General features: G+C 72.6%; 47 protein-coding genes, 1 tRNA gene and 1 pseudogene. 26 read left to right on the top strand and 23 right to left on the bottom strand.

Going from position 1 to position 57095, the window contains the following annotated elements; translation table 11 throughout:
* Positions 1-52 precede the first annotated feature (52 nt).
* Positions 53-144: transfer RNA gene (locus tag ACZ4VF_RS35790), tRNA-OTHER, on the bottom strand.
* Positions 145-332: 188 nt separating this feature from the next.
* Between ACZ4VF_RS35790 and ACZ4VF_RS35785 the strand changes: the two genes are divergently transcribed.
* Entirely contained in the window at positions 333-902 is a 570-nt protein-coding gene (locus tag ACZ4VF_RS35785; RefSeq protein ID WP_467931267.1) for a GNAT family N-acetyltransferase, read from the top strand.
* Between the two features lie 144 nt (positions 903-1046).
* Positions 1047-1586 carry an HAD domain-containing protein gene (locus ACZ4VF_RS35780; RefSeq protein ID WP_467931329.1) on the top strand — a complete coding sequence of 180 codons (540 nt, stop codon included), beginning with the start codon at positions 1047-1049 and terminating at the stop codon, positions 1584-1586.
* Between the two features lie 429 nt (positions 1587-2015).
* Here the strand turns inward: ACZ4VF_RS35780 and ACZ4VF_RS35775 are convergent, their stop codons facing one another.
* Positions 2016-2198, bottom strand: a complete 183-nt coding sequence (locus ACZ4VF_RS35775; RefSeq protein WP_467931266.1) for a hypothetical protein — start codon at positions 2196-2198, stop codon at positions 2016-2018.
* Positions 2199-2392: 194 nt separating this feature from the next.
* Here ACZ4VF_RS35775 and ACZ4VF_RS35770 point away from each other — a divergent pair, with 194 nt between their 5' ends.
* On the top strand, positions 2393-2941 hold the full coding sequence (locus ACZ4VF_RS35770; protein WP_467931265.1) for a putative immunity protein: 549 nt from the start codon (positions 2393-2395) through the stop codon (positions 2939-2941).
* Positions 2942-3044: 103 nt separating this feature from the next.
* Here the strand turns inward: ACZ4VF_RS35770 and ACZ4VF_RS35765 are convergent, their stop codons facing one another.
* Entirely contained in the window at positions 3045-3479 is a 435-nt protein-coding gene (locus ACZ4VF_RS35765; protein WP_467931264.1) for a contact-dependent growth inhibition system immunity protein, read from the bottom strand.
* A gap of 159 nt (positions 3480-3638) precedes the next feature.
* Between ACZ4VF_RS35765 and ACZ4VF_RS35760 the strand changes: the two genes are divergently transcribed.
* From ACZ4VF_RS35760 to ACZ4VF_RS35735, 6 genes are all read left to right on the top strand, one after another.
* Entirely contained in the window at positions 3639-4148 is a 510-nt protein-coding gene (locus ACZ4VF_RS35760; RefSeq protein ID WP_467931262.1) for a DinB family protein, read from the top strand.
* 467 nt (positions 4149-4615) lie between these two features.
* Complete coding sequence (locus ACZ4VF_RS35755) at positions 4616-5821, top strand: NAD(P)/FAD-dependent oxidoreductase (RefSeq protein ID WP_467931261.1); 1206 nt, start codon at positions 4616-4618, stop codon at positions 5819-5821.
* Positions 5818-6738 (top strand): RNA polymerase sigma-70 factor, encoded by a 921-nt coding sequence (locus ACZ4VF_RS35750; protein WP_467931260.1) that lies wholly within the window; start codon positions 5818-5820, stop codon positions 6736-6738. The genes ACZ4VF_RS35755 and ACZ4VF_RS35750 overlap by 4 nt, the downstream gene beginning before the upstream one ends.
* A 358-nt stretch (positions 6739-7096) precedes the next feature.
* Positions 7097-7333 carry a hypervirulence associated TUDOR domain-containing protein gene (locus ACZ4VF_RS35745; protein WP_467931258.1) on the top strand — a complete coding sequence of 79 codons (237 nt, stop codon included), beginning with the start codon at positions 7097-7099 and terminating at the stop codon, positions 7331-7333.
* A gap of 6 nt (positions 7334-7339) precedes the next feature.
* Positions 7340-7681 carry a DUF3140 domain-containing protein gene (locus ACZ4VF_RS35740; protein ID WP_467931257.1) on the top strand — a complete coding sequence of 114 codons (342 nt, stop codon included), beginning with the start codon at positions 7340-7342 and terminating at the stop codon, positions 7679-7681.
* A gap of 123 nt (positions 7682-7804) precedes the next feature.
* A complete protein-coding gene (locus tag ACZ4VF_RS35735) occupies positions 7805-9025 on the top strand; it encodes a spore photoproduct lyase family protein (RefSeq protein WP_467931256.1) in 1221 nt (406 codons plus the stop codon).
* A 110-nt stretch (positions 9026-9135) separates the two neighbouring features.
* On the opposite strand, the gene ACZ4VF_RS35730 is transcribed toward ACZ4VF_RS35735, so the two are convergent.
* The 4 genes from ACZ4VF_RS35730 to ACZ4VF_RS35715 form a co-directional block, all read right to left on the bottom strand.
* Positions 9136-9882, bottom strand: a complete 747-nt coding sequence (locus ACZ4VF_RS35730) for an endonuclease/exonuclease/phosphatase family protein (RefSeq protein WP_467931255.1) — start codon at positions 9880-9882, stop codon at positions 9136-9138.
* Between the two features lie 85 nt (positions 9883-9967).
* Positions 9968-10708 carry an NIPSNAP family protein gene (locus ACZ4VF_RS35725; RefSeq protein WP_467931253.1) on the bottom strand — a complete coding sequence of 247 codons (741 nt, stop codon included), beginning with the start codon at positions 10706-10708 and terminating at the stop codon, positions 9968-9970.
* Between the two features lie 80 nt (positions 10709-10788).
* Complete coding sequence (locus ACZ4VF_RS35720; protein ID WP_467931251.1) at positions 10789-11217, bottom strand: Rrf2 family transcriptional regulator; 429 nt, start codon at positions 11215-11217, stop codon at positions 10789-10791.
* A gap of 95 nt (positions 11218-11312) precedes the next feature.
* A complete protein-coding gene (locus tag ACZ4VF_RS35715) occupies positions 11313-11516 on the bottom strand; it encodes a hypothetical protein (protein ID WP_467931250.1) in 204 nt (67 codons plus the stop codon).
* 683 nt (positions 11517-12199) lie between these two features.
* On the opposite strand from ACZ4VF_RS35715, the gene ACZ4VF_RS35710 reads away from it, so the two are divergent.
* Positions 12200-12586 (top strand): beta/gamma crystallin domain-containing protein, encoded by a 387-nt coding sequence (locus ACZ4VF_RS35710; protein WP_467931249.1) that lies wholly within the window; start codon positions 12200-12202, stop codon positions 12584-12586.
* A 108-nt stretch (positions 12587-12694) separates the two neighbouring features.
* On the opposite strand, the gene ACZ4VF_RS35705 is transcribed toward ACZ4VF_RS35710, so the two are convergent.
* A complete protein-coding gene (locus ACZ4VF_RS35705; protein ID WP_467931247.1) occupies positions 12695-13462 on the bottom strand; it encodes a class I SAM-dependent methyltransferase in 768 nt (255 codons plus the stop codon).
* 251 nt (positions 13463-13713) lie between these two features.
* Between ACZ4VF_RS35705 and ACZ4VF_RS35700 the strand changes: the two genes are divergently transcribed.
* Entirely contained in the window at positions 13714-14070 is a 357-nt protein-coding gene (locus tag ACZ4VF_RS35700) for a hypothetical protein (protein WP_467931246.1), read from the top strand.
* A 37-nt stretch (positions 14071-14107) separates the two neighbouring features.
* Here ACZ4VF_RS35700 and ACZ4VF_RS35695 read toward each other — a convergent pair whose 3' ends face one another.
* The 10 genes from ACZ4VF_RS35695 to ACZ4VF_RS35650 form a co-directional block, all read right to left on the bottom strand.
* Positions 14108-16033, bottom strand: a complete 1926-nt coding sequence (locus tag ACZ4VF_RS35695) for an ABC transporter ATP-binding protein (RefSeq protein ID WP_467931245.1) — start codon at positions 16031-16033, stop codon at positions 14108-14110.
* Positions 16034-16292: 259 nt separating this feature from the next.
* Positions 16293-17138: a hypothetical protein gene (locus ACZ4VF_RS35690; RefSeq protein WP_467931243.1), complete on the bottom strand. Its 846-nt coding sequence runs from the start codon at positions 17136-17138 to the stop codon at positions 16293-16295.
* A gap of 329 nt (positions 17139-17467) precedes the next feature.
* Complete coding sequence (locus tag ACZ4VF_RS35685) at positions 17468-17809, bottom strand: VOC family protein (protein WP_467931242.1); 342 nt, start codon at positions 17807-17809, stop codon at positions 17468-17470.
* A 263-nt stretch (positions 17810-18072) separates the two neighbouring features.
* The gene (locus ACZ4VF_RS35680) at positions 18073-19431 is read right to left on the bottom strand and encodes an LLM class flavin-dependent oxidoreductase (RefSeq protein ID WP_467931241.1); all 1359 of its coding nucleotides are present in this window, start codon (positions 19429-19431) and stop codon (positions 18073-18075) included.
* Complete coding sequence (locus ACZ4VF_RS35675) at positions 19428-20486, bottom strand: aliphatic sulfonate ABC transporter substrate-binding protein (RefSeq protein WP_467931240.1); 1059 nt, start codon at positions 20484-20486, stop codon at positions 19428-19430. Before ACZ4VF_RS35675 ends, ACZ4VF_RS35680 begins: the two co-directional genes overlap by 4 nt.
* Positions 20487-20531: 45 nt before the next feature.
* The gene (locus ACZ4VF_RS35670; RefSeq protein WP_467931238.1) at positions 20532-21263 is read right to left on the bottom strand and encodes an ABC transporter ATP-binding protein; all 732 of its coding nucleotides are present in this window, start codon (positions 21261-21263) and stop codon (positions 20532-20534) included.
* Entirely contained in the window at positions 21260-22153 is an 894-nt protein-coding gene (locus ACZ4VF_RS35665) for an ABC transporter permease (RefSeq protein ID WP_467931237.1), read from the bottom strand. The genes ACZ4VF_RS35670 and ACZ4VF_RS35665 overlap by 4 nt, the downstream gene beginning before the upstream one ends.
* A complete protein-coding gene (locus tag ACZ4VF_RS35660; protein WP_467931236.1) occupies positions 22150-23046 on the bottom strand; it encodes a TauD/TfdA dioxygenase family protein in 897 nt (298 codons plus the stop codon). Before ACZ4VF_RS35660 ends, ACZ4VF_RS35665 begins: the two co-directional genes overlap by 4 nt.
* Positions 23047-23589: 543 nt before the next feature.
* A complete protein-coding gene (locus ACZ4VF_RS35655; protein ID WP_467931234.1) occupies positions 23590-24048 on the bottom strand; it encodes an RrF2 family transcriptional regulator in 459 nt (152 codons plus the stop codon).
* Positions 24049-24097: 49 nt separating this feature from the next.
* The gene (locus ACZ4VF_RS35650; RefSeq protein ID WP_467931233.1) at positions 24098-25321 is read right to left on the bottom strand and encodes an acyl-CoA dehydrogenase family protein; all 1224 of its coding nucleotides are present in this window, start codon (positions 25319-25321) and stop codon (positions 24098-24100) included.
* 308 nt (positions 25322-25629) lie between these two features.
* Between ACZ4VF_RS35650 and ACZ4VF_RS35645 the strand changes: the two genes are divergently transcribed.
* Entirely contained in the window at positions 25630-25797 is a 168-nt protein-coding gene (locus ACZ4VF_RS35645) for a hypothetical protein (RefSeq protein ID WP_467931232.1), read from the top strand.
* Between the two features lie 56 nt (positions 25798-25853).
* Here the strand turns inward: ACZ4VF_RS35645 and ACZ4VF_RS35640 are convergent, their stop codons facing one another.
* Entirely contained in the window at positions 25854-26813 is a 960-nt protein-coding gene (locus ACZ4VF_RS35640; protein ID WP_467931230.1) for a GlxA family transcriptional regulator, read from the bottom strand.
* A 131-nt stretch (positions 26814-26944) separates the two neighbouring features.
* Between ACZ4VF_RS35640 and ACZ4VF_RS35635 the strand changes: the two genes are divergently transcribed.
* The 4 genes and pseudogenes from ACZ4VF_RS35635 (at position 26945) to ACZ4VF_RS35620 (ending at position 30803) form a co-directional block, all read left to right on the top strand.
* A complete protein-coding gene (locus ACZ4VF_RS35635; RefSeq protein WP_467931229.1) occupies positions 26945-27874 on the top strand; it encodes an NAD-dependent epimerase/dehydratase family protein in 930 nt (309 codons plus the stop codon).
* 433 nt (positions 27875-28307) lie between these two features.
* Positions 28308-29189, top strand: coding sequence for a hypothetical protein (locus ACZ4VF_RS35630; RefSeq protein ID WP_467931327.1), 882 nt, complete (start codon positions 28308-28310; stop codon positions 29187-29189).
* Positions 29190-29268: 79 nt separating this feature from the next.
* Positions 29269-29367 (top strand): annotated as a pseudogene (locus ACZ4VF_RS35625) (IS5/IS1182 family transposase); the annotation flags it as partial.
* 365 nt (positions 29368-29732) lie between these two features.
* Positions 29733-30803: a zinc-dependent alcohol dehydrogenase family protein gene (locus ACZ4VF_RS35620; RefSeq protein ID WP_467931228.1), complete on the top strand. Its 1071-nt coding sequence runs from the start codon at positions 29733-29735 to the stop codon at positions 30801-30803.
* 185 nt (positions 30804-30988) lie between these two features.
* On the opposite strand, the gene ACZ4VF_RS35615 is transcribed toward ACZ4VF_RS35620, so the two are convergent.
* Entirely contained in the window at positions 30989-31303 is a 315-nt protein-coding gene (locus tag ACZ4VF_RS35615) for a hypothetical protein (RefSeq protein WP_467931226.1), read from the bottom strand.
* Positions 31304-31634: 331 nt separating this feature from the next.
* Between ACZ4VF_RS35615 and ACZ4VF_RS35610 the strand changes: the two genes are divergently transcribed.
* From ACZ4VF_RS35610 to ACZ4VF_RS35600, 3 genes are all read left to right on the top strand, one after another.
* Positions 31635-32375 (top strand): Type 1 glutamine amidotransferase-like domain-containing protein, encoded by a 741-nt coding sequence (locus tag ACZ4VF_RS35610; protein ID WP_467931225.1) that lies wholly within the window; start codon positions 31635-31637, stop codon positions 32373-32375.
* 381 nt (positions 32376-32756) lie between these two features.
* Complete coding sequence (locus ACZ4VF_RS35605; protein ID WP_467931224.1) at positions 32757-35981, top strand: type 2 lanthipeptide synthetase LanM family protein; 3225 nt, start codon at positions 32757-32759, stop codon at positions 35979-35981.
* A gap of 257 nt (positions 35982-36238) precedes the next feature.
* Positions 36239-39154 carry a helix-turn-helix transcriptional regulator gene (locus ACZ4VF_RS35600; protein ID WP_467931222.1) on the top strand — a complete coding sequence of 972 codons (2916 nt, stop codon included), beginning with the start codon at positions 36239-36241 and terminating at the stop codon, positions 39152-39154.
* Between the two features lie 229 nt (positions 39155-39383).
* Here ACZ4VF_RS35600 and ACZ4VF_RS35595 read toward each other — a convergent pair whose 3' ends face one another.
* Both ACZ4VF_RS35595 and ACZ4VF_RS35590 read right to left on the bottom strand, forming a co-directional pair.
* On the bottom strand, positions 39384-39590 hold the full coding sequence (locus tag ACZ4VF_RS35595; protein WP_467931221.1) for a hypothetical protein: 207 nt from the start codon (positions 39588-39590) through the stop codon (positions 39384-39386).
* Between the two features lie 76 nt (positions 39591-39666).
* A complete protein-coding gene (locus ACZ4VF_RS35590; protein ID WP_467931220.1) occupies positions 39667-39837 on the bottom strand; it encodes a hypothetical protein in 171 nt (56 codons plus the stop codon).
* Positions 39838-40458: 621 nt separating this feature from the next.
* On the opposite strand from ACZ4VF_RS35590, the gene ACZ4VF_RS35585 reads away from it, so the two are divergent.
* Positions 40459-41454: a LuxR C-terminal-related transcriptional regulator gene (locus ACZ4VF_RS35585; protein ID WP_467931218.1), complete on the top strand. Its 996-nt coding sequence runs from the start codon at positions 40459-40461 to the stop codon at positions 41452-41454.
* Positions 41455-41545: 91 nt separating this feature from the next.
* On the opposite strand, the gene ACZ4VF_RS35580 is transcribed toward ACZ4VF_RS35585, so the two are convergent.
* Positions 41546-50503, bottom strand: a complete 8958-nt coding sequence (locus ACZ4VF_RS35580) for a non-ribosomal peptide synthetase (protein WP_467931217.1) — start codon at positions 50501-50503, stop codon at positions 41546-41548.
* Positions 50504-50873: 370 nt separating this feature from the next.
* On the opposite strand from ACZ4VF_RS35580, the gene ACZ4VF_RS35575 reads away from it, so the two are divergent.
* From ACZ4VF_RS35575 to sbnB, 6 genes are all read left to right on the top strand, one after another.
* On the top strand, positions 50874-51344 hold the full coding sequence (locus ACZ4VF_RS35575; RefSeq protein ID WP_467931216.1) for a cobalamin B12-binding domain-containing protein: 471 nt from the start codon (positions 50874-50876) through the stop codon (positions 51342-51344).
* Positions 51331-52614, top strand: a complete 1284-nt coding sequence (locus ACZ4VF_RS35570; RefSeq protein WP_467931215.1) for a methylaspartate mutase — start codon at positions 51331-51333, stop codon at positions 52612-52614. Before ACZ4VF_RS35575 ends, ACZ4VF_RS35570 begins: the two co-directional genes overlap by 14 nt.
* Before the next feature lie 84 nt (positions 52615-52698).
* Positions 52699-53712, top strand: coding sequence for an asparagine synthetase A (locus ACZ4VF_RS35565; protein ID WP_467931213.1), 1014 nt, complete (start codon positions 52699-52701; stop codon positions 53710-53712).
* Positions 53709-54935 (top strand): glutamate synthase-related protein, encoded by a 1227-nt coding sequence (locus ACZ4VF_RS35560; RefSeq protein WP_467931212.1) that lies wholly within the window; start codon positions 53709-53711, stop codon positions 54933-54935. The genes ACZ4VF_RS35565 and ACZ4VF_RS35560 overlap by 4 nt, the downstream gene beginning before the upstream one ends.
* Positions 54932-55879, top strand: coding sequence for a 2,3-diaminopropionate biosynthesis protein SbnA (sbnA, locus tag ACZ4VF_RS35555; RefSeq protein WP_467931211.1), 948 nt, complete (start codon positions 54932-54934; stop codon positions 55877-55879). The genes ACZ4VF_RS35560 and sbnA overlap by 4 nt, the downstream gene beginning before the upstream one ends.
* A gap of 70 nt (positions 55880-55949) precedes the next feature.
* Complete coding sequence (gene sbnB / locus ACZ4VF_RS35550; RefSeq protein WP_467931210.1) at positions 55950-56957, top strand: 2,3-diaminopropionate biosynthesis protein SbnB; 1008 nt, start codon at positions 55950-55952, stop codon at positions 56955-56957.
* Positions 56958-57095: the final 138 nt, after the last annotated feature.

Genomic DNA, 57095 nt, shown 5'->3' with positions numbered 1-57095 from the left:
TCGACGGCGGCGCACTGTAGGCGTCCTGGGCCGCTGGACGACACCGGCATGACACCGGCGACGGGATTCGAACCCGCGTTACCCGCTTGAGAGGCGAAGTAGCCGCAGCCTGCGCACCTGCACAGCAGGAACGGTAACGCCGGCCGCGGCCCTTGCGCATCCGATTTTCGCGTACTCGAACGCTCGACATCTCACAGGGGGAAGATCGCTTCCTGGCGAAGGTGTGCGCATCCGAATGCCCGGCGCTGGTCGCCGCGGCCCGCTCCGGCAGCCTGGCTTCCGGCACGTCCGGAACCCGTCCATGCCGGCCAGGCCGGTCATAGGTTGATGCCGTGACGACAGCCGACCACATGAACTACGAGTTCCGTACTGCCCGGCCCGCGGACACGGAGGCCATCATGGCGCTCGACGGATCCTTCACCACCCACACGATCTTTCACGTCGACATCACGGAGACCGGGTTCACCCTCCAGGAGATTCCGGTGGACCCGCCCATCCGCAAGGTCTTTCCCGCCGACGAGAGCGACGACGCCGACACCTCCGGGGCCGAGGAAGATCCGAACAGCCGTACCTTCGTCGCGGTCGACGCCGACGGTTCTCCGGCGGGCTTTGCCACTGTCTCGTACGCTTCGTGGAACCGACGGCTGGCCATCGAGGACATCGAAGTCGCCCCGGCGCATCGGGGCCACGGCGTCGGACGCGGCCTGGTCGGCTGCGCCGTCCGGTTCGCCCGCGAGTCCGGTGCCGGGCACATCTGGCTGGAGGTCACCAACATCAACGCCCCGGCGATCCACGCTTACCGGCGGATGGGATTCACCTTCTGCGGGCTGGACACCACGCTCTACGACGGCACGTCTTCATCGGGCGAACAAGCCCTGTACATGAGCATGCCCTGCCCCTGAGCAATCACCTGCGCGGGCAGCACATGTGCGCCCCCCGGGATGCGGTGCGTGCGGGCCGGCGGGAGCCGGGGCGGGCCCACGCGGACTCGTCGGGCGGCCCTTACCCTGCGGTCAGGAGCCTAGAGGGACGAGCCTGTGCGACCAGTGCTGTTGGTGGATGTCGACGGACCGCTGAATCCGTATGCCGCGAAACCGCACCGTCGACCCGAGGGCTATGAGACACACCGCCTGCTGACCCCTCGTTGGGTGGCCGCCGAGCGGCGCCGGCTGACCGAGTGGGGGCTGCCGAACAAACCCGTCAGGCCACTGCGGGTGTGGCTCAACCCGCGTCACGGCCCGGCGCTGGCCGCACTTCCCTTCGACCTCGTATGGGCGACGACGTGGGAGGAGGAAGCCAACGTCTTCGTCGCGCCAGTTCTGGGCTTGCCCGAACTGCCCTTCATCCGCTGGCCCCTGCCTCGACCGGAGCCCGGGGACGGCGTGTTCTGGAAGACGCCCGAGGTCGTCGCGTGGGCGAAAGGCCGTGCGTTCGCCTGGGTCGACGACGACATCACGCAGGCGGACCGCACCTGGGTGAAGGACCACCACGACGGTCCCGCCCTGCTGCACCGGGTCGACCCACGACGCGGCCTGACCAGGGACGACTTCGCCGCGCTGACGGCACGGGCGACCGGCCTCGACTGAGTCCGCGGCCCGTCGACAACCGGCTGCCTCGGTCCGCGAACGGGGGGACATCGGCGAGCTCTGACGTGAGGCTGTGGCGGGGTGGCCGCTGAGGTGGTCTGCGTGCGTCAGCCGGTGGTCTCACATGGCACCCCTGTGGGACGGGACGCGGCCCCGCGCGTACCGCACCGTCAGTGCGGAACAGACCTCGCCGCAGTCGGCCCCGCGCTGGGCCCGGCTCAACGCGGGGCGACGTGGGCACCGTGGACCCGGTGCTGGCTTGTGCGGACCGGTCGGCGCCTCGTCGAGGCCACCGTCACGTACTGGCCGGACATCGGGCAGCGAACCACGGGGGCCCTACGGCGACCCGGCCGGCCGGCATCCCCCACCCGTTCGTCGTGCCCGACACCTTGGTGAGCCTCGACCGGGCGGCATCAGTGTGGCAGCCGCTTACATGCCGCTCGACAGAGTGACGGGGATCTGCTGTGCCGACGGGATGTAGTGGCGGGCGAGGTGGGCGTCTCGGTTGTGGTTACGGCGGTGGGCCTCCGGGTCGGTGTACCGCTCGAGACGCCGACGGCCGGACACCGTGTCGCGGACCAGCACCGTCGCTCGGGTCAGCCAGGTCTTCATGCGCCATCTCCCCTGTGTGTGATCGTTTCCGTGAGTATGCGCTCGCTCTCGAAGCAGACGCTGCTGCTTTGAGCGGAACTTGAGCTTGGACGGCCCCGCCGTTTCAACGAGCTCCGTCCGTTTCGGAGTTGGCAGGCACGGGCTGCCCCCCCCCAGCCGCATCAACCGATCACCCGATCACGGATGATGGAACGATGACGGCGGAAGTGAGCGAGATCGTTCTGAGCAAGCAGGACCTCCGTGAGGTCACCGGGTTCGCCGCGACGTGCGCTGAAGTGGTGCTCGAGATGTTCGAGGCTGATCAGCCGGGCGACTCGCGACCCCGAGATGCTGTCCGTGCCGCCTGGGAGTTCGCCCGGGGCGGCGAGCGCGGGAAATCTCTGCGGGACACGGCGTCGGCAGCCCTGAAGGCGGCCAAGGACACGGGCTGCCCGGCTGCGCGCGAGGCGGCATGGGCAGCGATGTCCGCGGCCGGCGCCGCCTACCTGCATCCCTTGGCCAAGGCCACCCAGGTCAAGCACATTCTCGGGGCCGGCGCCTACGCGGCCAGAGCGGCCGAGCTCCTCGCCGGTGACGACCGGAGCGTCGGGGTCAGACACCTTGAGCAGACGGTGCGCCATGCCACGCCCGCCGTCGTCGACGTGCTCAAACGCTTTCCCGCGGCACCAAGTGGCGGAGGACGGGTCGGTGAGTTGATCCGCATGCTGGACGTCGGAGTTCGTTCACTCACATTCCCCGGGTGACCGCAGGAGCCTCCGGCAGCGGGCGCACCGCCGCCGCCTGCGTGTCATGGCGCGGGGGGAGTCGGGGATGAGGCGCTTCCGCATCGGCGCCTGACGAACCCCTTCAGGTGTGCGGCTCGCGGGAGGGAAAGCCCGTAACGAAGCGGGCGAGTTCCTCAGTTGCTCCGCTGGGCAGGCGGGCGACCGCCGTCTCCGGCAGTGCCGTGATCACGTTGCACAGCCGCGCACCGAGTTCCGGCAGCAGGGCCCACGCCGCCGGGGGCGCGTCGACCACGGCGAGCAGCAGGTCGCCCTCGTGGAAATAGGCGTCGAGGAGCGGTTCCTCCAGCAGCAGGCGCACTGCGAGGGGAAGGACGTAGGGCAGCGCGACCCGCTGTGAGACGAGGGTGCGCAGGTCCGCAGGACCGAGTTCGCCGAGGGGCACGAGCCGCAAAGCATGGACCTTGCGGACCAGGTGGGTCGCGTCAGCGGCAGGCGGCGCCCAGACGGGTGGGTCCAACTCGTCCAGCGTACGGTCGAGGTGCAGCAAGTGGTCCATGCGGCTCATTCTCGCCGTCACGGCCAGACGATCTCCGACTCGGGGTGACCGACGAGGTGGTGCGTGACGGTCGGTCCTGATGGCGGTACCCGTCGTCGAGGGGGAGTCGGGTGAAGTGGATACTGGCTCCGCACGCAAGCACGATGAGGGGGACGACCAGTGACCGGCGACAACCGCATAGGACCGCCCAATTTCGGTAGCGAGCGGGACATGCTGCGCGCCTTTCTCGACTACCACCGCGCGACCCTCGCCATGAAGTGCGAAGGACTCACCGACGAGGAGCTGCGGCGGCAGTCGATGCCGCCGTCCACGCTTTCGCTGCTCGGTCTCGTGCGGCACATGGCGGAGGTGGAGCGTGCGTGGTTCCGTCGCGTGTTCGACGACAACGACGCGCCCATGGTCTGGTCCGACGAGGTCGACTTCCAGGCGGCGTACGACGCGAGCACGTCGACCAGGCAGGAGGCGTTCGCAGCCTGGGAGGCCGAGGTCGAGAACTCGCGCCGGGTCGAACGGGAGGCTGCCTCCCTGGACCAGGCCGGGTACCAGCCACGATGGGACGAGGAAGTGTCGTTGCGGATGGTGATGGTGCACGTCCTCCTGGAGTACGGCCGCCACAACGGGCACGCGGACTTTCTGCGTGAGGGCATCGACGGGACCGTGGGCGCCTGAGTCCACCGGCGCCACCGGCCCTCCCCACGCCGTGTCCGGGCCGGACGCGATCGTGCCGGTCCACGGTGAGGTCGGCCGACGCTGCCGGTCACGGCGGGGCGACCGATTCCACCGCCGGCCAGGCTCGTTGGGCACCGGCCGCGGCTACGACCACGGCATCCACCGCACCCGGTCCGTGCCCGAGGCGTCGTGCCCGCTCTCGCCGACCGCGGAACCCCGTGGGGCACGGGGCCGTGCACCCACCGGGGCCTGAGCGAGCGCACTGTGGCGCGGCGCCGCCGGGCCACCGCTCCCTCCGTGCCGGCCGCCTGGTCTCATGAGGGCTTCGCGGGTCCCGGCGGGCTGATCCGGGACCCGGCGATCCTGTGATCCCGCCTGTGTCGCGCATCACATCCACCCCGTGTCACGTCCGGGTCGTCTGCTCCCATCTGGTGGGCGTCAGCAAGCGAGCCGAGGAGGACACGACGATGAGCGCATCCAAGTCGACCGGTACGGCGACCGCCCACCAGGTGCTGGTCCTGGGAGCGGGATACGCCGGCCTGGCCGCGGCCGTCCAGCTCGCGGCCCGGGCCAAGCGGCACGAGAGCGTGCGGGTGACCGTGGTGAACGCGCACGAGCGGTTCACCGAGCGCATGAGACTGCACATGACGGCGACCGGGCGTCGGCCGGCCGAGCTGAGCATCCCGGAGCTGCTTCAGGGCACGGGCGTACGGTTCCTGCGCGGCTGGGTCACCGCGGTGGACGCGGAGGCCAAGACCGTGCGGATCGACGACGAACGGGTGCTGCACTACGACACGCTGGTGTACGGCCTGGGTTCGGTCGCCGACACCTCGGCGGTGCCGGGGGCCGAGGACCACGCGTACACCCTCAGCAGCGTCCAGGACGCCGAACTGCTCGCCGACCGGCTGGGACGGATCGGCACGGGCACGGTGATGGTCGTCGGCAGCGGACTGACGGGCATCGAGTCCGCCGCGGAGATCGCCGAGCGGTACCCGCGGCTGCGCGTGGTGCTCCTGGGCAGACAGCAGCCCGGCGCGGCCATGAACCGCAGGGCGAGGGCGTATCTGCGCGCCGCGCTCGACCGGCTGGGCGTCCGGGTGCGCACCGGTGTCGACGTGGTGAAGGTACTGCCCGGCGCGGTGGAGCTGACGGACGGGGAGAGCATCGCGGCCGACGCGGTCCTGTGGACCTGCGGCACACGGGTGCCGCCGCTGGCGGCCGCCGCCGGACTGGCCGTCGACGAGCGCGGACGCATCCTCACCGACGCCGCGCTGCGGTCGGTGTCCCACCCCGACGTGTACGCGGTCGGCGACGCCGCCGCCGTCCGTCAGGGCTACGGTGTCCTGCACGGCACCTGCCAGAGCGGCATGCCGACCGGGGTGCACGCCGCGTTGTCGATCGACCGGACACTGCGGGGCAGACAGCCCAGGCCGTTCCGCTTCGGCTACTACCACACGCCGGTGAGCCTGGGACGCGACGACGCCGTGGTGCAGTTCACCCGGCCCGACGACCGCCCACGCCGGATCTGCCTGACCGGCGGCCTGGCCGTCCGGTACAAGGAGACGGTGACCGCCTCGCCCTGGCCGACCTACGGCCGTATGAAGAAGATGCCCGCCTCGGGCGCGTTCTGGCCCCGCGGGGGCCGCTTCACCCGTGTCCGGAGGGCCAAGTGACCCACTCGTCCGCTCAGCCCGACCAGCAGGTCTTCCACACGCACCGGCGGCTGCTGTTCTCCGTGGCCTACCGTGTCCTCGGCAGCGCCGCCGACGCCGAGGACACGGTCCAGGACGCCTGGATCAAGTGGTCCGCCGCGGAACGGTCGCAGGTGGCCGGTCCCAGGGCTTACCTGACGAGAATCGTCTCGAACCTGGCGCTGGAACGGCTGCGTAGCACCCGGCTCAAGCGGGAGACCTACGTGGGGCCGTGGCTTCCGGAGCCCATCCTCACCGGCAGCGATGCCTCCGAGATCGTTACGGACGCCGAATCGGTGTCGATGGCGATGTTGGTGGTGCTGGAGACGCTCAGCCCGCTGGAGCGCGCGGTGTTCGTGCTGAAGGAGGTCTTCGCCTTCAGCCACGCCGAGATCGCGGAGGCGGTGGACCGTTCCGAGGCCGCGGTGCGGCAGGCCGCGCACCGAGCCCGTGAGCATGTGCGTGCCCGGCGACCGCGCTTCGCCGCGGACCGCTCGAGGCAGCGTGAGGCCACCGAGCAGTTCCTCGCCGCCGCGTCCGGCGGTGACGTCAACGCCCTGATGGAACTGCTCAGTCCGGACGTCACCCTGTGGACCGACGGCGGCGGCAAGGTCCGCCAGGCCCTGCGCCCGGTGGTGGGCGCCGCCACGGTGGCCGCCTGGTTCGCATCCCTCGGCACCGTCTCCTACCAGGGCGTCGAGCCCGGCGACATGCGAGCCGAGCTCGTCGAGATCAACGCGGGCCCGGGCATCGTGTTCAGCGGACCGGGACGTGTGATCGCCACCCTCACCTTCGACTTCGACGCCGACGGCCGTATCACCACCCTCCACAATGTCGCCAATCCGGACAAACTCCAGGCCGTCACCGGCGGCACCGCCTACGACATCAGGACGCGGTGAAGGTCACCGTGGACGGCCGGGTCGCGCGGCCCTGGTCGGTGACCTCGGCGGCAGCCTGACGGGGGCGCGAAGCCTCGAAGCAGCCGGAGAGCCGTTCTCCGACCCGGGCCCGGCCGGCCGCTACGCCACGCTTCCGGACCAGGCGGCGACGGCTCGGCGAGGCGGGGCGCTGGTCGTGGTCGTGGCACGGCGCGGCCGGAAAGCCCGGCGTCTGCGCTCGGGGACCGTGAGGGCGGTCGGCACGCCGTGTCATCGAGATGCCTGCGACCTGCCCGTTCCTGCGGATGCAGCAACCGGCCGTCGGCTGCAAGGTGGGAGTGCCCCCACTCGCGCGGCTCGGCACGGCAGGAGGACGACCATGGCGAAGGCGAAGGGCTCCTCGGGCAGGAACGCACCGTCCAAGGGCGACAAGGTGACCTGGCGCAGTCACGGCAGCGAGACCACCGGCACCGTGGAGAAGAAGATCACCGAACGCACGGAGGCGGCGGGACGGACCGTGGACGCCTCACCCGACGACCCCCAGTACGAGGTGCGCAGTGACAAGTCGGGCCGTACGGCCGTACACAAGCCGTCCGCCCTCAAGAAGAAGAAGTAGACCGGCGTGGCCGGCTCCGACGAGCACCGCGAGACCTGGGACGCCTTCCGGGAACTGGTGAACATGACGCCGTCCGCGCTGGAGAAGTGGCTGACGACGCAGGAGTCCCGGGCGGCAGGGCAGCACAAGGACGGGGGCGAGTCCACCGGTCACGCCTCCGGGCGCACGATCGTGGAGATCCTCCACAAGAAGAAGGGCGACCTCTCGGAAGCGGACTACGCGCACATGCGCAAAGTGATCGGCTACGTCCGCCGCCACCTGGCCCAGCGCCCGTCCGGGGACGTGCGGGACACACGGTGGCGCCACTCGCTGATGAACTGGGGCCACGACCCGCTCCACGAGGGGTGAGTCCCGCTCACGGGGTCCGCATGCGTCGTACCGGGCGCTGCGCCCCGCGCGCGTGCTGTCCGCGGCGGCTGCCTACAGTGGAGTGAGGCCCTCAGCCCCGACACCCTCGCGAGCGCAGCACCCATGAGACACCATTCCGCCCGGCCGACCGACGGCGCCGACGCCCTTTTCGGGTTGGACGCGCTCGGCTCGGGCGCCCCGCCGCACGAGGGCGGTGCCTCCGGGCTCAGCGGTTCCGGCGAAGCCGGAGCACCGGGCCGTCCCCCGTTCCGCGACTCCCCGGCGGCCCGCCGTCTGCTCCCCGTGCGGACCGTCTACGCGGAGCCCGCTGCCGCCGCTTCCGCCCGCGGCCGTGAGATCCTCGCCCGCTTCCCGGACGCGGACGTGGTCGAGGTGCCGTCCCACTGGGGCATCCCGGGGCTGCACGGCAACGAGGGCAACGTCGACCGATGGGTGCGGGTGAAGGGAGAGACGCTGGTACTGGGCGAGCGGAAGACGCTGACCACTCGGCCCAACGGACGGTCCGCCGACTGGATCGCCCCCGGCGCCTCGAACGGGTGCGCCATGGCCTGCGCGTACTGCTACGTACCGCGCCGCAAGGGGTACGCCAACCCGGTCACCGTCTTCACCAACATCGACGCGATCCTCGCCCATCTGGCACGGCACATCGCTCGCCAGGGTCGCAAAGCGGAACCGAACCAGTGCGACGAGTCGGCGTGGGTCTACGACATCGGGGAGAACGGCGACTGCTCGGTGGACGCGCTGATCAGCGACAACACCGCGGATCTCGTGCGGTTCTTCCGCCAGTGGCCCTCGGCGAAGGCGTCGTTCGCCACCAAGTTCGTCAATCCCGACCTGCTGGACCTGGACCCGCGGGGCCGGACCCGCATCCGTTTCTCGCTGATGCCCCCGGCCGATTCGCGGCTGCTGGACATCCGCACGTCACCGGTGGGCGACCGGATCGCCGCCGCGGCGGACTTCCTGGACGCCGGCTACGAGGTCCACTTCAACCTCTCCCCCGTGGTGTTGCGCCCCGGCTGGCAGGAGGCGTGGACCGAGGTCCTCCGGCACCTCGACGACGTGCTCCCCGACCGGGTCAAACGGCAGGCGGCCTGCGAAGTCATCATGCTCACGCACAACCGGGAACTGCACGAGGTGAACCTCGGCTGGCACCCTAGGGCCGAGGAGGTGCTGTGGCAGCCCGCCCTCCAGCAGGGCAAGCGCTCCGAGAACGGGGCACTGAACGTCCGCTACACCAACCATGTCAAGGCAGAGGCCGTCCAGGCCCTGCGCACGCTGGTGGCGTCCCACGCACCGTGGCTGCGCATCCGCTACGCCTTCTGAGCGACCCCGGCCGCCGTCCGGTGCCTCATCGGATTTTCCCGCCCGCACGAGTCCTGTCGTCAACCGGTTCCTGTGGGTAGTCGTCGGACCCGGGGGCCCGTGCCCCACGGCTACGCGGCGGGCACCCGCACAGCGGCCAGCACCGGCAGGTGGTCCGTGGCTGCCCGCAGGTCTCGTTCGTCGAGCCCGGACAGCCCCATCGGCACCCCGCACCCGAGCACCTGGACCCCCTCCGTCGCGAAGACCGCGTCGATCCGCTGGAGTGGATCGCCCAGCCGGGTGGTGTGCTCACGCCCCCACGGCTTCGTCGCCCACCCGTCCTGCAGGGCGGCCGCGAGCAGGCCGAACGTGCGCCCGTCGGGCCGGTCGTTGAGATCGCCCGCGGCGACGGCGTACGGCATGTCCAGGGCGGACAGCCGGTCGAGAAGCAGCCGGCCTTGCTGGTAGCGCTCCTGGTCGTCGATGCTCAGGTGGCAGCTGAGCACTCCGAGCCGGGCCCGGCCGAACCGCAGTACGGCCGTCGCGAAGCCACGCTGGTGCAGACCGGGGGTGCGGGGAAGCAGCACGTCTTCCGTGCGTTCCACGTGGGCGCGGAGCGAGGAGAGGATCATGGGGCCGCAAGCGGGGCCGCCGCCCGAGACGTACACGAGTCCGCAGGAACGGGCGAGGCGGGCGGCGGCCTGGCGCCAGCGGAAGAACCGCGGGGCCTCCTGGACGCAGACGAGGTCGGGCCGGCAGGCCCGGATCACCCGGGCGAGGGCCTCGACGTCGTCGCGCATGGAACGGATGTTGTAACTGAGCACACGTACGACCACGGAACCGTCGGGCTCCGTCACCGACCTGGGCAGATCCTGCACGCCTCCCCCTCTCCACGCGACGGCGCGACGCGCAGCGGCAGCGGTCGCACGAGCGCGGTTCCCTTGGGCCTGTGTGGTCTGCTTCTCAGCGGAGCAGTGACCGCTCGGTGGGCGCCAGCCGTAGCCGCTGCGGGGCCCTGGCCCACCGTTCCGAAACGGTCGGCAGCACCTCCTCGCGCCAGGATTCCGAGGCCTGCAGCCGATTCAGGTGACGGTCGATGTGGCCTTCGCCGGTGAAACGTGCGAACCATACGAAGACCTCCTCGTTCGTTCGTACCGGCAGCGCCGGGAAGGTGTTCGGGGCGTGTTCCGACTGTAGGTACGCCAGTGGCTCGCCGCCGGTCTCGGCCAGTACGGGGTGTACTCGCTGCTGGAAGAAGTCGACGAACGTGGTGTCGAACGGGCGGTGGCCGTACCAGATCGTGGCGACGACGAGCGACGGTGGCAAGGGTGCCGGCTCGCCGGGGGCCGGTCGAGCGGCGTCCGGCACCGGGAATCCACCGCGCGCCGAGGCCGGTCGCAGCAGCAGCACGTCATCGGAGTCGATCATGGTCGCGTTCGCCTCGTCGCGGTGGGCCTGCCAGACCGGGCCACCGTAGAAGCTCTCCAGTGCCCTGGCACGGTGCGGCATGTCCTGGAATCCGCGGAGCCAGACGAACCGGTCCGGGTCGTCCAGGTCACGGAACTGCCCCACGACGGTCGCCCCCACTGCCTCCTGGGTCTCGACGAACTCCCGGTCGAACAGATCGATCAGCGCGTCTCGTCGTCCTGGGTGCAGCGTGTACTGCCGCAGCTCGACGACTGGGGACCGTGGGGCTTTCAGCACTCTTGCTCCTCGTTCGGCTGTTGCAACAATGTTTGTTACAGCAAGCGGCAGGGTGGCTACCCGACTACCGGCCCTGTCGGTCAGTTCACCAGCGTCTCGCGCAGCACATCGGCGATCGACGTGTCCGCCAGCTCCCGTCGCATGGCCCGCTCGACCCGGCCGTAGACGCCGCTGAGGGCGGGACGGATGCCTCGGCCGACCGGGCACTCCAGGTTGGGCTCGGTGCGGTGCAGACCGAACGGCGGCTCCGGGCCGACGGCGTCGTACACCTCGAGCAGGGTGATCCCCTCGGGCTCACGGGCCAGACTCCAGCCCGCGCCGGCGCCGTGGCGGACGTCCACCAGGCCGGCTCGTCGCAGGTCCCCGAGGCTGCGCCGGATGATCACGGGGTTGGTGTTGACGCTGGCCGCGACCTGCTCCGAGGTGAGAACCTCCTGACCACGACGCTGCGCCAACGCCAGCCAGGCCAGCACATGCGTCGCGATGGTCAGTCGACTGTTCGCCGCCATCACCCCTCCCCTCCCCCGCTTGTCGCAACAGCTTCTGTTACAGCCACTCCCGTCGTCAAGACCCGTCGGTACCGTCGGGGCACGTCGGGGATACGTCAGGGACACGAAGCGCCGGGGGCGGAGCCCCGCACCTGCCGGCGATCCGTGGCCCGAACCTCGTCGCCCGACAGATGCCGGCGCAGCAGCCGGAGAGCAAGGACATCATCGTTCCGCTCCGCCGCCTCGAGCGGCGTCTCTCCGGACCCGTCCGGCAGCGCCGGATCCGCGCCGTAGGCCAGGAGCACCGCGGTCGTGGTCACGGTGAGTGGTGTTTCCTTCATCGGGGTCCGCACCCGCATCGAGCAGCCGGGCGAGCAGTTCCACGTCCTGGTGCTCAACGGCGAAGAGCGTCGGCGGCCACCAGCCACTGCCATCGACGACCGCCTGCCGGCTCGGGCGCAGCGACATGAAGACCGCGAACCGGCGCCAGGTGCGCTCCACCGCCGCCTCCAGGTACGGCCGTGTGTTGCCGAACGCGTTGTCGGCCTCACTGTCCCGTTTGCGCTGGCCGCCCCCGGAGAGCGGCCGAACTCGCCGAGTCCTGCGGCCTCTGCACTGAGCCGGCAGTCCACGAGCAGGAAGACTCCCCGATCCTCGACGCCCTTCCCTTCCACGGGCTCTGCGAGCTGGCGGGGCCTGTTATTCCGCGAATTTCGGCTGACTCACGGCACCGAACCCTCCCCGTTCCGCCGCTGATCAACGTGCATGACGTCTGTGGACTCCCCGGCGGCTCTTCCGCGGGTCGGCTTCGTCCCCTCTGAGCTCGGTCATCCGAACCCCCTGCCGAACTGGTGAAACCTCCGCTGTTCATGTCCAAACGTGGTGTCGCTCACCCTTCTCCGCCCGTACGCAAAGGCCATTTCCATCTGGCCAGTAAGTGCTTTCTGTACGGTGGAGGCACGTGAGACGGTAAGGGCTCAAGCTCCCGTGCGAGAGGAAGAGAATGAAGCTTTCCGTGCGCCGTTGCCTCGGCGTGGCAGCAATCTGTGCGGCCGCGCTGACCGCGACGGCCGTGCCGGCCACGGCCGCCGTGGGCTCGTCCGGTGCGGCTTCCGCCATCGGGCCGTCCATCAACCGAACGGACTGCAACGAGAACGGCTACCTCGAAATCCACAACAACGAGGGTCGTGACACTCTCTGTTTCGCCAATGCCGGTTCGATTCCCGTCGCCATCTACGGCGTGAACTGGGTGGAGTCGGGGAACAATGTCGTGACCCTGCAGTTCCAGCGAAACCTGAGTGATCCGAGACTGGAAACCATCACGTTGCAGAAGTGGAGTTCGTGGAATCCTGGCCACGTCCACGAGATCATATCCATCAGGATTCACTGAAATCCGAGCACGGCACGGGGCGCCTTTCGAGGCGCCCCTTTTCGGACGCGTCATTTCACATTGGCAGTCGGCGGGACCCGGATTCGGCCCGTCGAGCGGCGGCATCGCCTACGCGCCGGCGCGGGCCACGAGCAGCGGCTGGAAGAAGCCCGTGCTCTGCGGCATGAGCCACCGGGCGTCGACGAACCCGGCATCGGCCGCGAGGCCGGCCAAGCGGTCCTGGCCGAGCGCCCAGTAGGTGGTTCGGCGGATCTTGACGCGCCAGTCTCCGCCGGCCGGGAGTAGTTGGAAGTGCTCCAGGTCGTAGTGCTCACCGTCATCGTGCCAGTGCCAGAGCTGGAAGGTCACCGTCCTTTCCCCGCCGTCGGCGGTCCAGTGGGCTTGCGGAGGCGTCGAGACGGGGCGGTCGCGCAGCAGGTCGTCGTAGGGGCGTGTGCTGACCAGCAGCAGACCGGCGGGACGCAGCACGCGGCGCATCTCGGTCAGGGCGGCGTGCACATCCCGCTCTGTCAGCAGGTGGGGCAGCGAGTTGTCAGCGCAGACGGCGACGTCGAACCGGCCATCGGGAAACGGGAGGCGTCGCATGTCGGCCGCGGCCGTGTACAGGCCCAGGCTCCGGTGGGCTGCCTCGCGGGCAGCGCGGGCGGCAGCGCGGGGGCTGAGATCGGTGCCGGTGACGTGGTGCCCACGCAGCGCCAGGCCAATGGCCTGCGTGCCGATGCCGCAGGAACAGTCGAGCACCGCCGCACGCTCCTGACCGATCAGGGTGTGCAGAGCGTTCCCCTGCCGACGGAGGCTCGCGTCCCAGTCCGCGTAGATCAAGTGGTAGTCGTCGGCCAGTTCGTCGTAGAAGTGCGCCACCGACGTCTCGGGCATGGCCCGAGGCTACCGTGCCGGTTCGCGGGGCCCTCGCCCTGACCGGCCGGGCCGGCGCGGAAGCTGTGCCGAAGCCCCGGTTCCGACGTGCCGGCTCCATCGCGCTCGCCCCGGACATCTCCGGCCTGGGCACGGCCCCGATCACGGCGCGGAAACCGACCGGCTGGGTGGGGGCTGATCGGACCGGTGGTCGGCCGGTACCGGGCTGGTGCCCGCACCGGCGAGGACGAGCAGGATGAGATCATCCCGGCATGAGTGCAGTGGAGCGCATGTCCGTCGAGGAGTTGCAGATCGTCCAGGAGTGCCTGGACGCGGCAGTGAGCGGGCCATTCTTCCCGGACTGGGAGTTCTCCACCCTCATGGGCTTCACCCGGGACGAGATCGCCGCGATCGCGGAAGCCTGGCCGTCGTTCCCGGATCCGGATGATCAGGACGACGCGGTGAACAACGTGTTGAACATGCTGCTCGGTTACCCGCACGGCTATGCGTCCCGGTGGCACGAGTACGCGCAGGCGACTCCTCGGCAGATCGCCCGGGTGCTGGCCCGTTGGCGGGGCGAGGACGAGCTCGACGGTACCGCCAAGGGCACCTTCGATCGTTTCCGCTGAGGCCGACGACGCGGCGCGGGAGCACCGGTCGACTCGATCACGTGGGCCGGGTGCTCGTTCGGGCGTGTGCCGGTATCCGCCCGCCCCCGGCCGGCGCCGGATCGACCGGCCCGGGCAGCCCTCCGAGGTCCGCCGCCGGGCCCGGTGCCGGGTGTCCCGGGGCCGACCCGGTGCTCTCACCCAGGAAGCCGCCCGACTGGTGCTGCCACAGCTTGGCGTAGGCACCGTCCGCCGCGAGCAGTTCCCCGTGGGTGCCCTGTTCGACGACGCTTCCGCGGTCGAGGACGACGAGCCGGTCCATGCCGGCGACGGTGCTCAGGCGGTGGGCGACCACGAGGGCCGTGCGTCCGTCCATCAGGCGCCACAGGGCGTCCTGGACGAGGAGTTCGCTCTCCGAGTCCAGCGCGCTGGTCGCCTCGTCCAGCAGCAGGATCGGCGCGTCGCGCAGGATGGCCCTGGCGAGGGCGACGCGCTGGCGCTGACCGCCCGAGAGTTTGACCCCCCTCTCCCCCACCAGAGTGGCGAAGCCGTCGGGGAGTTGGTCGGCGAACTCCGTGACGTGCGCGGCCGCGGCCGCGGCGCGGATCTCCTCGTCGGTGGCGTCGGGCCGGGCGAAGGCGATGTTGTCCCGCAGGCTGCGGTGGAACATGGCGGGTTCCTGTGGGACGTAGGCGATCAGTGAGCGCAGGTCGGTCTGGCGCAGCCGGCTGATGTCCTGGCCACCGATCAGGATGCGTCCGCCGTCGATGTCCGACATCCGCAGCAGGAGCCGGGTGAGCGTGGTCTTGCCGCCGCCGGACCTGCCGACCAGACCGATCCGTGCGCCTGCGGGGACGTCGAGGTCGAGTCCCTGGAAAATCGGTTTCGCACCCGCGTGGGCGAAGGTCACCGCCTCGAAGCGAACGCCGGTGTCCCGCGGGGCGAGCGGTTCGGGTTCCGTCGGATCGAGCACGGTGGGCGGGTCCAGGAACAGCTCCGTGAACTGCGCGGCCTCGGTCATCGAGCTTTCCAGACGCCGGTAGATCTGGTTGAACTCGAACATGATCTGGGTGGCGTTGGAGTAGTAGGTGAAACTGACGACGATCTCCTCGACTCCCTGGCCCTCGCCCCCGAAGGCGATGGCGACCAACAGACCGAGCACGTTGGTCAGCACGGACATCGGGGCGACCAGGGTGTCGACGCGCAGATTGCCGTAGTCCCACGACCTCAGCGTGAGGCGCCGGGACTCCGCGACACGGCTGCGGTGTTCGTCGGCCTCCCGCCGCTCCGCCGCGAAGGCCCGGATGGTCTCCATGTTCCCGAGGCTGTCGGCGACATGGCCGGAGACCCGGGCGATGGCCGCCTCACGGTCGTTGACGAGTCTCTGCCGACGCCGGATCAGAGGCGTCGCGGCCACCGCGGTCAGCGCGATCATCACGAGAAGGCCGACGACGAGCATCGGTTCGTAGCCCCACAGCACCACGGCACCGAACACCAGGGGAACCAGATTGCCCACGATCCGGTACGTCACCGTGTCGACGAAGTCCTCGAAGCGCTTGCCGAAGCTGAGCACCCGTTTGGTCAGGGATCCGGCGAAGTTGTCGTGGAAGAACGCCGCGTCCTGGATCAGGAGTTCGTCCATGCCGCTCACGTACAGGTGCTCCATGCCGAGGGCGTCCACGCGGTTCAGACAGTGCTGCCCGACCCGCCACACCACCTCGGCGAGCACCAGTGCCACGCCGAAGCCCAGCACGTACGGCAGCGCCGCACCGAGGTCGAGACCGCCGTCGCCTGCTGCCTGTCCTGCCAGTTTGGCGATCAGCAGCGGGGCGACGTAGCGGACCCCGATGTTGCCCACGGCCGGCAACAGCATCCCGGGCAGGGCCAGCAGTCGTAACCGCAGCAGTTCCTGGCAGTAGCGGCGCAGCGCCAGAACGACCGCGCTCCTGCCCGGCGTCGGCCCTCGCGTGTCCGTCGTCCCCATCACACTCCCGGAGGTCGGTCGTGGGAAGTCTCCCGTCCGCAGAGTCTCCCAGTCCAGGCATTTACCGCGGACCGGCGAGAACCGGACACTGCCGGGCTCAGCGGACACAGGTCGGCGGCGCCACCGGACGCGGAGGCGCGGGATCCGCGTTGCGCAGGGTTCGGTCCGCCTCGCCGTAGCAGGCGTCCGCGGGCACCGGTCACGCCGAAACGAGGCGTGGCGGGCGGGGGAGGTCGTGCGCCCGCGTGCGACGACAGGGTCATTCGTGGCCAGCGGGGCGCGAGTCGTACCGCACGCAGTGGAACCGGCCGGCGTCCTCCCGCCCGGACGGGTCACCGCCCAGTGCCCGGACCGCTGTGATCGCATACCGCCGCTCCCGGTCGTCGGTGAACCGGCGCTGCGGGTAGGTGCGGGACGGATCGACCGTGGTGTGGAGGCCGCGCTCGGCCAGTGCCCGTACCACCGGTGCGTAGGAGACGGTCCGCAGCACGAACGCACTCACCCATACGGGGCGACGGGCGCCGTCGAGCAGTGCCGCGAACGTCCTTTCCGTGATGTAGCTGCCGCCGCCTGTCAGCGTGATCAGGCCGAGGTCGGCGAGCGCCCCGCTCAGGCGAGGGCCGGGTGGGCGCTGCTCCAGGTTGTCCGTGAAGGCGGCGTCCAGCAGGCCCACCTCCAGGGCGTACCGCACGGCGGGCGCGGCCACGTCCAAGCCGTACACCGCCACGGCGTCGGGTCTGCGCCGCTCGGCGTAGAACGTCTTGTCCCAGGCGGCGAGCTCCGCCGTCGGCATGGCCCGCGCCGCCCGTGAGGTGTACCGCCGGTACAGGTCCGCCAGCGTCACGTGGTGGTTGAGCAGCGCGGCGTTGATGCCGTACGAGCAGCACACGTCCAGCACCACGGGCACGCCGGGGCGGCCGTCGTCGAGCGCCGCCCGTTCGGCCGCGGCCTGCCGGAAGACCGGCTGGGCGTGCTGCGGGATCTCGTACTCCAGCGGGGCCAGCCGGGAGAAGTACGCGCGCGGGTCCGGACTGTCGTAGATGTCGTCGAACCTCGACTTGCCCTCAGTCGCGCCGCCCGCACCACCCGAGCTCCGCCCGGTCATGGTTCGCTCCTTTCATGGCGGGACACATCAGACCCGACTGCCAGTATGTGAGGATCCGGGTCCCGGCGGGGGCAGCGCGCGCGGGGCGCGCGGATGCGTCCGGCGGCACGGAGACCGGGGGACTCCCCGTGAACTGCGACGCGACTCTCCGTCGCGTTCGACAAGCACGACTACGCGGAGCACCCGCGTGGTGGGAGTGTGGAATCGGTCGTCCCGGGCGCCATCGAGCCGTGGCCACGAGGTGCGGCAAGCTCGCCGTCCGCCATGAGGTGGCCGTGCCGGTCACAGTCGTCGACCAACGGCTGTGACCGGCACGGTGGCGTTGCTCGTCAGTGGACGCAGAACTCGTTGCCGACCGGGTCCCGCAGCACGGTCCAGGTGAGGCCCGGAACGCTGTGCTCGCCGACGACGCTCGCCCCCAGAGCGACCAGCCGCTCCACCTCTGCCGCCAGGCCCGTGCCGGGCGCGGCGGCGAAGTCGACGTGTACGCGGTTCTTGCCCCGCCGCTCCTCGGCCACACGCTGGAAACCCAGTGCCAGAGGCTGCGCTCTGACGATGACGAAGTCACCGTGGTCCTGGGCGATCTCGCCTCCCAACGCAGTGGCCCACCACTGGGCCAGCTCCTGCGGTTCCGCACAATCCACCGTGATCATCACTGCTGTCAGACTCATGATCGTCACCTTAACGACGACCACTGACAATCACCGGGCACCAGCGGTTCGCGGAACCGCGGCCAACGACCGTCCCCCGCCTGTGTGCGGCCCGCTGGCCCCCCGTCCTCTGACGCGCGGGGACGGCCGAGCGAGGTGCTGGGCAGGACGATGCCGCGCCGGTGTGCCCCGCCCCGGTCGGTCGCCGAGTCCTGTGGACCTGGTGATCCGGCCGACTCGGGCGGTGTCCCGCAGCCCTGGGGCGGCACGAGCACCCGAACGCGTCAGGCACCGGCCGCCCGGACCGTGGCCCGCGGCCGGTGGAACTGGTTGGAGGGCACCGGGAGACCGTAGTGCTCGCGGAGGGTCGTGCCCTCGTACTCCTCGCGGAACAGCCCCTTGCCGCGCAGGATGGGCAGGACGTGCTCGATGAAGACCGTGAGACCCGACGGCAGGGCCGGGGCCATGATGTTGAACCCGTCGGCGGCGCCGCCCTCGAACCAGGTGGTGATCGTGTCCGCCACCTGCTCGGGCGTACCGACGCACTCGAAGTGACCGCGGCCGCCCCCGAGCCGGGAGATGATCTGGCGGACGGTGAGTTTCTCGCGCACCGCGAGTTCGGTGATCAGGTCGGAGCGGCTCTGCGCGCCTTCCGGTTTCGGCCTGGCGAGGAGGGCGTCCGGCAGCGCCTCGTGGAGGTCGAAGACCGACGGCTCGGTCTCGAAGACGGCGGCCAGCTGGCGCAGCCCGTACTCCGGGACGCGCAGCTCGTCGAACTGCCGTGCGAGGGAGCGGGCTTCGGCCTCGGTCGAGCCGATGTACGGGACGATGCCCGGCAGGACGACCACCCCGTCCGGGTCGCGTCCCGCGGCTGCGGTCCGTGCCTTGATGTCGGCGTAGAAGGCGGCGGCGCGCTCGTAGGTCGTGTGGGCGGTGAAGACGGCCTCGGCGTGGCGGGCCGCGAAGTCCTTGCCGTCCTCGGAGGAGCCGGCCTGGACGAGCAGCGGGTGGCCCTGCGGCGGACGCTCCACGTTGAGTGGTCCGGCCACCTTGAAGTACCTGCCCCGGTGGCCGACTCGGTGCAGCCGCGCGGGGTCGGCGTAACGCCCTGTGTCCTTGTCCGCGACGACGGCCTCCTGCTCCCAGCTGTCCCACAGCGCCTTGGCGACCTTCAGGAACTCGTCGGCGCGGGCGTAGCGTTCGGCGTGTCCGGGGCGGTCGTCGAGGCCGAAGTTGGCCGCCTCGTCGGCCCCGGCCGAGGTGACGATGTTCCAGCCGGCGCGGCCGCCGCTGACGTGGTCGACCGAGGCGAGCCGGCGGGCCAGGTCGTACGGCTCGTTGTAGGTGGACGAAACGGTCGCGATGAGGCCGATCCTGCTCGTCGCCTGGGACAGCGCGGTCAGCAGTGTCAGGGGATCGAGCCGGCCCGGTGGCCGGAACTCGCCGGTGCCGATGAGGGCCGGCCCGTCCGCGAGGAACAGCGCGTCGAAGCGGGCGCTCTCGGCCAGCCGGGCCAGGTCGATCCAGTGCCGCAGGTCGAAGTCGGCCCGGGGGTTGCTCTCGGGGAGCCGCCAGGCGGCTTCGTGGTGGCCCGCCTCCATGAGGAAGGCGTTGAGGCGGAGCCTCCGCCGTCGCGCGCTCATGAGGAGACCTCCGGCTTCGAGCTGTCGTAACCGGCGGGGAGGAGGTTGTCGGTGATCGACCTGACGTCGACCTTCCTGGTGATCTGGCCGGCCTGCAGGAAGGCGTCGGCGAGCTTCTGCTCCAGTTCGATGTCCGACCGCCCCACCGGAGTCACCCGGTTGGAGTAGGCGGCCAGGGACGCCTTGGCGTCGGCGAGCGGGATGCCCTGCTCCTTGGAGAGCGCCTGCGCGTACCGGTCGGGGTGCTTGACGGCCCAGGCGAACTCGCGCGAGAGCCTCTTCAGCACGTCCGTCAGGGCCGCCCGCTTCGAGCTGTCCTTCAGCGACGAGTCACTGGCGACGTAGTAGCTGCTCGTCTGGTCGATGGGGGGCAGGCCCTTCACCAGGACCCGCGCGCCGTTCCTGACCGCGATCGCCGACTGCGGGTTCCAGATGGACCAGGCGTCCACCTTGCCGGTGTTGAAGGCCGTCGCTCCGGCCGCCGGGTCGAGGAAGACCAGCTTCACGTCCTTGGGGGTGAGGCCGACGCTCTTCAGCGCGTTCAGGGCGAGGCCGTGGGCGGAACTGCCCTGGGGGACAGCGATCTTCTTGCCCCTGAGGTCGGCGGCCGTCCTCAGCTTCGAGCCCTTCGGCACGATGATGTTCTCCACGGCCTGGTCGGGCGTGAGCGAGCGGTTGACGGCGACGACCTTGAAGCCGTACTCCTTCGCCGCTCCGGTGATCGGCGGCACGTCGCCGACGCTGCCGAGGTCGATGTCCCCCGAGGCCGCGGCCTGTACCAGCGGCGGACCGAAGGTGAACCGGGCGAACCTGACCTTGTAGGGCGCCTTGTCGAACACGCCGGTGATCCTGGCGAGTTCCTGGCTTCCGTCACCGCCGTTGTCGCCGATGGTGAAGGTGTACCCGGCCCACTCGGGGTGCTTGGCATCGCCCGGTCCGGCGACGTCGGCCAGCGGGGCGGTGGTGTCCGACTCTCCCGCTCCGCAGGCGAGCAGGGTGCTCGCCAGGGCGAGTGAGCCGAGGGTACGGATGGCCGAGGCCGTTCTCTTGCGCATGGGATGTCCTGTGCTTTCTGTGCCGGGTGAGGGTGTGGGGAGAGGTCAGTGCCGGCCGGCCAGGCCGAGGTCCTCCAGGAGCCGGGCGCGGAGTTCTTCGCGGGCGGCACCCGCCTCGCGGTCCGCGGCGGCGACGCGCACCTCGTGCGAGGCGCCGATGCGGCCGTGGCTCATGACGACGATGCGGTCCGCCAGCGCGATCGCCTCGTCGACGTCGTGGGTCACGAGCAGCATCGCCGCGTGGTGCCTGCTGCGCAGCTCCCGCACCAGGTCGTGCATGCGCAGTCGGGTGATCGCGTCGAGTGCCGCGAACGGCTCGTCGAGCAGGATGAGTTCGGGCTCGGAGACCAGTGCCCGTGCCAGCGACACCCGCTGGGCCTCACCGCCGGACAGCTCCTTGGGCCATGCCCTCTCGCGGCCGGCGAGTCCGACCTCGGCGAGCACGTCGGCGGCTCGCTGTTCCGCGTCGGGCCCGTGCAGGCCGAGGGTGACGTTGCGCAGGACACGCTGCCACGGCAGCAGCCGGTCGGCCTGGAAGACGATCGCCCGCTTCGCGGGTACCTCCACCCGTCCGCCGTCGGGCCGGTCAAGTCCGGCGAGCAGCCGCAGCAGGGTGCTCTTGCCGCAGCCCGAAGGGCCCAGCAGGACCACCAGTTCCTCGTCGGCGATGGTGAGGTCGAGGTGGTCGAGCACCACCCGGTCACCGAACCGGCGGACGACCTGCTCGACGACGGCTCCGGTCTGCCGACGGGGGCGTACCTGGGTCGTGTTGCTCATGACGCCTCATAACCGGGTCGCCACCGCAGGAGCACCCGTTCGAGAACCCGGACGAACTGGTCGGCGAGCAGACCGAGGAGCGAGTAGACCACCAGCCCCACGAAGACCTGGTTGGGCTGCAGGTACGTCTGCCCCTGGGTGATGAGGAACCCGAGTCCCTGGTCGGCATTGATCGTCTCGGCGGCGACGAGGCCCAGGACGCTGTACGCCAGGGAGAACCGGAGGCCGACCAGGAAGCCCGGCAGGGCTCCGGGCACCAGCACCCGTGTCACGATGCGCCAGGGACCCGCGCCCGTCGTCCGCGCCATCTCGATGAGCCGCTGGTCGACCCCTCTGATCGCGGCGAACAGGTTGAGGTACATCGGTACGCCGGCCCCGAAGGAGATCAGCAGCACCTTCGTGAGTTCGTCGATGCCGAACCACACGATCATCAACGGCAGCACCGCCAGCAGCGGGATCGTGTTCAGGATCTGCACGACGCCGTTGAACAGGTATTCACCGCTGCGCAGCAGCCCGCCGAGCACCCCGGTGACGACGCCCACCGTCAGACCGATCCCGAGACCGATGCCGGCCCGTTGCAGCGAGACGGCCAGGTCCGGTCCCAGGACGCCCTGTCGCCACAGGTCGGCGGCGGATGTCACGATCGAGGTCGGCGCCGGCGCGTAGGTCTTCGGCAGCGCTCCGGCCCGGGCGAGCACCTCCCAGGCGACGAGGATCACGACCGGCGTGGTGTAGACGCCCAGCGGCCACCGCAGGCGGTCGCGGAGCGTGCCGAGCGGTGTCCGGCGGCGGACGTCGCGCGGCACGAACACCTCGCGTTGCCGCTCGGCCGCCGTTTCGGCGTCCCGGCCCTTGGTGACGGCCGGTGCCGGGATGCGGATCTCGGTCATGCGGCCGCCTCCAGGACGCCGGTGTAGTGGGAGGCGTCGCCGACGCGTTGCACACTGGGACGGCCGTCGACGCCGACCGGCACCTCTCCCGCGACCGTCACCCGGTTCAGGCGACGCGGATGGTCGTCGTAGTTGTCCACCCCGTAGTGCTGGGTGATCCGGTTGTCGAAGACCAGCAGCTGGTTCGGGGACCAGGTCCAGCGCAGGACGTTCTCCGGCCGGGTCACGTACGACTGCAGGACGCGCAGCAGATCGGCCGAGTCGCCGCTCGACAGACCGGTGACGCGTCGGGCGAAACCGCCGATGAACAGGCCGTGTTCGCCGGTCAGCGGATGTACCCGCACGACCGGGTGCTCCGCCTCGTACGGAGTGGAGACGAAGACGCGGTCGTACTCCTGCCGCGCCGCCGTCGCGGCCGAGGGACGGGCGTAGTCGTACTGGTTGGTGTGCACGACGCGCAGGGAGTCCGCGAGGGCGCGCAGCGGTTCCGGGAGGTCGCGGTAGGCCGCGGCGGCGTTCGCGATGAGCGTCTCGCCGCCGTAGGGCGGGACCACGACGGACCGGAGCGTCGTGACCTGCGGCGGGTTGACCACGAAGGTGACGTCCGTGTGCCACTCGTTGGCCTTGGACGTCTCGCTGTCGACGGCGAGCACGTGCGTCGTGCCGTCGGCCGCCGGCACGTTGGGGTGGGCCGTGGTGAGATCGCCGAACCACGCGGCCACGCGCTCCTGACCGGCGTTGTCCAGGTCCACCTGGTCGAACACGAGGGCCTTGTGTTCGTTGAGGGCCCGACGGAGCGTCGTGATCGTCGCGGGGTCGGACGACGCGGTGAGGTCGACTCCCTCGACGATCACGCCGATACGGCTGGTGAGCTTGCGGATGGAGACAGGCATGAGGAAGTCCCTCCCAGGGGAGCGGGGCGCACTGATGGGCGTGCGGGGGTGTGGGTGGAGTCGTTCGTCGTACCTGACGGCAGGGCGCTTCACCGGCGCCGTACGCGCACCTCTCCCCGGCGACCGGGAAGGAGGGAGTGCCGAGCGGAACCGGGAAAGGAGGCGGTCAGGAGAAGGGCGCGACGAACCGGCGGGAAGCCACTGCCATGCGGGCGGCTGCTAGCGCCTCTGCCCGACGTGCGCCACCGGTGCGAACCAGGTGCTGTCGGGCCGCACGTGCGGGATCAACGACAACAAAACGCGCTGGAGACGTGCGCCAGATCGATGTGGCGCCGCCGAGTGAGGTCCACGCGCGGGTTCATAGGACGGGAGTTCAGCAGACGTCCGCCGCTCGGGTCAAGAAGATCCGGGCGGGTCTTGCATTGCGGACGGACACCGTCCGGAGCGGCACCACGCGTCCCGAGCGGCACCACGGCGGCCGCCGACGGGGACCCCGGCAACCGCGGGCACTACGGCGACGGCCGGCCGGACACGGCGGTGAGGTCAGGGGTTCGTCCAGGCCTCGGGGTCAGCCGCGAGGCTCAGGACCTCGTCGGGCAGCTCGGCCGTGGCGACGTGGGCCAGGGTGACCTCGCCGAGGATCTTGCGCACGTTGGCGCGTACGGCGATCCACAGCGGCAGCAGCGGCTCAGCGGGGCCGCAGTAGGAAAGCTCGGGGGGACGCACTCCCCGCACCGACACCAAAGGGCCGTCCGCCACACGGATGACGTCGGCGATGGCGATCGAGTCCGCCGGCCGGGCGAGCCGGTAGCCGCCCTTGCCGCCGCGCTGGCTGACCACGAGACCACCCCGGCGCAGGTCGCCGAGAATGCCCTCGAGGAACTTGTGCGGGATACCCTGCGCCGCGGCGATCGCCTCGGCCTTGAGCGAGGTCTCCTCCCCCGCCGCGGCCAGCTCCAGCGCCGCCCGCACCGCATAGTCCGCCCGCGCCGAGATCCGCATGCCGCGATTATCCCTCACTGCTGTGTTCCGCACGTCACCGGCCGGCCCGTCAGGCGGGAAGGGTGAAGGGCGGGTGCGCGCCGTTGAGGAAGTAGTCCCCGATCTCGCGCAGCCTGTGCACCGCCGGCTCACGCAGGGTGTGTGTCCGGACGTCGCGCCAGAAGCGGTCGAGTCCGTGCCGCACGGAGGCCGCGTCGGTGCCGATGACGTCCAGGGCACGGGTGGTGATCTCCTGGGCGGCCCGGGAGGCGGCGGCCTCCGCCACGCTCGCGAGAACGGCGGCCTCCGCGCCCTCCTCGTCGTCGAGATCGACGCCCTGTGCGAGAGCGCGCAGCAGAGCCTCCACCGCCTGGTCGGCGAGGGCGGAGGCGGCACGCGCGGTGACGGTCAGTTCACCGTAGACGGCCAGGGCGTAGGGATCCTGCGGGGGCCTGTCCGGCCAGGGCTCCGGCGAGAAGGGCTGCCAGGGCGACCGCACGGCCCGTCCGTGCTCGTGGACCTCGGCCAGCAGTCCTTCGGCGATGCCGAGACAGAACTGGGCGGAGACCAGCCGCGCGGTCGGCGCGGCCAGGGAGGCGGCAGGTGACAGGACGTCCTCGTCCGGCGAGAGCGTGCCGAGCACGTCGTCCGCCGCGACCGGCACGGAGCCGAACTCCACGGCGCCACCGGCCGCCAGACGCTGACCGAAGGTGTCCCCGCTGATGCCGCTCACCACTCCCGGGTGGGAGGGGTCGACGAGGACGGCCAGCGGCTCACCGGTGCCGTACTGGGCCGCGCGGACCACCAGTCTGTCGGCGATCCCGACTCCGGCGGCATACCGCTGGTAGCCGTCCAGCAGGTAGCCGTCCGCCGTGGGAGTCAGGATGAGCGGCGGCTCGTGCGAGGTGATGCCGCCTCCCCACCACCACTGCCCCGCTGTCGCGTCCCGCTCGATACGGTCGGCGCGGGCCGCGGGGGCGAAGAACCGGGCGGTGTTGGACAGGAAGTAGTGGCTGCCCAGCAGATGGCCGATGGCGCCGTCGGCCGCGGAGACGGTCCGGATGACCGCGCAGGCCGTACGCCAGTCCCCACCGCCTCCCCCGAGTTCGGCCGGAGCCAGCAGCGTCAGCAGTCCCGACCCGCGCAACAGCGCCACCTCGTCGAGCGGTGCCCTGCCGGCCTGTTCGCGCTCGACCGCGTCCGCGGCCAGGTCGTCGGCCGTCTCACGGGCGATGTGCAGCCAGTCGACCTGCCGGGCTCCCGCGTCGGTCACCTCATGAGCCAGCAGCGTCACAGGCGTGTCCGCTTCGTCCGGCTGCGGCTGTCGCCGTAGCCCAGTGCTGTGGTCATGACGTCTTCCCTCGCAGGACCGAAGTCGGTGCGGCACCGGAGGAGGCGCAAAGTGCGCTGCGCGGTGACGCGTCGGCCCGCTCATCCTCACGCTCCTCGTCACCGACCGTCAACACTTCCCTAGTAATTCGATAGGAATACTAGGGATAGGGGCCGCGCTTGGCTGGTTCGCGCCCGTGAGTGGCGAGTTGGCGACCGCTGCGACAGGCCGGGCGGTCGTGGCCTCTCCGGGGCTGACGCAGCGACGACCCCGTGCTCGTCGTCACCGGCGACCTGCCCGGCACCGGCGAGACCACGCTCGCCCGCCTCCCGGCGGCCCGGATCGGAGCGGTTCGCCCGCGGGTCGACACCGGCACCGTCGAGCAGGTGGTCGTCCGCGCCGGAGGGGCCGCCGGGAGGGCTCGGAAGAGGGACCGGTGACGCTTCACGGCCTCATCGACCGGGCCCCGGCAGGACGCGCACCCGACGCGGTGCCGTCAGCCGTGCGCTCGCCCTGAGCGCTGGGTGAACGTCGCGCGGTAGGCGCTGGGCGTCAGGCCGGTGCGTCGGGTGAGGTGCTGCCGCAGGGAGTCGGTGGTGGCGAGGCCGCTGAGGCGGGCCACCTGGTCCATGGGCCAGTCGGTCGTTTCCAGGAGCTCCTGGGCGCGCAGGACGCGCTGATGGAGCAGCCATTGGAGCGGGCTGAGGCCGGTCTCCGTATGGAACTTGCGGGTCAGGGTGCGGACGCTGGTGCGGGCGTGGGCGGCGAGTTCGGCGCGGGTGAGTGGTTCGTACAGGCGTTCCAGTGCCCAGCTGCGGGTCGCGGTCAAGGACGTCGCGGTCTCGGGTGGCAGTGGTGCCTTGATGAACTGGGCCTGGCCTCCGGGTCGTACGGGCGCCGCCACCACCAGACGGGCGACCTCGTTGGCCGTCGCGGCGCCGTAGTCGGTGCGCACCAGGTGCAGGCAGAGGTCGATGCCGGCGGACAGTCCGGCAGAGGTCAGGAAGGTGCCGTCCTCGACGTACAGGACGCCGGGGCGAAGGTCGACGGCGGGGAAACGGCGGGAGAACTCCTCCGACTTGGCCCAGTAGGTGGTGGCGCGGCGGCCGTCGAGCAGTCCTGCCTCGGCGAGTACGAAGGCTCCGGTGCAGATCGAGGCGATGCGTTTGCCGGCGGCTGCGGAGTGACGCAGCACCGACAGGACGTGGGGGTCGATGTCGTCGCGGGCCGCGGTGCCGGTGACGATGACGGTGTCGGCGTCATCGACGGTCTCAAGGCCGTGGGGGACGCTGACCTGGAGGCTGCCGTTGGTGGCGACGGCCCCCGGGCGGGCGGTGCAGATCCGCACCTGGTAGCCGCGGGTGCCGTCGACCCACGTCTCCCCCAGCACGAGTTCGGGGATGGACAGGTCGAAGGTGGTGGCCGGGGGGACCGCGACGACAGCGACTCGGTGCATGGCCCGAACCTCCAGATGGTTGGCATTCGGGCCACTACCCTAATGATCGCCTCGGGCGGAAGGTAGGGAGCACGTCGTCGCGGCCGTCGGAGCCGGCGGCAGCGCCCACCACTGCGACCGGGGAGAGCACCGTGTCCTTGCACGTCATTGTCGGAGCCGGAGCCACCGGATCGGCCACCGCCCGTCTGCTGGCCGCCGCCGGTGAACGCGTCCGGCTCGTCACCCGCCGTGGCAGCGGGCCGGTGCACGAGCGGATCGAACGGGTCACCGCCGACGCTACCGACACCGCGCGGCTGACCGAACTGGCCCGCGGCGCGACCACCTTGTTCAACTGCGCCATGCCGCCGTACGACCGCTGGCCGGCGGAGTTCCCGCCACTGGCCGCCGCGCTGCTGGCCGCGGCCGGACACACCGGCGCCGACTACGTCATGCTCGGCAACACCTACGGCTACGGCCCCACCGACGAGGCCGCCCGCGAGGACCACCCATTGGCCCCCACCAGCGTCAAGGGCCGGGTCCGGGCCCGGATGTGGCAGGCGGCCCTGGCCGCCCACGAGGCCGGCCGGGTGCGCGTCACCGAGGTCAGGGCCGGCGACTTCCTCGGCGCGGACGCCTACTCTCCCTTCACCCTCATGGTGGGAGCGCGGGTGCTGGCCGGAGCGCCCGCCTTCTACCCGGGCGACCCCCACGCCCCACACAGCTGGACGTACACCGTCGACGCAGCGCGCACACTCGTTGCGGCAGCCCGGCACGAGGAGTCCTGGGGCCGCGCCTGGCACGTGCCCTCCACGTCCGAGGCGCCGGCGGGCGAACTGGCCGCGCGCCTGGCGGCAGCCGCCGGCGCGCCCGTCCCGCGGCTGGAGCGGATGACGAAGGCCGAGCTGGAGGAGATCGGACGGACCGATCCGGTCATGGCGGAGTTCACGGAGATGCTCTACCTGTACGACCGCCCCAGCGTCCTCGACGCATCACTCACAGCGAAGACACTGGGCATCGAGCCCACCCCGACAGACGAGGTCCTGGCCGAGATGGCAGGACAGCGGACCAAGCCCGTGGCCTGAGGGAACGGACCACCGCATCGCGGTCCCCTGACCCCGGAGGTGCCGGCGGTCGGGTCCGAGGCCGGAGGTGCCGGCGGTCGGGTCCGAGGCCGGAGGTGCCGGCGGTCGGGTCCGAGGCCGGAGGTGCCGGCGGGCAAGTCCAAGGCCGGAGGTGCCGGCGGTCGGGTCCGAGGCCGGAGGTGCCGGCGGGCAAGTCCAAGGCCGGAGGTGCCGGCGGTCGGGTCCGAGGCCGGAGGAAGCCCGGTCGAGCAGAGGCCGACCGGGCTTCCCGCCGCAGTGCGCCCCCGCCGCCTGCCGACCCCGCCTGGCCCCGTCGTACCGGCGCCGCATCCGCATGCGGACTTCGAGGCGCTGCCCCCTGGGCGGCGGGTTCGAAGAATGCGATCATGGGCGGGTCGTGTTCGTTCGCCCGTGAGGTGATTTCTTGAGGAAGGTGGCACTGCGTCCCTACGCACTGTTGCCTCGGCAGTACGACCACCAGAAGGTTCTGGCGACCACCGTGGACGCCTGGGGCCGGACTCTCTGGTTGATCTGTCCCGATGCGGAACTCCGTCCATGTTCGTACGGCAGGCCCTCCCCCCAGCCTCGTGGCTTCCCGTACGACGCGCTCCTGGTCGTCGACGACCGCGGCGCGGTCCGCGAACAGCCCCTGCGCGACCTGACCTTGCGGGTGACCCATCTCGACGCGCTGCCCAACGGCCGGCTCGTTGTGCACGGGTACGGCGGCGCCGGGGACCGGAACGCCCGGATATACGGGTCGGACGGGCGCCGCCGCCACAGCTTCGCGATGGGGGACGCGGTCGAGTACCTGATGGCGGACCGGCGACACCATGTATGGAGTGCCTACTTCGACGAAGGGGTCTACACCGACCCGGTCAGCGCCGCCGGGCTGGTGCGCTGGGACAGCGGCGGCAACCACCGGTGGGGGTATGCGCCTCCCAAGGGCGTCGAACACATCGACACGGTCTACGCCTTCAACGTGGACGACGGCGTCGCCTGGGCCAGCTATTACCCGACCTTCCCGCTGCTCGAAGTCCGGACCAACGGTGACATCCGGCTACGGCGCACTCCTGTGGTCGCTCCCGCGGGTATGGCCGTGCACGGTGACCACCTCACGATGCTGGGGGGCAACCGACAACCGGACCGCCTGCACCGCTGCCGCCTGACAGGGAGCGAGGCCCTGCCGGTCGAGGAAGCCTGCCTCACCCTCCCCGACGGGGCACCGCTCAAGCGGTATGCGCGCCCTGTAGGACGAGGCCGTCATCTGTACCTGCGTGGCGCGTCAGCCAGGCTGTGGTACGTGACAGGCGTCTAGAGCGTGTCTCTTCGATGGGTTGATTGATGGGTTGATCGGTTGATCGGATGCGCCTGTTCGGTGAGTGATCACTGATGTGATGTGGGACCGGATCGAGCCGTTGCTGCCGGCCGATCCGGTCCGTGGACGACGGTGGGCCGACCACCGCCGGACCCTTGAGGCCCTCGCGTGGAAGTTCGGCCACCGTCTGCGGCGAGGCCGCGTCGGAGGCCGCCCGCCCGGCTTCGACGCTGATACGTACAAGGAGCGCGATACTGTCAAGCGGTGCATCGCCCGACTCAAGCAGTGGGGCGGCCTGACGACCCCGACGAGCTCCCGCGCGCTCGCCTGGACGACGACGCGGCCGCAGTCGCGATCCGCCGCCCGGCCCTCTGATCTTCGGTCCTGGTCAGCCGCCGGGAATCTTCCCGGAGGCGGGCGTAGCGTGGAGTGACGGAGTCAGGGTGGTGCGCCGCGGCGAACAGCCCTGATCATGTCCCCTCCGAGGCCGCACGACACCAGCACGCCGAGCCGTCTCGGGCGCTGTGAGACGGAGAGCCACCCATGCCTCGATCGATGCGCGCGCTCGTAGCCCTGGAGGCCGGTGAACCCACCGATGTCCTGCGGCTGGACTCCCGGCCTGTGCCGACACCGAAAGCCGGTCAGGCACTGATCCGGGTGAAGGCGACTCCTGTGCACGCCAGTGACCTGCACGCGCTGCGCGGCCGTTACGGCTTCTCCCCCGAGTTCCCCGCTGTCGGGGGCTACATGGAATGTGTGGGTCACATCGAATCCCTGGGTCGGGACACCGAAGGACTGAAGGCCGGTGAGCGCGTGGTGGCCGCCGCGATCCCGGCCGTACCCGGGCCCCCCGTCGCCGGCACCTGGCAGGAATATCTCGTGGCCGACGCCCGAAGACTCCTTCCGGTACCCGACCACCTGAGCGACTCGACCGCCTGCCAGCTCGCCGTCAACCCGCTGACCGCACTGCTCCTCGTGACGCGGGAACTCGACGTGCAGCCGGGCGAATGGCTGCTGCAGACGGCCGCGGGCTCCACCGTCGGGCGGCTCGTCGTCCAGCTGTGCCGGCACCTGGGCGTTCGCACGATCAACGTCGTTCGTCGTCGCAGCGCTGTCGAGGAGATCGCAGCGCTCGGCGGTGACGCGGTCATCTGCACCGAGGACGAGGACCTCGTGCCGCGTGTGGCCGAGACGACGGGACCGGCCGGCGTGCGGAAGGCCGTCGACTGTGTCGCGGGTCCCGTCGGCGCCCAGGTGTCCCAGGCACTGGCTCCTGGAGGCGAGCTGGTGGTGTACGGCGCTCTCTCCACCCACCGGCAGACCGACCCCGCGGCACTGACGATCCCGCTGCAGGCACGCTCGGTCATCTACGAGACCAAAACGGTCCGTGGCTTCTGGCTGAACCGCTGGTTCGGCAGCGCCTCACCCGAAACCGTGCGGCGCGCCCTGGCCCGGGTCCGCGATCTCGTCGCCGACGAGGTGCTGAGCATCCCCGAGGGGCGGCCCTTCCCTCTCGCGCGTTTCGCCGAAGCCGTCACGCTCGCCGAAGCACCTGCCCACGGCACCAAGCCACTGTTCGTCTTCGAAGGCGGCCGGACCGAGGACGAGGGGTAGGGAGCGGCCCTGCCGGTGCGACCACGAGGTTCCGGAGCCACCGGACGAAGCCCCGTCGACCGGCCGGCGCGGTACGCCGGTGTCCACTCGTCTCGACGCACCGCGCGGCGTCGGCGGATGCTCACCGCCACCTGGTCCGAGCACCCTGTTCCAGACCCCGCTCTGCCCGGCCCCTGCCGGTCCCCTCACCCGGGCCCGGCTCCTCGCACGGTCACGCCACGCATGGCGAGACGCAGCTCCTCGAACAGGTCACGCAGCTCGCTCGGCATACGGGGCGCCACGCTCGCGCCCACCTCCAGCAGGAGCCGGACGCCATCCCGGAACTCCTTGTGGCCGGTGGGCTCGTCCAGCATCCGCGCCACCTCGGTCAACGGAACGGCGATGGAGGCCTCGACCTCGTCCGGGAGGCTGTCGAGGTAGACGTCGTCCTCGGTGAGCACGAGGTCCACGATGCGGCGGGCGGCTTCGCCGACGGGTGGTGGACCGGGATCGAGCGGCACGGTCACTCCATGTCAGTCAGCGAGCCTTCCACCTTGACGGCACGTTACCTGCCGGCCGCAATGCCTGGTGCAGTGCCGGCGGTGAGCCGGCGTCGGCGCCGTCGATGTTGCTCGTGCCCCGGTCGCGGCCGGGACCGCGCAGCGCGACTCCAGGCCCGTTCAGCACCTGGCCGGTGTCTGCGCGTGGGCGGGCGGTCGAGCGGCCGCGCACTCCGTGCCGGCGGCCGTCGCGGGTCGTGACAGTCCTGACGTGCCACGCCCGGGTTCGAACCGGGGGCGGGGACGTGACGACGCGTTCGCAGGGGGAGTTCGGGCCGCTACGATCACGTGTGTGACCGCTCCGGAACCGACCATCCTCGCCACGTCCGGAGGGCACCGTGCCGGCACGCGCACCCGGCTGCTCTTCGACGCCCTGGTCCACCACGCGGTCGACCTCTCCGGCGTACACGGCAGACGGCCCCGCGTCCTGTACGTCGGCACGGCGACCGGTGACGCCGAGCACGTGACGGCGCGGGTGGCGGAGGCGGCCCGGGTGGCGGGCTACGACCTCACTCCCCTGCAACTGTTCCCCATGCCGAACGTCGAGGACGTCGAGGGCACGGTCCTCGCGCACGACGTGGTCTGGGTGATGGGCGGTTCGGTGGCGAACCTGCTCGCCGTGTGGCGGGTGCACGGCCTGGACGTGATCATGCGGCGCGCTTGGCGGGCGGGTGTGGTGCTGGCCGGGATCAGCGCGGGTTCCATCTGCTGGTTCGAGGGTGGCGCGACGGACTCCTTCGGCCCCGGGCTGCGCCCGGTCACCGACGGCCTGGGCCTGCTGCCGTACGGCAACGGCGTGCACTACGACTCGGACGCGGGCCGGCGTCCGCTGATCCACCGGCTGGTCGCCGAGGGCGCCTTCCGGGCAGCCCACTGCACCGACGACGGGGTGGGTCTGGTCTATCGGGGCACCGAACTGGTCGAGGCCGTGGCGGAAGTGTCGGGCAAGGCGGCCTACGTGGTGAGCCGCGCGGGCGCGGGGACGGTGGAGGAGCGGATCGAACCGCGGCTGCTGCCGACGCCCAGGTTCTGAGCGGAGCCGGGCACCGCCGGGGGGACGCGCGGCCGGCCGTTCCGGCCGGTGCGGGGCGTACGTCCACGGCAGTTCCCCGTCGGTACGGGGGGGCCGTCCACGGTGATCACCCCCCTCGTCGTGCGGGGCGCTCACCGCGGGCCCATCCGTACGGGGCGTCCACGGCCGGCACCCCTCATCGGTGTAGGGCGTCCCGTAGCGTTCCCCCATCGGTGTAGGGCGTCCCGTAGCGTTCCCCCATCGGTGTAGGGCGTCCAACGGCGTTCCCCCATCGGTGTGGGGCGTCCTCCGGTGGCCGTTCCCCCTCGGTGCCCGGTGCGCAGGAATATGGGGGTCACTTCCCCATGTGGGGATCACGGGGGTCTGGCACCGTCTTGCTCCGTGACTGAGACCGCCGACCTCCCGGCTCCCCGCACCGCCGGCCTCCCGGCTCCGTTCGACGCCCGCCTGCCGCTCGCCTGGTGGGCCCCGGCGCTGACCCTCGCGGAGCGGCTCGCAGCGCCCGGCGTCCCGGCGGCGCCCACCGGCCCCGGCACCGGGCACGCTCCCTGGAGTCTGGGGGACGCCGAGGGCTTCGCCCTGCGCCTGGCCCACCTCGGGGTGGACGGGGCGACCGCGGCGGCCCTCGCGGCGGAGAGCGCCGAGCACCTCGCCGAGCGCGCGGCCAAGCCCCACTGGGCCGACTTCGCCGAGGCGGCACTGGCCGCCGCCCCCGAGAGCCCGGACGAACCGGCCCCGGACGGCGTGGGGCCCGAGGTCTTCGCCGCCGTCGTACGGCCGCTCGTCACCCCGGCCGCCGACCGGCTCGCCCGCCGCACGACGGACGCCACCGCGCGCGAACAGGCGGTGTGGCGGGAGGCGTTCGAACGGCGGCTGACCGAGCAGCTGACCCGGCAGGCCGCCCGGACCCTGGTCCATGAGCTGTCCCGGGCCCGGCGCGCCCGGCGGCTCGACGGCGCGGGCCCGCGTGAGCGGTTCGCCTCGTTCGTCGCCGCCACCGGCAGTCGCCGGGGCCTGTCCGCGCTCTTCGCAGCCTACCCGGTGCTGGCCCGGATGCTCGCGCAGACCGCGCTGGACGCGGCGGACGCCGCGGCGGAGCTGGTGACGAGGTTCCAGGCCGACCGGGAGGACCTGGTCACCGGCCTCCTCGACGGGCGCGCGCCCGGTGCGCTGGCCGGGGTGGACCTCGGTCTGGGCGACGCCCACCAGGGCAACCGGGCGGTCGCGGTCCTGCGCTTCGCCGGTGGCGACCGGATCGTGTACAAACCCCGGCCGCTCGAGCAGCACGCCCTGCTGGACGACCTGGCGGCCTGGCTCGGGGCCAAGGTGCCCGGCCTCGCACTGCGGACGCCGCGCAGTGTGCGCCGGCCGGGGTACGGCTGGCTGGAGTTCGTGGAACACCGCTGGTGCCGGTCGGTCTCCGAGACCGATGCCTTCTACCGGCGCCAGGGTGCGCTGCTGGCCCTGCTGTACGCGGTGGACGGCGCCGACATGCACTACGAGAACGTCATCGCCTGTGGCGACCAGCCGGTCCTGGTGGACGCGGAGACCCTGCTGCACACGGGCCTTCCGCAGGCCACGACGGCCGGTGCCGATCCGGCCGCGGACGCCCTGCACGCCTCCGTGCACCGCACCTGTCTGCTGCCCCACCTGCTGATCGGCGAGCAGGGCGCGCTGGACATCTCCGCGCTGGGCCGGAACACCGCGGGCACCTTCCCGAGCGAGGGCCTGCACTGGGTGGACAGCGGCGAGGACACGATGCGGGCCGTACGGGGAGCGGTGCTCAGCCCGGCCGCGCAGAACCAGCCGCTGCCCGCGGGGGCGCCCCTGGAAGGGGCCGACCACCGGGCGGCCCTGCTGGAGGGGTTCCGCGCCGGCTACACGGCGCTGGCCGCGCACGGTCGTGAACTGCTCGCCCCGGGCGGGCCGCTGGCGGAGCACGCGGACAGCCCCGCGCGGCTCATCGTGCGTTCCACCCGCCTCTACGCCACGCTGCTGGAGGAGTCCGCCCACCCTTCGCTGCTCGGCGACGCCCTGGCTCGCGAGGGTGTGTTCGCGGTGCTGTGGACCGAGTCCGCGCACGACGAGGCGCGTCGGCGCCTGGTCGAGCACGAGACCGCGCAGCTGTGGCGCGGCGACGTCCCCCTGTTCGTGCATCGGCCGTCCGGTACAGGGGTCCGGACGGCCGATGGCACCTGTTTGCCGGACCTGCTGCCGGTGGCCGCCCTGGCCGCGGTCGGCGAGAAGCTGGCCCGGATGGACGAGGTCGACTGCCACGACCAGGAGTGGGTCATCTCGGCCACACTGGCCGCCCGTGGCACCGGTTCGCCCCTGGCGCGGCGTTCCGAACTCGCCCTCGCCCCGCTGCCGGCGGTCGTGCCGGACGCCTCGCGACTGCTGGCCGCCGCGTGCGGCGTCGCCGACGAGATCGCCGCCCGCGCGGTGCGCGGCGGCGGCCGGACCAACTGGCTGGGCCTGGAGCAGGTGTCGGGGCCGCACTGGGCCGTGCTGCCGATGGGGGCCGGGCTGGGTCAGGGCTACTGCGGGGTGGCGCTCTTCCTGGCGCAGGCGGACGCGCTGACCGGGGCCGGGAGGTATGCCGTGCTGGCCCGGGAGGCGGTCCGGCCGCTGCCCGCCCTGATGAAGGCGCTGGCCGCCGATCCCGAACTGAGCGCGGCGGCCGGGCCGGGCGCCTACTCCGGGCTCGGCGGCATCGTCCACGCGCTCGTGAGGCTGTCGGCGCTGCTCGGTGAGGACCTGACGGGCTGTCTGCCGGACGCGCTCACCGCGCTCGGGCACGCCGTCGCCGCCTGCTCCGATCCCGGGCTGGCCGGTGGCGCGGCCGGGGCGCTGACCGCCGCCGTCGCCGCGTACGGGGCGACCGGGGCACCCGAGGCCCTGCGGCTGGCCGACGCGGTGGCGGACCTGCTGCTGGCAACGGTGCGCGGACAGGAGCGGCCGGACCCGTCCGCGGACGCCGCGGACCTCGGTGACGGGTCCGGGCCCGGATTCGCGGGCGGGGCGACCGGATACGCGGACGGCGAAGGCGGATTCGCTCACGGCGCGGCCGCGCTCGCGGACGAAGGACCCGGATTCGCGGACGGCGCGGCCGGGATCGGCTGGGCCCTGCGGCGTTACGCCGGCTGTCGGCCGGAGCGCGCCGCCGCGCACGCGGGGGCCGCCGACGCGCTGCTGCGTGCCGCGGTCCGCGCGGTACGGACCGCGCCCACGGACCTCTCCTGGGTCTCCGGGCTCGCCGGTGTGGCCGCCGCCGCGCCTGCGAGCGCCGCCGGAGCGCTGACGTCCTGCCTGGCGAAGAGCGAAGTGCGGCCGGGTCTGAGCCTGGGACGGGGCACGCTCGGCACGCTGGAGGCGCTGGCCACGCTCGCCGGGCGGGGCGACACGGTGGCCGCCGGGGCGCTGTCCCGGTGTTCGGGGCAGGTGCTCGCGCTGGTCGAGGCGCAAAGCCACCAGTGCGCCACTCCCGACCACGTCCCCTCGCCCGGGCTGTTGACGGGGCTGTCCGGCATCGGCTACGGGCTCCTCCGTCTCGCCCGCCCCGACACCGTTCCGTCCCTGCTGCTCCTGGAGGAGCCCGGTCGCTGACGGACCGTCTCCCCACCCCCGCCCACACCGCTCACGGCCGGCGCACGAACGCTGCGTCCGCGCCCGTGTGCCGGTCGCCGTCGTGCTCACCGGCGTCGGCACGTTCGGCACCTCGCTCCCGCGCCGCGGTGGCACCGGGGCGGTTCGGGCGGACGAGACGGCGAGGGCCCGGGCCCGGCACGTCGCGGTGCTGGTGGGGCCGGTACGCGGTCGCGCGACCTGCCGTGGGCCGCGATGTCCGATTACTATCTGCGCTCATGCGTTCCCATGCGCCTTCTCTGGTCGGACGGGACTCCCAACTGGCCCTGCTCGAACGTGCCCTGGCCGAAGCGCGCGAGGGCCGCGGCGGTGTCGTGTTCCTGGTGGGAGAGGCCGGTGTCGGCAAGTCGCGGGTCGCCGCGGAGGTCGTCGGCGGGGCACTGGGCGCCGGGATGCGGGTGCTGCGGGGCCGCAGCAGCACCACGGGACCGGCCGTACCGTTCCGACCGCTCACCGAAGCCCTGATGTCGCTGTTCCGCGGTGGCGAACCCATGGACGACCTGCCCCTCGGCCCTTACCGGCCGGTGCTCGGGCGGCTGATCCCGGACTGGGACACCGGGGAACGGGACAGCAGTTCCATGGTGATCCTGGGTGAGGCCGTGCTGCGCCTGCTCATCGCCGCCGGGCGCGGGCAAGGCCAGTTGCTGCTGTTGGAGGACCTGCACGACGCCGACCCCGAAACGCTCGGCGTTCTCGAATACCTGGTGGACAACCTGGACTACTCGCCCGTCCTGCTGCTCGCCACGGTCCGGACGGATTTCAGCGACGCCCTCGACCTCGCGCAGTCCGCCCGCCGGCGCGGCGCCGCCGCCCTGGTGGAACTGCCGCCGCTGACCCGGCCCCAGACGCACGAGATGATCGCGGCGCAACTCGGGGCCGACGGCCCGGAGCAGGTGCCCCCGGCGGTGCTGGAGCGGCTGTGGGAGGACAGTTCGGGGAGCCCGTACCTGGTCGAGGAGCTGCTCCAGTCGATGATCGGGGCCGGCACCCTGGTGCGGGGCCCGGAGGGCTGGCGGGCCGTCGGCGACCTCCGCAGCGACGTCTCCTCGTCGGTGGCGCGTGGCATTCTGCGGCGTATCGACCGGCTCGGCGCGCAGGGCCTGACCCTGCTGTCGGCCGCCGCCGTGCTCGGACGGCGCTTCCCGCTCACGGTCCTGCAGCGCATGACCGGCGTCGACGACCGGGCCCTGCTCAGCCATCTGCACGCCGGGGTGGCCGCGCGGCTGGTGGTTCCCGACGAACCCGCGCCGGACTGGTACTCCTTCCGTCACTCGCTCACCGTGGAGGCCCTGTTCACGCAGATGACCCCGGGGCTGCGCGCCGACCTGGCCCGGCGGGGCGCGGAGGCGGTCGAGGAACTGCATCCGGACCTGGCCGGTGACTGGTGCCCGCTCGCGGCCGGACTGCGCAGCACGGCGGGCGACAAGGTGGAGGCCGGTCTGCTGTTCGCGGACGCGGGCGAGCGGGCGCTGGCGGCCGGGGCGCTGGGCTCCGCCGTCACCCTGCTGAGCCGGTCCGAGACACTGCTGGCCGACGCCGGCGATCCGCAGTCGCGGGCCACGGTGCTGGAGAACCTGCTGCCGGCCCTCGCGGAGGCCGGTGACTTCGCCCGCGCCCTCGCCCTGGCCGAGGACCTGCACGCGCTGGACGGCTCGGGGCTGAGCCCCGCCCGCCTGGCCACGCTGCACACCCGGCTGGCCAAGGTCGCCCACACGGCGGGCCGGTGGAGCGACGGCAACCGGCAGATCGCGCGCGCCCGTGAGGTGCTGGCCGCGGCACCGGACGAGTCGGTCGCCGCGGCCGTGGACGTCACAGCCGCCTACCTGGCCCTCGACACACCGGGGCCCGACCGGACCCAGCACGCGGAGAAGCTGGCACGGTCCGCCGCCGACACCGCCGAACGGCACGGTCTGCCCGTCGTCGCCTGCCAGGCCCGGGAGCTGCTCGCGACGGTGGCCCGCGAGCGGGACCCGGAGGAGTCGGCGGCGATGCTCGGGCAGGCCCTGGCCACGGCGGAGCGCCACCGTCTCCCGCTGCAGCGGATGTACGCGGCCACCCGGCTCGGCGGCAACGCCTGGCTGGCCGACGGCGACACCGCGGGCCTGCTGGCGGTCCGTGAGGAGGCCCTGCGGCTCGGTTCGGTGAACATCGTCCACACCGTGGACGGCATCCTCGTGCTGGACGCGGTGCTGCGCGGCCGCTACGACGACGCCCGGTCGGCCGCCGCCGAGTGCATGGCCGTCGTACGAAGGCTGCGGCTCGCACCCGTCGTGCGGTACGTCCTGATGGCCCAGGCCGTCCTGGCGGCCCACCACGCGGACCGCGCGGCGATGGAGCGGTCGCTGGCGGCCTTCGCCGAGTGGGACGGCGCCGGTTCGCAGGAGGAGGCGCTCGGCCGCGGTCTGGCCCGCGCCTTCTGCGCCCTGCTGGAGGAGGACCGCGGCCTCGCCCGGGAGGAGCTGCGGCAGGTGCTGGCGCTGGAGGCGGGCAACCCCTCGACGTACCATCTCGGCGGCACGCACGGCCTGGTCCTGCTGCTGGACGTGCTCGCCGGGGACGCGGACCGGGCACGGCACGAGGAGATCACCGCCACCGCCGTCGCCCGGATGCGCTGGAACCGTCAGTTCGTGCTGCTGAGCGACGCCGTGCTGCTGGGCCGCGAGGGGGCGGGTGAGCGGGCGGCGGCCGCGGTGGAGTCGGCGCTGGCGGTGGCCGAGCCGTACCCGCTGGCCCTGCATCTCGGGTTGCGGCTGATCGCGGACGCGGCGCACCAGGACGGCTGGGGCGATCCGGTGGGCTGGCTGCGGCGGGCGGAGCACTACTTCCACGAGCGGGACGTCCAGGCCGTCACGGGCGCCTGCCGGGCGGGGCTGCGCCGGCTCGGCGCCTCCGTGCACCAGCACCGCACCGGTACCAGCGGTATCCCCGACCAGTTGCGTGCCCAGGGCGTCACGGTGCGGGAGTTCGAGGTGTTCCGGTTACTGGCGGAGCGGTTGAGCAACAAGGACATCGCGGACCGGCTGTTCATCTCACCGCGCACGGCGGAGAAGCACATCGCGAGTCTGGTCACGAAGACGGGGGCGGCGAACCGCGCGGAGCTGTGCGCACAGTCGGCCGCCCTGCGGGACGCGTAGGGTTCCCCGGCCGCCCCGGCGAGTGGGCCCGCGGCGGCGCGGGACGGGGTGGAGGCCCTGTACGGGGGGCCGTACCGCGTCCGTGAGGGGCCTTGACCGGTCGTTCGGTGCGGCCGGGTCCCCGGCGTCGGTCGTTCCCGCGGGCACGGTGCCGTGCGCCCCCCGCTGTCGGTGGGTGCGAGGTGCGGCCGGGTCGGCCGCCTCCGGCGTCCGGCGCGGGGCGCGGCGTTCAGTGCGGGGCCGATACCGAGGTGTCGATCGAGGTCAGGGTGATGACGAGTCCGCTGGTGAGGACCATGCCCGCCAGCACGCGGGCTCGGGCGCAGGCGCGGTTGCGGCCCGACAGGGTGATACCGCCGGCGGCGTCCGTGTCGGCGTCCGGGCGGGCGGGGAGGTCGGCGGGGGCGGAGGAGGCAGCGCGGCGGAGCTCGGCCATGGTGAGGAACCTCGTGTCTGTGAGGGCGGGTGCGGGAAGGCGGGCGGGCGGCGTCGGGAGGTCCGCCCGGTGACTCTCAGCGTGCGATGGGCAGGTCGGTACGGCGAAGTCCGGTGATCGCCGTGGGGCGGGCGCCGGTGCGGAGCGGGTCGCGGCCGGTCCCGGCCTGGAGGATCGCGGCGGCCCGCCGGGCGGGAGCCGGGTGGTTCGCGCTGGGGTGGGCCGCGGGTGCGGCTGCTCGGGTCACGAGAACAAGGTCACAGATGCGGTGGGGGCCCGCATGGGGAACTGTCCCCCATATTCTCCGGCGGCCCTGGTCCGGTGCCGCCCGCCGATGGGGGGCGGGGGGTGCGGAGCGCTCGGTGTCGAGCGGACGAGGGGTCGGGCCGTGTCGCGGTGACGGGGTGAAAAGCGCAGGCCGGTGACGTACGGGCGGCCGATGACGGGGACGGGCGCCGGGTGGGTGGGGGGTGTGCGGGGCGGGTGGCCGGCCGTGCGGGTATATGGGGGCGTGCACGCCCCGACGCGCACGCCCCCGTGGGCACGAGGCGGCGGGGCGACGGCCGGCGAGGGGGCCGGTGTGCGCGGGGGGGTCCGGTCCGCACTCCGGACGCGGGGGCCCTCGCGGCCGGGGTGCCGCCTGCGGGCGCGAGGGCCGTCGCTGGTGGTGCGCTCGCCCGCCCCGGGCGCGGTCGTCCTGGGAGAACTTGGGGGATCGGCCCGCATCCGCCGTCACGGCGGCTCCCGTTCTACTGGTCTCCGGCCGGCGGCCCGCGGTCATGTCCCGAGAGAGCGCCGCCGGCCCGGTCTCGACCCGTGTCCCACAGCCAACAGGTGCCGTACGACAAGACATACAGGAGTGGACGACATGCGGACCTCTCTGGGTATCGACCCCGTTGCGCGGAGTGTGTACATCGCCATGGTCGACCGGCCCGGCGCGAAGGTGTCCGAGCTGGCCGAGCATCTGGAGGAGAGCGAGGAAGCGGTCCGGAACGGGTTGGAGCGGCTGTCCGCGCTGCTGCTCGTCGTTCCGGGGGACTCCGCGAGCGGCTGGCGTCCGGTCGATCCGGAGGTGGGGCTGGCCGCGATGCTCGCCCGGCAGCAGGACGAACTGGCCCGCCACCGCCTCCAGGTGGAGGGCAGCCGGCTGGAGGTGACGCGGCTGCTGTCGGAGCGCGGGCGGCGCGGCCCGGCGGGCGTCCCGGACGTGGAGTGGCTGGCCGGCGCGGACGCCGTGTGGCGGCACGTCGCCTCTCTCGCCGAGGAGTGCGCGAACGAATGGCTGAGCGTCGGACCGGCCGAGCGGCTGGACGCGGCGGCCCTCGGCGCGGGCCGCCCGGTGGACGGGATACTGCGGCGGCGCGGCGTTCCCGCACGGTCCATCGTGCTGGAGAGCGTCCGCAACGACCCCGGGGAGACGGAGCGCCTGCGCAGCACGGAGGAGTGCGGTGGCACCGTCCGCACCCTGCCGTCGCTGCCGGTGTGGATGATCCTCTCCGACCGCAGGCACGTCGTGGTGCCGGTCGTCGGCGGCCGCAGCGTCGTGGGCGCGATGGCGTGCGGTGTCGAGTCGGTCACGGAAGCCTTCTCGACCCTGTTCGCCCGGCTGTGGAAGGAGGCCCTGCCGCTCGCGGAGGCGCGTCCCCGTACCGGCGGCAACCTCTCCCTCCAGGAGCAGCATGTCCTCCGGTTGTGGGCGCAGGGGCTCACGGACGCGGCGGCGGCCCGCAGGATGGACGTCTCGCTGCGCACGGTGCGCCGCCTCTCGGAGAAGCTGACCGACCGCTTCGGTGCTCAGAGCCGGTTTCAGCTCGGTGCCCTCGCGCTCGCCAGCGGCGGCATCCGCGCCGAGGACGTGGCCTGATCCGCCCCGCACCGGGCGGGACCGGCGCACCGTGAAGGGGCCGGACCTCGGCGACGAGGTCCGGCCCCTTCACGGCGTGGCACGTGGCACGTCACCCGGCCGGCGCGAACTGCGCCGTGATCGCCGCCATCATCAGGTCGGCGATGCCCTGTGCGAGTCGCGCCGGGGTGGGAGAGTCGAACACGGCCCGCACCGGCACGTCGACCCGCAGCGCCTTGCGCAGCCGGGACGCCACCTGCGTGGCGAGCAGCGAATGACCGCCCAGCTGGAAGAAGTTGTCGTGCACGCCGACGCGCTCGATGCCCAGCAGCTCCTGCCACACGGACGTGACGGTCCGTTCGACGGCGTTGCGCGGCGCCGTGTACTCCGTCCCCAGGTCCGGTCGCCGGTGGTCCGGCGCCGGCAGGGCCGTCCGGTCCACCTTGCCGTTGGCGGTGAGCGGGAGACGCTCCAGCGTCACGAACGCCGCCGGGATCATGTAGTCGGGCAGGAACCGTCCCAGGTGGGCGTGGAGTTCCGCGGTGCTCGGGGCGTCCGTGCCGGTGGCGACGAGGTAGGCCACGAGCCGCTTGTCGCCGGGCGTGTCCTCGCGGACGACCACACTGACCTCACCGATGCCGGGGTGGGTCAGCACGGTGGCCTCGATCTCGCCCAGCTCGATGCGGTTGCCGCGGATCTTCACCTGGTTGTCGATCCGCCGCAGGAACTCCAGCTGCCCGTCCGCCCGCCACCGCACGAGGTCACCGGTGCGGTAGACCCGGGTGCTCAGCCCTTCGGCCTCGTACGCGGTGAACCTCTCCGCGGTCAGCTCCGGCCTGTCCCGGTAGCCGCGGGCGACCGGCACTCCCCCGACGAGGAGTTCACCGGGAACCCCGACCGGCACGGGCCGGCCGTGCTGGTCCACCACGAAGGCGAGGACGTTGGGGATGGGCCGGCCGATCGGCGGGACCGCGTCGCCGGGTTCGACCACCGTCGAGGTGACGATGATCGTGGTCTCGGTGGGACCGTAGTTGTTGATCACGCGGAACGGCAGCCGGGCCCGGGGCGGCATCCGCAGCCTGTCACCGCCGGTCAGCACGTAGTCGAGGGTGCTGTCCGCGGGCCACTCCAGCGCCACCAGGGCTTCGAGCATCGGCGTGGACAGGAAGGTGGCGTGGATGCGCTGCTCGCACAGCCAGTCCCGCAGCAGGTGCGGGGTGAGCCTGACGCTGTCGGTGGTGACGCAGCAGGTCGCACCCCGGGTCAGGCCGAGCCACAGTTCCCACGCCGCCGCGTCGAAGCCGGTCCCGGCCAGCAGCGCGATCCGCTGCCCGGGGTCCAGCCCGTACTCCCGCGCCGTCCAGTGCACCAGATTGACGACGCTGCGGTGTTCGACCTGCACGCCCTTGGGGCGGCCGGTGGATCCGCTGGTGTAGATCAGGTAGGCCAGGTGGTGCGGTGCGGTGACCGGCCGGGGGTCGGTGTCCGGCTCGGCGGCCAGCGTCGCGGTGTCGTCGTCGAGGAGCAGCAGCGGGACGTCCGCGGGCAGCCGGCCGGTGTGCGCGGTGCCGGTGAGGACGACCGGGGTCGCGGTGTCCCGCACCATGTACGCCAGGCGCTCGGCCGGGTAATCCGGGTCCAGCGGTACGTACGGCGCCCCCGCCTTCAGGACGCCGAGCGCGGCCGTCACCAGGTCCGGGCCTCGTTCCAGGCACACCGCGACCGGCATGTCCGGCCGCACTCCGTACCGGCCGCGCAGGTGGTGGGCGATCCGGTTGGCGCGCGCGTTCAGCTCGCCGTAGGTCAGCGTGCCCTGCGGCCACTCGACGGCCACCGTGTCCGGCTGCCGTGCCGCCCGCTCCTCGAACAGGCCGTGCAGCGTGGCGGTGTCCGGGAAGGCGGTGGCGGTGTCGTTCCACTCGGCCACCGTCCGTCGCCGCTCCTCGGGGGTGAGCAGGCAGAGCTGGGACAGCCGTACCGCGGGCCGGCCGGCCACCGTCTCCAGCAGGGTGCCCAGGTGGCCGGCCAGCCGGGCGACCGTGTCGCGTTCGAAGAGGTCCGTCCGGTACTCCAGGGCGCCGCGCAGTCCGCCGTCCGCGTCCTCGGACATCATCAGGGTGAGGTCGAACTTGGCGTCAGGCAGCGTGACCGTGAACGGCTCCACGTCCAGCCCCGGAAGGCTCCAGCCGTGTCCGTCCGGCGTGTTCTGGAGCACGAACATCGTCTGGAACAGGGGGGTGCGGGACGGGTCCCGGTCCGGGGCGAGTTCCTCCACGAGGCGCTCGAAGGGGAGGTCCTGGTGGTCGTAGGCGTCGAGTGCGGTGTCCTTGACGCGGTCGAGGAGTTCGGTGAAGGCGGGGTCGCCGGAGAGGTCGGTGCGCATGACCAGCGTGTTCACGAAGAAGCCGATCAGGTCCTCGGTCTCGGCACGGTTGCGGCCGGCGACCGGGGTGCCGACGGTCACGTCGTCCTGGCGGCCGTACTTGGCCAGCAGCACCTGGAAGGCCGCCAGCAGCACCATGTACAGGCTCGCGGAGCCGCTTCTGGCCGCCTTCCGCAGTCCGGCGGCCACCGCCGCGCTCACCTCGAACGTCACGGTGTCCGCGCCGCCGGGCCGTCCCGGCGGACGGCGGTGGTCGGCCGGCAGTTCCAGTGGTTCCACACCGGCGAGCCGCTCCCGCCAGTACGCCAGCTGTCCCTCCAGCACCTCGCCGGTGAGCCTCTGCCGCTGCCACACGGCGAAGTCCGCGTACTGGACCGGAAGTTCGTCGTCCTTGGGCGGAATGCCGGTCGTCGCCGCCCGGTAGCCCTCGCGCAGTTCGCGGGCCATGAGGGGCTCCGACCAGCCGTCGCAGGCGATGTGATGCACCGTCAGCAGCAGATAGGCCTCCTCGTCGGCCAGCCGCAGCAGGTGGGCGCGCAGCAGCGGTCCGGCCGCCAGGTCGAACGGGCGGGCGGCCTCCGCTCGGGCGAGGTTCCGGGCCGCCTCCCGGCGTTCCGCGGGATCGGCGAGGTGCCGCAGGTCGTGGACGGCCGTGCGCACCGGTGCCGGCGGATCGACGATCTGCGCCGGCTCTCCGTCCTCGTCGGCGACGAACCGTGTCCGCAGGATCTCGTGCCGCGCCAGCATGCGGGTCAGCGCCGCGTCGAGGGCGGTGGTGTCCAGCGCACCGTTGACGCGCAGCGCGAAGGGCACGGCGTACTCGGCGCGTCCGGGTTCCAGTTGGTCGAGGAACCACAGTCGCTGCTGGGCGAAGCTCAGCGGCAGCGGCCCGCCGGTCCGGTCGGCGGGCGCGATCCGCTCGGCGCCGGCCGTCCCGTCCGCCGCCGGCTCCGCCACGGCCGCGGCCAGCCCGGCGACGGTGGGTGCCGCGAACAAGGCCCGCACCGGCACCTCCACCCCGAGCGTGTCCCGCAGCCGTGACGTCACCTGGGTGGCGAGCAGCGAGTGGCCGCCCAGCTCGAAGAAGTTGTCGTCCACACCGGTGACCTCGGTGCCCAGCACCTGGGACCAGGCCGCCGCGATCGCGCGCTCGACCCGAGTGCGGGGGGCCGGACCTCCGGCCGCCGACGCGCGGGGCTGCGGCGCGGGCAGCGCCCGCCGGTCCACCTTGCCGTTCGGGGTGAGCGGCAGCCGCTCCAGCGCCACGAACGCGGACGGCACCATGTAGCCGGGCAGTTCCCGTCGCAGCCGGCCGCGCAGGGCCTCGCTCCGCACGGTGCCGCCGGCCGCGGGGACGACGTAGGCGACCAGCCGCCTGTCGCCGGGGGTGTCCTCGCGGACGACGACGGTGGCCGCGGCGACGTCGGGGCCGGACAGCAGCACCGCCTCGATCTCCCCGGGCTCGATGCGGTGTCCGCGCAGCTTGACCTGATCGTCCAGCCGCCCCAGGAACTCCAGTTGCCCGTCGGCCAGCCAGCGCACGCGGTCACCGGTCCGGTAGACCCGGCGCGGCGTGCCGTCGACGTGGACGGTCACGAACCGCTCGGCCGTCTGCTCCGGTTGCCCCCGGTACCCGCGCGCCAGCCCGGTGCCGCCGACGAGGAGTTCGCCCGGCACCCCGGTCGGCACCGGCCGGCCGTACCGGTCCACGACGTACACGAAGGTGCCGCGCACCGGCCGGCCGATCGGTGGTACGGCCGTGCCGGGGACGACCTCCGTCGAGGTCGTCACCACCGTCGACTCGGTCGGTCCGTAGTTGTTGACGACCCGGAACGGCAGGCGCAGTCCGGCCGGCAGGCGCAGGGCGTCACCGCCGGTCAGCACGTATGCGAGGGAGGTCGGCTCCGACCAGTCGAGGGCCGCCAGTGCCTCCAGCACGGGTGTCGAGACGAAGGTGCCCGTGACGCGCTGCTCGGTCAGCCAGCGCTGGAGCAGCGGCGGCGTCAGCCGTACCGTGTCGTCGGGTACGCACACGGTGGCACCGGTGGCCAGAGCGGGCCACAGCTCCCAGGCCGCCGCGTCGAATCCGACCCCCGCCAGCAGCGCGACACGCCGTTCCGGGGCCGCGCCGAAGGTGTCGGCCGTCCAGCGGACCAGGCCGACCAGGCTGCGGTGCTCGATCTCGACGCCCTTGGGCCGGCCGGTGGAACCGCTGGTGTAGATGACGTACGCCAGGTCGCCGGGGGTCGCCGCGGGCTCCGGGTCGTGCGCCGGGAGGTCCGCGAGGGACGGCCAGTCCCGGTCGGTGAGGAACCGGCCGGGCTCCTCCGGCAGCCGCGCGGCGCCGGCGCCGTCGGTGACGACGAGCGCGGCCCGCGCGTCCGTGATCATGTAGGCGAGCCGGTCGGAGGGGTGCTCCGGATCCAGCGGCACGTAGGCGGCGCCGGACTTGAGGACGGCGAGGAGTGCGGTGATCTGCTCGGGGCCGCGCTCCAGGCACACGGCGACCGCGGCCCCGGGACCGGCTCCGCGCGAACTCAGGTGCCGGGCAAGCCGGTTGGCCCGCGTGTTCAGGTCCCGGTAGGTGAGCTCCCCGTCGGCCGAGAGCACCGCGAGGGTGTCCGGCCGCAGGGCGGCGCACTCCTCGACGAGCCGGTGCACCGTCGCCCCGGGGCCGGCTCCGGCACCGGACCCCGCCTCGGCCCCGGCTCCGGCTCCGGCTTCGAGTCCGGTTCCGGTCCCGGCTTCGAGTCCGGCTCCGGCCGCGCATCCGGTGTCCGCGGCGGAGTTCGTCCCACTCCAGTCGGCCAGCACCCGGTGCCGCTCGGCACCGGCCAGCACCTCCAGCTCCGACAGCCGGCGCTCCGGGCCGGTGACGGCCGCGCGCAGCAGCGTGGTGAAGTGCTCGGCCAGCCGCTCGGCCGTGTCCGGGGCGAACAGGTCGAGGGCGAACACCAGATCGCCGCCGAGCGAGCCGTCGGGCCGCTCGGTGAGGAAGAGGGTCAGGTCGAACTTGGCTTCCTCCGCACGGACCGCGAACGGCTCCACCACCGTTCCGGGCAGTCGCCACGCGTGGCCGTCCGGGGTGTTCTGGAGCACGAACATCGTCTGGAACAGCGGGTTGCGGGACAGGTCCCGGTCGGGGGCCAGTTCCTCCACGAGGCGTTCGAAGGGCAGGTCCTGGTGGTCGTAGGCGCCGAGGGCGGTGTCCTTGACCCGGGCCAGCAGCTCGGTGAAGGCCGGGTCGCCGGACAGGTCGGTGCGCAGGACCAGCGTGTTGACGAAGAAGCCGATCAGGTCCTCGGTCTCGGCGCGGTTGCGGCCGGCGACCGGAGTGCCGACCGCGATGTCCTCCTGGCCGCTGTACTTGGCCATCAGCAGCTGGAACACCGCCAGCAGGGACATGAACAGGCTCGCTCCCTGCCCCGCGGCCAGCCGCCGGGCCGCGCCGGCCAGGTCGGCGGGCACCGAGAAGGACACCGTGCCGCCCCGGCCCGACCGCTCGGCCGGCCGGCGGTGGTCGGTCGGCAGTTCCAGCGGCCGCACTCCGGCGAGCCGCTCCCGCCAGTACGCGGTCTGCCCCGCCAGCGCCGGGCCGTCCAGTACCTCGCGCTGCCAGCTCGCGAAGTCCGCGTACTGCAGGCCGAGGGGGGCCAGGGTGGCCGGGCGGCCGGCCGCCGCCGCACCGTACAGCTCGCCCAGCTCCCGTGCCAGGATGCCCTCCGACCAGCCGTCGGAGACGATGTGGTGCACCGCGAGCAGCAGCAGCCACTCGGCGTCGGCCACCCGTACCGCCACCGCGCGCAGCAGCGGCCCCGCGGCCAGGTCGAACGGCCGCTCCGCCGCCTCGCGCAGGATCTCCCGCGCGGCGCCCGCGCCGAGGTGCCGGGCGTCGTGGACGTCCACCGGCGTCTCCCGTACGGCGTCGACGACCTGGGACGGGCGTCCCGTGCCGTCCGCGACGAACCGGGTCCGCAGGATCTCGTGCCGCGCGGTCAGTGCCGTCAGGGCGGCGCCGAACGCGTCCGGCGCGAAGTCCCCTGCTATCCGCAGCCCTACCGGGATCGTGTACTCGGCCCGTCCCGGCGCCAACTGGTCCAGGAACCACAGGCGTTGCTGGGCGAAGGACAGTGGCAGGGGCCTCGTCGAGCGGTCCGCCCGCGGGATCGCGGCGGAGGTGCCCGGCCCCAGCGTGTCCACGACGGCAGCCAGCAGCGCCGGTGTCGGCGCGTCGAACAGCGTCCGGTGCGGCACGTCCACGCCGAGGTCCCGGCGCAGTCGGGAGGCGACCCGGGCGGCCAGCAGGGAGTGCCCGCCCAGTTCGAGGAAATCGTCGTCCGCGCCGACTTCGTCGACGCCCAGCAGTTCGGCCCAGACGGCAGCGACCGCCCGCTCCGTGGGCGTACGCGGTGCGGTGAAGGCCGCGGAGAGGTCCGGGCGGTGGCTCTCGGGCGCGGGCAGGGCCCGCCGGTCCACCTTGCCGTTCGGGGTGAGCGGCAGCCGCTCCAGTACGATGTACCGGGCGGGCACCATGTGCGCGGGCAGCTCCCGCGCCAGCGCCGCGCGCAGTCCGGCCACGGCCACGGCGGCGCCGCCGGCCGGCACCAGGTACGCCACCAGCCGTTTGCCGCCGGGGGCGTCCTCGCGGACCACGACCGTGGCCGCCGCGACGTCCGGCCGGGCCAGCAGGGCGTTCTCGATCTCCCCGAGTTCCACCCGGTGCCCGCGCAGTTTGACCTGGTCGTCCATCCGGCCCAGGTAGACCAGGCGGCCGTCCGGCAGCCACTTCACCAGGTCGCCGGTGCGGTACACGCGGGCGTCGGGGTCGGCGGAGAAGGGGTGCGGCACGAACCGCCGCGCCGTCAGCTCGGGTCGCCCCAGGTAGCCGAGGGCGACGTTGACACCGCCGATGAGCAGCTCACCGGGGACTCCGACCGGCTGGACCTCACCGTGCGCACCGACCACGTAGACCTCGGTGTTGTCGATCGCCCGGCCCATCGGCACGTGTTCGGCCGTCGGCTCCACCGACACGGTCCGGCTGACCACGTTGCCCACGGTGGCCTCGGTCGGCCCGTACTCGTTGACGATAGCCGTGTCCTCGCCACCCAGGGCCAGTACGCGGTGCGCCAGCGCCGGGGTCAGGTCCTCGCCGCCGGCGACCACCGTGGCGATGCCGTGCCGGACGCCGTCCTGCTCCAGGCGGGCGGTCAGCAGCTCCAGGTGCGAGGGCGTCGCCTTCAGGAAGCTGATGGGCACACCGGAGGCGACGATGTCCACGGCCGCGTCGAACACCGTACGGCCCGGTTCCGGCCGCGGCACCACCAGGCACAGCCCCTGCACCAGCGGCAGGAACAGCGCGGTCACCGTCAGGTCGAACGCCGCCGACGAGCACAGCAGCGAGCCGATGCGCGCGCCGGGCGCCGGAGGGTAGTTCCGGTCGCACCAGTGCAGGTAGTTGACGACGCCGCGGTGCCCGACCCGCACGCCCTTGGGGCGGCCCGTGGAACCGGAGGTGTAGATGAGGTACGCCACGTCGTCCGGGCCCGCGGCGACGGCCGGGGCGGTGCCGGTGCCGGCCGGCCACTCCCGGTCGGCCAGGAGCAGCGCGGTGCCCGGCGCGAACAGGCCCGCGTGCGCGGACTGCGTCACCACCATCGTGGCGGCGCTGTCCTCGACCATGTACCGCAGCCGCTCGGCCGGATAGGCCGGGTCCAGCGGCACGTAGGCGGCACCGGACTTGAGGACGCCGAGCAGGGCGCACACCAGGTCCGGGCCGTGGTCCAGGCAGACGGCGACCAGCGCGCCGGGGCCGACGCCCCGCTCCGCCAGGTACCGGGCCAGCCCCTCGGCCCGCTCGTCGAGCTCGCGGTAGGTCAGCCGCCGCCCGCCGTGCTCCAGGGCCACCGCATCGGGCCGGAGAGCGGCCCGCTCCTCCACCAGCCGGTGCACGGTGGCGGTGTCCGGGAACGCGGACCGGGGGCCGTTCCACTCGGTCAGGATCCGGTGCCGCTCCGGTTCCGTCAGCATCTCCAGCGCGCTGAGCGGCGCCCCGGGCGTGTCGGCGGCGGAGGACGCCAGTGTCGTGAGGTGCCCCGCCATCCGCTCCGCCGTGGCCCGTTCGAACAGATCGGTGCGGTAGCCGAGGACACCGCTCAGTCCGCCGCCGTCCGCGACGACCTCCAGGGTGACGTGGGCGTCCGGCGGGAACACGGCGGCCTCCCGGACGGCCGTGCGCCACGCGAACCAGGCCACCGCGTCCGCCGGCACCGCCACCGGGGCGTCGACCCGGCCGGTGTGCGCCGCGGGCGGCACCGGCTCCCGGCCGGCCGCGTCCGCCATGCCCCGCGCGACCTGTGCGACGGCCTCGGTGAACGCCGGGTCGCCGTGTGCGCCGCGCACCACGACCGCCGTGCCGGGGGCGTCCGCCCGCACCGCCACCGGGACGGCGTCCCGGCCGGCGTACCGCCCCAGCAGCGTGTGGAACACCGTCAGCAGGACCGCGGGGAGCTCCACGCCGCCGTCACGGGCCAGCGCGGCCAGCGCGTCGGCGGTCCGGGCGGGTACGTCGAACCGGACGCGGTCCGCGGGGCCCGGGCCGCCGTCCGACGGCCGTCGGTCCGAGGGCAGTTCCAGCGGTTCCAGCCCCGCCGACTCCTGCCTCCACTCCCCCAGCTGGTGATCAGCCACCGTTCACTCCCCATCGTCAGGACATCGTCAGCGGTACAAGCGGTTCACGGGCGGCACGTCGTACGACGGGCGGTGAGAGGCGGGGCACCCCGGACGGGCCGGGAGCCGCGCCGCCGGCGACACCACGGCCCCGGCGAGACGTCCGCGACAAGCACGCTAGGGCGCGCGGGAGGGGGGCTCCCAGTGGGCACAAGTGACGCCCGGCGGGGTGGTCACAACTGCCCAGTGCCGCCCGCGATCACCGCTGGCCACCATGGACGGCGTCACTAGTGGACAGCCCGGACGCCCCGACTGGGGGCGCCTTCCCGGGCACCCGGCCCGATCGCAGCGGTCGCGGCCCCATCACGGTGTCGAGAGGAAAGAGCCGGTCGTGTACCCGCATCGCCAGCCCCCGGACAGCCCGCGCCACGCGGTCCTGACCACCATCGCCTCGGACTCACACACCTGGAACCTGCTCTTCCTGCAACTTCTGCTGGAGGAGCAGGGCTGGGAGGTCACCAACCTCGGCGCGTGCGTCCCGGTCGGCGTCGTGGTCGAGGAGGCCACGGCCCGCACGCCCGACCTGATCGTCGTCAGCACGGTCAACGGACACGGCGCGGAGGAGGCCCCGGGCCTGGCCCGGGCGGTCCGCGCCGTGCCGGCGCTGGCCGAGGTGCCGTTCGTCGTCGGAGGCAAGCTGGACACCTCCGGCAGCCCCGCCCCGGAGGTCCACGCCGCGCTCACCGACGCCGGCTTCGACGCCGTCCTGACCGGCGCGAACGCCGTCCCCGGACTGCTCGCCCTGCTGGACGGCCTGTCCGAGCACCGGCACGGAAGGTCCCACGCCGATGCCGTCCGCTGAACCCGCCCCCGCCGCCGGCGCCTTCCACCGCTTCATGGCGGACGCCGCCCGCACCGGCACCCTCGTCGTGCAGCCCCGCATGGGCTTCGCCGACCCCGCCCGGATGCGCGCGGGCCTGATCGCCACCCGGGCCGCCGACGCCACCACCGTCGGCACCCTCACCCTGGACAGCTTCACCCGCGTCGGCGACTACGCCGCCGCCGCCCGCGCCGTCGCCCAGGGCCACCACCTCAACGGCTATCCGCTGGTCAGCACGGACCTGGAGACCACCACCGGTCTCCTCGACGGCGTCCACGGGCCCGGCTTCCCCGTGCAGGTGCGGCACGGCTCCGCACGGCCCGGGCGGATCGTCGACGCCCTCGTCGCCGCCGGGCTCGACGCCACCGAGGGCGGCCCCGTCTCCTACTGCCTGCCCTACGGCCGTACCCCGCTGGCCACCTCGGTCCGCGCCTGGGCGGAAGCGTGCCGCAGCCTCGCCGCCCTGCGCGAGACCGGCACCGAACCGCACCTGGAGACCTTCGGCGGCTGCATGCTGGGCCAGCTCTGCCCGCCCTCCCTGCTCGTCGCCCTCTCCGTCCTGGAGGCCGCTTTCTTCCGCCGGCACGGCCTGCGCAGCGTCTCCCTCAGTTACGCCCAGCAGATCGACCCCGCACAGGACGAGGAGGCCGTCCACGCGCTGCGCGCCCTGGCCGCCGACCACCTCCCGGACACCTCCTGGCACGTGGTCGTCTACGCGTACATGGGCGTGTACCCGGAGACCCGGGCGGGTGCACTGCGGCTGGTCGCGGACGCCGCCCGGCTCGCCGTACGCACCGGGGCCGCCCGTCTCATCGTCAAGACACCGGCGGAGTCGGCCCGCATCCCCTCCGTCGAGGAGAACGTCACCGCGCTGGAGACCGCCGCCACCGCCGCCCGCACCGCACGGCCGGCCCCTCCGCCGCCGTCCACCGGCGTCGAGGCGGAGGCCCGCTCCCTCGTCGAGGCCGTCCTGCACCTGCACGACGACCTCGGCCAGGCCCTGGTCCGTGCCTTCGCGCACGGCTACCTCGACGTCCCCTTCTGCCTGCACCCCGACAACGCGGGCCGCACCCGCAGCTTCATCTCCGACCGCGGCCGGCTGGAGTGGTCCCGCACCGGATCGCTCCCGCTCGGCCGGCCCGCCGCGGCACCGCCGTCCCGGCGGCTGACCTCCTCCGGACTGCTGCACGCGCTCCATCACGTCAAGAACCGCTACGACGACCCCGCCGCCCTCGCCGGCCGGACGAGCTGACCCGAGCGCCCCCCTGCACCGGACGCCGTCCGCCGGCGGGTGACCGGCCCCCGCCCGGAAACGACACGAGAGGACACGACGAACATGACACTCCAGATGGACCTTCCGACCACACCCGGCACCCCCGGGCTGCCCTCGCCCCTGGAGCACCTGCGCGACCCGCGAACCCAGGCGGCCCTGCGCGTCCAGCAGGCACTCGTGGCAGGTGCCCGCGCCTTCCTGCGCTCCGACGGCGCCGTGGAGATGGCCCACCCCGTCATCGGCCCCGTCACAGACCCGGGCTCGCGCGGCGCCAAACAGGTCGACGTCGACTACTACGGCCACCGCTACAAGCTGATGACCAGCGCCATCCTCTACAAGCAGGCATCGCTCCTGGCCTTCGACCGCATCTTCCTCGTCGCGCCCAACGTCCGTCTGGAACCCGTCGAGACCAGCAGCACCCACCGCCACCTCGCCGAGTTCCGGCAGATCGACGTCGAGTACGCGGGCGCCACCCGTGACGTCGCCATGGACGTCGCCGAGGAGCTGGTCCGCCGCGCCGTGACCGCCGTCGTCGACGAGTGCGGCGACGACCTCGCCGTCCTCGGCCGCGACCCCGACGCCCTGCGCCGCTACGTGGCCCGGCCGTTCGCCCGCGTCCCGCACGGCGAGGTCGTCGACGGCCTGCGCCGCGACGGCTACCCGCAGGACGCCGGGACCGAGATCGACTGGGAGGCCGAGGAGCGCATCTCCCTCCAGGCCGACGCCCCGTTCTTCATCGTCGGCTATCCCAAGGGCTCCCGTGGCTTCTACGACAAGGAGAGCCCGGCAGCACCCGGCACGCTGCTCAACTTCGACCTCATCGCCCCGGAGGGCTGCGGCGAACTCTGCAGCGGCAGCGAACGCGAGTACGACTACGCGGCCCTGGTCACCCGGATGCGGGAAACCGGGGAGAACCCCTCCAAGTACGCCTGGTACCTCGACGTCGCCCGTCACGGCATCCCCAGCAGCGCCGGGTTCGGCATCGGGCTGGAGCGCCTGACCCGCTGGGTCACCGGCCTGGACTCCGCCTGGCGGACCACGGCCTTCCCGAAGATCGCGGGGGTGGTGTCGCCGTGACCCGGCTGACCGCACCCGGCCTGCCCGAGGACACCGTCCGCGCCCGGGCCCGCGACGGCGCCGCCGCCGTCTTCCCGCCCCTGGACAGCTACGGCACCACCGTCTTCGGCGCCGGCCCCGAACCCGCCGGCGACGAGATCGACGCGCTGCGTCTGGCGCCGCCCGTCTTCATGCCGGGCCGCCTCGCCGCGCTCATCGACCTCGGCCGCGAACCCCTCTACTCCGACGTCCACCTCGACACCGACCTCGGCGGCTTCACCGCCCCGCTGCCGGTCTACCTGTCGGCGCTCGGCTCCACCCGCGTCGCCGGCACCAGCCTCGCGCTCAGCCGCCAGGCCGGACGGCTCGGCATCCCCATGGTCATCGGCGAGAACGTCGCCCCCATGAACGGCTTCCGCACCGGCGGCGACGACCACCGCAAGGGCCTGCTGGAACGCATCCAGGCGTACTGCGAGGAACTCCCCGACGGGGTCGGTGGCATCTGCGTCCAGCAGAGCACCGAGGACGCCGACTCCGAGGTCTGGAACCACGTCTACAGCGACCCGGCCGTCACCGGTCTCCTCACCTCCGGCCGCCTGGGCTTCGAACTCAAGGTCGGCCAGGGGGCGAAGCCCGGCCTCGGCGGCCTCACCATGATCAGCGAAGCGGTCGCGTCCGACCTCGCCGGACAGTACGCCGTGGAACGCCTCGGCCCCGGCACCTCGTCGCTCCTGCGCTGCGCGAGCCCCGGCACCTTCACCGAGGAGATCTTCCGCCGGCAGATCCAGCTCATGCGCAACAACTACCCCCGCGCCCGCTGCTGGGTGAAGCTGTTCCCCGGCCGGGACGTCGGCCAGGCAGCCACCGTCGCCTGGGACGCCGGCGCCCACGCCGTGGCCGTCGACGGCGCCGAGGGGGGCACCGGCTGGGCCCCTACGGGGTTCCTCGGCCATGTCGGACTGCCGCTCGCCGAAGCCCTCCGCCGCGTCGATCCCGCCGGCCGCACCCTCCTCGCCAGCGGACGCGTCTGGGACGGCATCCGCGCCGTGAAACTGCTCGCCCTCGGCGCCCGCGCCGTCGGCCTCGGCCGCGCCGCCCTGATCGCCGCCGACGAGGACCCCGAGCACGGGCTCGAGCGCTTGCTGGAGGCCATGGCGCTCGAACTGCGCATGGCCGTCAGCGCGCTGGGCCGTTACACGGCGCGTGAGACCGGCCCCGAAGACCTGTGGGAGCCCCGGTCATGATCTACGAGCACACCTACGACCTGGTCACCGACGACCTCTTCGTCCTGCTGCCCCGGATGGTGCCCGGCTCGGACGTCTTCCTGAAGATCGAGGGGCTCAACCCGGCCGGCTCCGTGAAGCTGAAGACCGCGCTGAGCCTCATCGAGGACGCCGAGCACCGCGGCGTCCTCACGCCGGGCGCCCGCGTGATCGAGTCCTCCTCCGGCAACCTCGGCATCGCCCTCAGCTCGGTGTGCGCCACGAAGGGGTACCGCTTCACCTGCGTCGTCGACCCCAACACCAACGCCACCAGCATCGATCACATGCGCGCCCTGGGCGCCGAGGTGGTCGTCGTCGACACCGTCGACGCCAACGGCGGATTCCTCCAGTCACGCATCGCCCACATCCGCCGCCACATCGAAGCGGACCCGACCGTCGTCTGGCTCAACCAGTACGCCAACCCGGCCAACCCGCGCGCCCATTACGAGCAGACCGCGCGCACCCTGCTGAAGGAGGTCCAGCACCTCGACTACCTGTTCATCGGCGTCGGTTCCACGGGCACCTTCGTCGGGTGCGCGCAGTACCTGCGCGAATTCTCGCCCCACACCCGGATCGTCGCCGTGGACGCACTCGGCTCGGTCATCCTCGGCGCGGCACCCGGTCCGCGCCGCATCCCCGGACTCGGCGCCAGCCGTATTCCCGAACTGTTCGAACCCGGTCTCGCAGACGACGTCGTCCTGGTCGCCGAGGAGGATGCCGTGCGCGAGTGCCGGCTGCTCGCCCGCACCCACGGCCTGCTCACCGGCGGCTCCACCGGCTCGGTCCTGGCCGCCGTCCGCCGCCGGGCGGGCACCCTCCCGGCCGGCTCCCGCATCGCCGCGATCTCCCCCGACCTCGGCGAGCGCTACCTCGGCACGATCTACAACGACGACTGGGTCGAGCGGAACCTCGGCGCCCTGACGTGATCCCGCCCGCGCCACCTGCCCGCCCGGCCACCTGCCCGCCCGGCCACCTGCCCCCGAAAGGCAACCACCGATGTCGACCTTCCACGTGATCGACGGCTCCGTCGCCCAGGATGTCATCGGCTCCGCGCCGTCCGACGTCCTGGACCTCGTGCGGGAGACCTACCTCCAGCACAGCCGCGGGGCCACCGTGAACCCCAACAGCCACTTCCTGCGCTTCCCACACGATCCCGACGCCCGGATCATCGCCCTGCCCGCCCACCTCGGTGGGGACACACCGGTCTCCGGTCTCAAGTGGATCGCCAGCTACCCGCGGAACGTGCGCCGGAACCTGCCTCGCGCCTCCGCCGTCCTCCTGCTGAACGACGCCGAGACCGGCTACCCGTTCGCCTGCCTGGAGGCGTCCGGAATCAGCGCCGCCCGCACCGCGGCGTCCGCGGCGCTCGCCGTGGAGACCCTTGCCGACGGTGACACCCCGAAGACGGTCCTCTTCGTCGGCGCCGGCGTCATCGGCCGGACCGTCTCCGACTTCCTGGCGGCCCGCGGCACCAAGGTCCGCGCCTGCCTGGTCCACGACCACGTCGACGCGTACGCCGAGACCTTCGCCGCCTACGCCGCCGACACGCACGGCTGGCAGACCCGGACCGTGTCGCAGATCGACGCGGCCCTCGCCACCGCCGACCTGGTCGTCCTCGCCACGACCGCGCCGGCGCCCTGGCTTGCGGACGGGCAGACCCTCCTGCCGGGCCAGCTCATCCTGAACCTGTCCCTGCGCGACATCCACCCCACCGTCATGATCAAGTGCCACAACGTCCTGGACGACATCGACCACTGCCTCACCGCACGCACCTCGCCCCACCTCACGGAGATGGAGTACGGCACGCGCGACTTCATCGACGGCACCCTGGCCGACGTGCTGCGAGGCGACGTGACCCTCGGCCGCGACCGCCCCACGGTGTTCTCCCCGTTCGGCCTCGGCGTCCTCGACCTGGCCGTCGGCCACCACGTCTACCGGACCGCCGTGCGCACCGGCCGGGCCACCGAGATACCGGGCTTCTTCCCCGACCTGAAGCGCTGGTGAGCCGGGCGGCCCCGGCCGCTGCCCCCGACGCCCCGGTCTCGGGGTGTCCCCCCCCCAAAAAGGGGGGAAAGAAAGAAAGAAGGTTAACGGGGTTTGTCCAGAGAAAAGAAAGGGGAGAAGGAAAAAGGGGAGGGAGGG

It is taken from the genome of Streptomyces sp. NPDC029151 (assembly GCF_055564315.1).
The sequence above is the reverse complement of the archived record's forward strand: the minus strand, read 5'-3'. Positions and strand labels throughout refer to the sequence as shown.

Bases quoted from the DNA above. Each gene is read 5' to 3' on its own strand.
- ACZ4VF_RS35775 (WP_467931266.1), bottom strand. From the start codon at position 2,198: ATGAAGACCTGGCTGACCCGAGCGACGGTGCTGGTCCGCGACACGGTG.
- ACZ4VF_RS35770 (WP_467931265.1), top strand. From the start codon at position 2,393: ATGACGGCGGAAGTGAGCGAGATCGTTCTGAGCAAGCAGGACCTCCGT.
- ACZ4VF_RS35765 (WP_467931264.1), bottom strand. From the start codon at position 3,479: ATGGACCACTTGCTGCACCTCGACCGTACGCTGGACGAGTTGGACCCA.
- ACZ4VF_RS35755 (WP_467931261.1), top strand. From the start codon at position 4,616: ATGAGCGCATCCAAGTCGACCGGTACGGCGACCGCCCACCAGGTGCTG.
- ACZ4VF_RS35745 (WP_467931258.1), top strand. From the start codon at position 7,097: ATGGCGAAGGCGAAGGGCTCCTCGGGCAGGAACGCACCGTCCAAGGGC.
- ACZ4VF_RS35735 (WP_467931256.1), top strand. From the start codon at position 7,805: ATGAGACACCATTCCGCCCGGCCGACCGACGGCGCCGACGCCCTTTTC.
- ACZ4VF_RS35720 (WP_467931251.1), bottom strand. From the start codon at position 11,217: ATGGCGGCGAACAGTCGACTGACCATCGCGACGCATGTGCTGGCCTGG.
- ACZ4VF_RS35710 (WP_467931249.1), top strand. From the start codon at position 12,200: ATGAAGCTTTCCGTGCGCCGTTGCCTCGGCGTGGCAGCAATCTGTGCG.
- ACZ4VF_RS35705 (WP_467931247.1), bottom strand. From the start codon at position 13,462: ATGCCCGAGACGTCGGTGGCGCACTTCTACGACGAACTGGCCGACGAC.
- ACZ4VF_RS35700 (WP_467931246.1), top strand. From the start codon at position 13,714: ATGAGTGCAGTGGAGCGCATGTCCGTCGAGGAGTTGCAGATCGTCCAG.
- ACZ4VF_RS35695 (WP_467931245.1), bottom strand. From the start codon at position 16,033: ATGGGGACGACGGACACGCGAGGGCCGACGCCGGGCAGGAGCGCGGTC.
- ACZ4VF_RS35690 (WP_467931243.1), bottom strand. From the start codon at position 17,138: ATGACCGGGCGGAGCTCGGGTGGTGCGGGCGGCGCGACTGAGGGCAAG.
- ACZ4VF_RS35685 (WP_467931242.1), bottom strand. From the start codon at position 17,809: ATGAGTCTGACAGCAGTGATGATCACGGTGGATTGTGCGGAACCGCAG.
- ACZ4VF_RS35680 (WP_467931241.1), bottom strand. From the start codon at position 19,431: ATGAGCGCGCGACGGCGGAGGCTCCGCCTCAACGCCTTCCTCATGGAG.
- ACZ4VF_RS35675 (WP_467931240.1), bottom strand. From the start codon at position 20,486: ATGCGCAAGAGAACGGCCTCGGCCATCCGTACCCTCGGCTCACTCGCC.
- ACZ4VF_RS35670 (WP_467931238.1), bottom strand. From the start codon at position 21,263: ATGAGCAACACGACCCAGGTACGCCCCCGTCGGCAGACCGGAGCCGTC.
- ACZ4VF_RS35665 (WP_467931237.1), bottom strand. From the start codon at position 22,153: ATGACCGAGATCCGCATCCCGGCACCGGCCGTCACCAAGGGCCGGGAC.
- ACZ4VF_RS35660 (WP_467931236.1), bottom strand. From the start codon at position 23,046: ATGCCTGTCTCCATCCGCAAGCTCACCAGCCGTATCGGCGTGATCGTC.
- ACZ4VF_RS35655 (WP_467931234.1), bottom strand. From the start codon at position 24,048: ATGCGGATCTCGGCGCGGGCGGACTATGCGGTGCGGGCGGCGCTGGAG.
- ACZ4VF_RS35640 (WP_467931230.1), bottom strand. From the start codon at position 26,813: ATGCACCGAGTCGCTGTCGTCGCGGTCCCCCCGGCCACCACCTTCGAC.
- ACZ4VF_RS35620 (WP_467931228.1), top strand. From the start codon at position 29,733: ATGCCTCGATCGATGCGCGCGCTCGTAGCCCTGGAGGCCGGTGAACCC.
- ACZ4VF_RS35600 (WP_467931222.1), top strand. From the start codon at position 36,239: ATGCGTTCCCATGCGCCTTCTCTGGTCGGACGGGACTCCCAACTGGCC.
- ACZ4VF_RS35595 (WP_467931221.1), bottom strand. From the start codon at position 39,590: ATGGCCGAGCTCCGCCGCGCTGCCTCCTCCGCCCCCGCCGACCTCCCC.
- ACZ4VF_RS35585 (WP_467931218.1), top strand. From the start codon at position 40,459: ATGCGGACCTCTCTGGGTATCGACCCCGTTGCGCGGAGTGTGTACATC.
- ACZ4VF_RS35570 (WP_467931215.1), top strand. From the start codon at position 51,331: ATGCCGTCCGCTGAACCCGCCCCCGCCGCCGGCGCCTTCCACCGCTTC.
- ACZ4VF_RS35565 (WP_467931213.1), top strand. From the start codon at position 52,699: ATGACACTCCAGATGGACCTTCCGACCACACCCGGCACCCCCGGGCTG.
- sbnA (WP_467931211.1), top strand. From the start codon at position 54,932: ATGATCTACGAGCACACCTACGACCTGGTCACCGACGACCTCTTCGTC.
- sbnB (WP_467931210.1), top strand. From the start codon at position 55,950: ATGTCGACCTTCCACGTGATCGACGGCTCCGTCGCCCAGGATGTCATC.